Origin of the sequence: Flectobacillus sp. BAB-3569 (assembly GCF_002270355.1) — a bacterium.
Taxonomy (GTDB): domain Bacteria; phylum Bacteroidota; class Bacteroidia; order Cytophagales; family Spirosomataceae; genus Flectobacillus; species Flectobacillus roseus.
Map to the genome: position 1 here is coordinate 115344 of NZ_NJFZ01000012.1, position 57671 is coordinate 173014.

The 57671-nt window shown below is 38.3% G+C and carries 42 protein-coding genes (1 of these 42 only partly in view); 15 read left to right on the plus strand and 27 right to left on the minus strand.

Annotated elements, in window-relative coordinates; genetic code table 11:
* Together BWI92_RS12785 and gnd are read right to left on the minus strand one after the other, a co-directional pair.
* Positions 1 to 1140 carry the 5' portion of a gluconokinase gene (locus BWI92_RS12785; RefSeq protein ID WP_176464414.1) on the minus strand. Its footprint begins 279 nt before the window's first position, so only the first 1140 of its 1419 coding nucleotides appear in the window; it begins with the start codon at positions 1138 to 1140; its stop codon lies beyond the left edge, outside the window.
* 38 nt (positions 1141 to 1178) lie between these two features.
* Complete coding sequence (gnd, locus tag BWI92_RS12790; RefSeq protein ID WP_095163653.1) at positions 1179 to 2075, minus strand: phosphogluconate dehydrogenase (NAD(+)-dependent, decarboxylating); 897 nt, start codon at positions 2073 to 2075, stop codon at positions 1179 to 1181.
* Between the two features lie 548 nt (positions 2076 to 2623).
* Here gnd and BWI92_RS12795 point away from each other — a divergent pair.
* Both BWI92_RS12795 and BWI92_RS12800 read left to right on the plus strand, forming a co-directional pair.
* Complete coding sequence (locus tag BWI92_RS12795; protein ID WP_095163757.1) at positions 2624 to 3508, plus strand: helix-turn-helix transcriptional regulator; 885 nt, start codon at positions 2624 to 2626, stop codon at positions 3506 to 3508.
* A 38-nt stretch (positions 3509 to 3546) separates the two neighbouring features.
* Positions 3547 to 5064, plus strand: a complete 1518-nt coding sequence (locus tag BWI92_RS12800) for a gluconokinase (protein ID WP_095163654.1) — start codon at positions 3547 to 3549, stop codon at positions 5062 to 5064.
* Positions 5065 to 5130: 66 nt separating this feature from the next.
* Here BWI92_RS12800 and BWI92_RS27315 read toward each other — a convergent pair whose 3' ends face one another.
* A complete protein-coding gene (locus BWI92_RS27315; protein WP_166576689.1) occupies positions 5131 to 5283 on the minus strand; it encodes a hypothetical protein in 153 nt (50 codons plus the stop codon).
* A gap of 369 nt (positions 5284 to 5652) precedes the next feature.
* Between BWI92_RS27315 and BWI92_RS12805 the strand changes: the two genes are divergently transcribed.
* Positions 5653 to 6393, plus strand: coding sequence for an NAD(P)H-quinone oxidoreductase (locus BWI92_RS12805; protein ID WP_310588901.1), 741 nt, complete (start codon positions 5653 to 5655; stop codon positions 6391 to 6393).
* Positions 6394 to 6395: 2 nt separating this feature from the next.
* On the plus strand, positions 6396 to 6620 hold the full coding sequence (locus tag BWI92_RS28675) for a zinc-binding dehydrogenase (RefSeq protein WP_310588902.1): 225 nt from the start codon (positions 6396 to 6398) through the stop codon (positions 6618 to 6620).
* A 350-nt stretch (positions 6621 to 6970) separates the two neighbouring features.
* Here the strand turns inward: BWI92_RS28675 and BWI92_RS12815 are convergent, their stop codons facing one another.
* From BWI92_RS12815 to BWI92_RS12850, 8 genes are all read right to left on the minus strand, one after another.
* Positions 6971 to 8131: a glycosyltransferase family protein gene (locus BWI92_RS12815; RefSeq protein ID WP_095163656.1), complete on the minus strand. Its 1161-nt coding sequence runs from the start codon at positions 8129 to 8131 to the stop codon at positions 6971 to 6973.
* A gap of 37 nt (positions 8132 to 8168) precedes the next feature.
* Positions 8169 to 8972 carry a UDP-2,3-diacylglucosamine diphosphatase gene (locus BWI92_RS12820; protein ID WP_095163657.1) on the minus strand — a complete coding sequence of 268 codons (804 nt, stop codon included), beginning with the start codon at positions 8970 to 8972 and terminating at the stop codon, positions 8169 to 8171.
* 300 nt (positions 8973 to 9272) lie between these two features.
* Entirely contained in the window at positions 9273 to 9959 is a 687-nt protein-coding gene (locus tag BWI92_RS12825; RefSeq protein ID WP_095163658.1) for a response regulator transcription factor, read from the minus strand.
* Between the two features lie 269 nt (positions 9960 to 10228).
* The gene (locus BWI92_RS12830; protein WP_095163659.1) at positions 10229 to 11305 is read right to left on the minus strand and encodes an alkaline phosphatase family protein; all 1077 of its coding nucleotides are present in this window, start codon (positions 11303 to 11305) and stop codon (positions 10229 to 10231) included.
* Positions 11306 to 11416: 111 nt separating this feature from the next.
* Positions 11417 to 11986 carry an HD domain-containing protein gene (locus BWI92_RS12835; RefSeq protein WP_095163660.1) on the minus strand — a complete coding sequence of 190 codons (570 nt, stop codon included), beginning with the start codon at positions 11984 to 11986 and terminating at the stop codon, positions 11417 to 11419.
* A gap of 259 nt (positions 11987 to 12245) precedes the next feature.
* Positions 12246 to 13718, minus strand: a complete 1473-nt coding sequence (locus BWI92_RS12840) for a SusD/RagB family nutrient-binding outer membrane lipoprotein (protein WP_095163661.1) — start codon at positions 13716 to 13718, stop codon at positions 12246 to 12248.
* A gap of 156 nt (positions 13719 to 13874) precedes the next feature.
* Positions 13875 to 17138: a SusC/RagA family TonB-linked outer membrane protein gene (locus BWI92_RS12845; protein WP_229363012.1), complete on the minus strand. Its 3264-nt coding sequence runs from the start codon at positions 17136 to 17138 to the stop codon at positions 13875 to 13877.
* A 281-nt stretch (positions 17139 to 17419) separates the two neighbouring features.
* A complete protein-coding gene (locus tag BWI92_RS12850; protein ID WP_095163662.1) occupies positions 17420 to 18715 on the minus strand; it encodes a DUF5690 family protein in 1296 nt (431 codons plus the stop codon).
* A gap of 258 nt (positions 18716 to 18973) precedes the next feature.
* Between BWI92_RS12850 and BWI92_RS12855 the strand changes: the two genes are divergently transcribed.
* The 4 genes from BWI92_RS12855 to thiD all read left to right on the plus strand — a co-directional run bounded on the left by BWI92_RS12855 (position 18974) and on the right by thiD (position 23136).
* On the plus strand, positions 18974 to 19714 hold the full coding sequence (locus tag BWI92_RS12855) for an HAD hydrolase-like protein (protein ID WP_095163663.1): 741 nt from the start codon (positions 18974 to 18976) through the stop codon (positions 19712 to 19714).
* 286 nt (positions 19715 to 20000) lie between these two features.
* On the plus strand, positions 20001 to 21155 hold the full coding sequence (locus tag BWI92_RS12860) for a TIGR03364 family FAD-dependent oxidoreductase (RefSeq protein ID WP_095163664.1): 1155 nt from the start codon (positions 20001 to 20003) through the stop codon (positions 21153 to 21155).
* A gap of 417 nt (positions 21156 to 21572) precedes the next feature.
* Positions 21573 to 22100, plus strand: coding sequence for a hypothetical protein (locus tag BWI92_RS12865; RefSeq protein ID WP_095163665.1), 528 nt, complete (start codon positions 21573 to 21575; stop codon positions 22098 to 22100).
* Positions 22101 to 22341: 241 nt separating this feature from the next.
* On the plus strand, positions 22342 to 23136 hold the full coding sequence (gene thiD / locus BWI92_RS12870) for a bifunctional hydroxymethylpyrimidine kinase/phosphomethylpyrimidine kinase (protein ID WP_095163666.1): 795 nt from the start codon (positions 22342 to 22344) through the stop codon (positions 23134 to 23136).
* 301 nt (positions 23137 to 23437) lie between these two features.
* On the opposite strand, the gene BWI92_RS12875 is transcribed toward thiD, so the two are convergent.
* Positions 23438 to 24004: a Crp/Fnr family transcriptional regulator gene (locus BWI92_RS12875; RefSeq protein WP_095163667.1), complete on the minus strand. Its 567-nt coding sequence runs from the start codon at positions 24002 to 24004 to the stop codon at positions 23438 to 23440.
* A 155-nt stretch (positions 24005 to 24159) separates the two neighbouring features.
* On the opposite strand from BWI92_RS12875, the gene BWI92_RS12880 reads away from it, so the two are divergent.
* Complete coding sequence (locus tag BWI92_RS12880; RefSeq protein ID WP_095163668.1) at positions 24160 to 24786, plus strand: chloramphenicol acetyltransferase; 627 nt, start codon at positions 24160 to 24162, stop codon at positions 24784 to 24786.
* 287 nt (positions 24787 to 25073) lie between these two features.
* On the opposite strand, the gene BWI92_RS12885 is transcribed toward BWI92_RS12880, so the two are convergent.
* The 3 genes from BWI92_RS12885 to BWI92_RS12895 all read right to left on the minus strand — a co-directional run bounded on the left by BWI92_RS12885 (position 25074) and on the right by BWI92_RS12895 (position 28303).
* Positions 25074 to 25424: an L-rhamnose mutarotase gene (locus BWI92_RS12885; protein WP_095163669.1), complete on the minus strand. Its 351-nt coding sequence runs from the start codon at positions 25422 to 25424 to the stop codon at positions 25074 to 25076.
* Positions 25425 to 25769: 345 nt separating this feature from the next.
* Positions 25770 to 27047 (minus strand): L-fucose:H+ symporter permease, encoded by a 1278-nt coding sequence (fucP, locus tag BWI92_RS12890; RefSeq protein ID WP_095163670.1) that lies wholly within the window; start codon positions 27045 to 27047, stop codon positions 25770 to 25772.
* A gap of 491 nt (positions 27048 to 27538) precedes the next feature.
* The gene (locus BWI92_RS12895; protein WP_095163671.1) at positions 27539 to 28303 is read right to left on the minus strand and encodes a TerC family protein; all 765 of its coding nucleotides are present in this window, start codon (positions 28301 to 28303) and stop codon (positions 27539 to 27541) included.
* Between the two features lie 391 nt (positions 28304 to 28694).
* Between BWI92_RS12895 and BWI92_RS12900 the strand changes: the two genes are divergently transcribed.
* The 5 genes from BWI92_RS12900 (at position 28695) to BWI92_RS12915 (ending at position 35083) form a co-directional block, all read left to right on the plus strand.
* Positions 28695 to 31520 (plus strand): TonB-dependent receptor, encoded by a 2826-nt coding sequence (locus tag BWI92_RS12900; protein WP_095163672.1) that lies wholly within the window; start codon positions 28695 to 28697, stop codon positions 31518 to 31520.
* A gap of 203 nt (positions 31521 to 31723) precedes the next feature.
* On the plus strand, positions 31724 to 32050 hold the full coding sequence (locus BWI92_RS28210; RefSeq protein ID WP_229363014.1) for a hypothetical protein: 327 nt from the start codon (positions 31724 to 31726) through the stop codon (positions 32048 to 32050).
* Positions 32051 to 32055: 5 nt separating this feature from the next.
* Entirely contained in the window at positions 32056 to 33480 is a 1425-nt protein-coding gene (locus BWI92_RS12905; protein ID WP_229363016.1) for an Ig-like domain repeat protein, read from the plus strand.
* Between the two features lie 252 nt (positions 33481 to 33732).
* A complete protein-coding gene (locus BWI92_RS12910) occupies positions 33733 to 34287 on the plus strand; it encodes a hypothetical protein (RefSeq protein ID WP_095163673.1) in 555 nt (184 codons plus the stop codon).
* Between the two features lie 256 nt (positions 34288 to 34543).
* Positions 34544 to 35083: an SRPBCC family protein gene (locus BWI92_RS12915; protein ID WP_095163674.1), complete on the plus strand. Its 540-nt coding sequence runs from the start codon at positions 34544 to 34546 to the stop codon at positions 35081 to 35083.
* 319 nt (positions 35084 to 35402) lie between these two features.
* Here the strand turns inward: BWI92_RS12915 and BWI92_RS12920 are convergent, their stop codons facing one another.
* The 12 genes from BWI92_RS12920 to BWI92_RS12970 all read right to left on the minus strand — a co-directional run bounded on the left by BWI92_RS12920 (position 35403) and on the right by BWI92_RS12970 (position 55932).
* Positions 35403 to 35771, minus strand: coding sequence for a RagB/SusD family nutrient uptake outer membrane protein (locus BWI92_RS12920; protein WP_141234774.1), 369 nt, complete (start codon positions 35769 to 35771; stop codon positions 35403 to 35405).
* Between the two features lie 56 nt (positions 35772 to 35827).
* Positions 35828 to 37225, minus strand: a complete 1398-nt coding sequence (locus tag BWI92_RS12925; RefSeq protein ID WP_095163676.1) for a RagB/SusD family nutrient uptake outer membrane protein — start codon at positions 37223 to 37225, stop codon at positions 35828 to 35830.
* 38 nt (positions 37226 to 37263) lie between these two features.
* Positions 37264 to 40467: a SusC/RagA family TonB-linked outer membrane protein gene (locus BWI92_RS12930; protein ID WP_095163677.1), complete on the minus strand. Its 3204-nt coding sequence runs from the start codon at positions 40465 to 40467 to the stop codon at positions 37264 to 37266.
* Positions 40468 to 40504: 37 nt separating this feature from the next.
* The gene (locus BWI92_RS12935; RefSeq protein WP_095163678.1) at positions 40505 to 41962 is read right to left on the minus strand and encodes a fasciclin domain-containing protein; all 1458 of its coding nucleotides are present in this window, start codon (positions 41960 to 41962) and stop codon (positions 40505 to 40507) included.
* A 27-nt stretch (positions 41963 to 41989) separates the two neighbouring features.
* A complete protein-coding gene (locus BWI92_RS12940) occupies positions 41990 to 43651 on the minus strand; it encodes a fasciclin domain-containing protein (RefSeq protein WP_176464415.1) in 1662 nt (553 codons plus the stop codon).
* A gap of 35 nt (positions 43652 to 43686) precedes the next feature.
* Positions 43687 to 45192, minus strand: a complete 1506-nt coding sequence (locus tag BWI92_RS12945) for a RagB/SusD family nutrient uptake outer membrane protein (protein ID WP_095163680.1) — start codon at positions 45190 to 45192, stop codon at positions 43687 to 43689.
* Positions 45193 to 45222: 30 nt separating this feature from the next.
* Positions 45223 to 48501 carry a SusC/RagA family TonB-linked outer membrane protein gene (locus BWI92_RS12950; protein WP_095163681.1) on the minus strand — a complete coding sequence of 1093 codons (3279 nt, stop codon included), beginning with the start codon at positions 48499 to 48501 and terminating at the stop codon, positions 45223 to 45225.
* Positions 48502 to 48545: 44 nt separating this feature from the next.
* A complete protein-coding gene (locus BWI92_RS12955) occupies positions 48546 to 50810 on the minus strand; it encodes a fasciclin domain-containing protein (RefSeq protein ID WP_095163682.1) in 2265 nt (754 codons plus the stop codon).
* Between the two features lie 997 nt (positions 50811 to 51807).
* Positions 51808 to 52908, minus strand: a complete 1101-nt coding sequence (locus BWI92_RS28215) for a hypothetical protein (RefSeq protein ID WP_229363019.1) — start codon at positions 52906 to 52908, stop codon at positions 51808 to 51810.
* Between the two features lie 11 nt (positions 52909 to 52919).
* Positions 52920 to 53936, minus strand: coding sequence for a hypothetical protein (locus BWI92_RS28220; protein ID WP_229363021.1), 1017 nt, complete (start codon positions 53934 to 53936; stop codon positions 52920 to 52922).
* Between the two features lie 148 nt (positions 53937 to 54084).
* The gene (locus tag BWI92_RS12965; protein ID WP_095163683.1) at positions 54085 to 55308 is read right to left on the minus strand and encodes an MFS transporter; all 1224 of its coding nucleotides are present in this window, start codon (positions 55306 to 55308) and stop codon (positions 54085 to 54087) included.
* A gap of 33 nt (positions 55309 to 55341) precedes the next feature.
* Positions 55342 to 55932, minus strand: coding sequence for a TetR/AcrR family transcriptional regulator (locus BWI92_RS12970; RefSeq protein WP_095163759.1), 591 nt, complete (start codon positions 55930 to 55932; stop codon positions 55342 to 55344).
* Positions 55933 to 56146: 214 nt separating this feature from the next.
* Between BWI92_RS12970 and BWI92_RS12975 the strand changes: the two genes are divergently transcribed.
* On the plus strand, positions 56147 to 57520 hold the full coding sequence (locus BWI92_RS12975) for a Gfo/Idh/MocA family protein (protein WP_095163684.1): 1374 nt from the start codon (positions 56147 to 56149) through the stop codon (positions 57518 to 57520).
* Positions 57521 to 57671 lie beyond the last annotated feature (151 nt).

Genomic DNA, 57671 nt, shown 5'->3' on the forward strand with positions numbered 1-57671 from the left:
GGTCTCTTTTTGAGGGACTAATACCTCTGCAATTTGTTTTAACCCAAATAGAATACCTTCCATACTGGCTCGAATGATATGCCCTTGGGTATGTTGCATGTCTAAGCCAATCATGATGCCTTTGGCTTTGGCATCCCAAATGGGTGCTCTTTCACCCAAGATATAAGGCACAAATAACAATCCTTCGGAACCTACAGGTACTTGCTCTGCTTTTTCAAATAATTCTTGGTATGTCTCAACAGTTTCAAGAATGTTATTTTTAAGCCATTGTAAAACTACTGCGCCGTTGTTTACTGCTCCTAATTTGAGGTATTCTGTATCAAACAAATGATAACATTGTGTCCTCATTTGAGGGTCGATAAATGGTTGACTCGAAACCACTCGAACTGCTCCACTTGTGCCTATTGTAAGCGCCATTTTGTCGGGAGTAATAGCTCCAGAGCCTAAATTAGCCAGAATTCCATCGCCACCACCACTTACTAATTCAAGACCATATTGCTTACAATAAGCTCGATGGGTTGATTTTACTATTATAGACAATTGTGTTTTTTGGATACTAAGATAGTTCAAAATTTCCTCCGACCATTGCAGCGAATGTATGTCCATCAGCCCAGTTCCTGAGGCAAGGGTCGTATCAATTGTGTATTCATGGGTTAAGTGATACCAGATATATTCTTTGGCACTGATTAACTTGTGAGCCGAAGCTAACAAGGATGGTTCATGTTCCTTGAGCCATGCAATCTTGGTCATAGGCGAAAAACTATGTATCGGAATGCCCGAAATATCATAAAACCGCTGACCTGTTATGCTTTGTTTTAAGGTATCTGCTATATCTGCTGCCCGATTATCTGCCCAAATCATGCAATCTGTCATCGCTTGATGGTGTTCATCTACCAAAATCAAGCTTTGCATTGCTGCACTAAAACTGATAAATCGAACTTCAAATCTGGCAAGAATATCTTCAATACATTCTTTGGTTGCTGTAAGTAAATCTTGTGGGTGTTGGGTACTACATTCTGGTTGGGGGTGATACATCGGGTATTCCCGACTCACCTGATACAAAACGTCTCCTTTTTGATTGAAAACTACAGCTTTTGTGGCAGTCGTGCCCAAATCAATACCCGCATAATAATGCGCCATAAGCATTCAGTTTTAAATTCTACAGATGCTTATCACGCCTATTTTTTCTCTACGGCATGACCTCCAAATTCATTACGAAGAGCCGCGACAACCTTCCCAGAGAATGTGTCTTCCATCTGTGAGCGATAGCGCATCATCACTGAAAGGGCAATAACAGGCGTAGGAACACCCATATCCAAAGCCGTTTCTAGAGTCCATTTGCCTTCGCCTGAAGAGTGCATTACTCCTTTAATTGCGTCCAATTGTGGATCTTTTGCAAAAGCATTTGCCGTCAATTCCATCAACCAACCCCTCACTACCGAGCCATGGTTGAATAATTCGGCTGTTTTCTGGAAATCAATATCAAATTGCGAGCGCTCAAAAACCTCAAAGCCTTCTGCAATCGCCTGCATCATACCATATTCGATACCATTGTGAACCATTTTGGTAAAGTGTCCACTTCCTGCACGACCAGTATGTAAATAACCGTTTTGGATAGATATTTTTTGAAAAACTTCCTCTACATATTTGAAGACATCGGTATCTCCTCCAATCATGGTACAAGCGCCTTGCAAAGCACCGCTGGTGCCGCCCGAAGTACCACAGTCAAGGAAGTCGATACCCTTGTCTTTCAAATGTGCGTAACGACGTAAAGAATCTTTGTAAAAAGAGTTTCCGCCATCTATTATTATGTCTGAAGGGTTCAATAAAGGAATTAATTGCTCAATCACAGCGTCTACAATTTCACCAGCAGGCACCATCAACCAAATGACTCTTCTGCCTGTAAGTTGGGTCGTCAAATCTTCTAAGCTAGAAGCTGTAGAGATACCTTGTTGCGCAATTTGAGTTACAAAATCGGGGTTTACGTCATTGGCTATTACCTCAAATCCATTTCTGTGTAAATTTAACGCAAGGTTAAAACCCATTTTGCCTAAGCCTACCAATCCAATTTGCATAAGTTTATTTGTTAAAAGTTTCGGGATATTTTGTTTATAAATGATAAGGTGTACTGTACTCAGTAATTTGTAAAAACGTTATTCGTGATTTGTATATCCGTTATAAGTTAGTGGGCAAAATAAAATTTAAGATTGTGCTTTCGGCTTTCAGGTATCGGCTTTCGGTAGTGGGCTTTGTAAAAAAGTATTTTAACACTCTGTGCCTTGTGCCTGTTGCCTTGTCCCTAAACACATAACCTGAATCTCATTCTGCATGAATACTTAAATCTATGGCTCAAATTTCTTGTATTATTTTGTTTAAAACTTTCATTTTTTTTCGGTGTGAAATATTTGAAATATTTATTTGGTCACAATTCTTTAATTGAAACTCGAACTCTTTAGAAATGAGGGTTTTAGAAAACGAAAACTAAAATCCTCTGCTTTAAGAATACAGTTTTCTTTCATTTTTAGTAGAAAAGTAAAAAATTGTGCCTCGTTGCTATGTCCAATACCAATGAACCTGCCTAAATTACATGACGGTTTTTTCAGCCATATCTTGTGATTATCTCATGAATTCCAACTTTTACTATATACAAAACGAATCGCCCGAATTAAAGGAATTTCCCTTTGTGTCTTGCTTGCTTTCACAGAAAGTACAGCAAATCATTCTTGATTCTTGGGAGGTTGGTCAGCGAGCTGGAATTGGTATTTTTAGCTTTACAGAAGGAAAATACGAATGGAGTTTGGAGCATAAAACCTATCCATTATATCCCAACGATTCCTTGATTGTTCAACCTTGGCAGGCGCTTGGCAATCCGAGGGGATATTTGGAGATTGGTGCTTTTATGCAATTGAGTATTTTGCCGAGTCATTGGACAAATGAGGGACATTTGATTTTGGGTGATTGGAGCAAAATCTCATACAGCGAACAAGTGGTTATTTCAAAACTGTTTTTGTCGAATGCCAAGCCAATCATTCCTCGTAATCCTGCAATTGGACAATTAATCATGGAATTGGGGCAGGAGGTACAAGAGCAAGCTTTTGGTTATCGTACCAGAGTGCCTCAAATTGTGGATGAAATTCTGATTACTTGGGCAAGAACCTTGGGTAAAACCGAACGAAATAACCAAGATTTTTCACAGACTTTTTTACAGCTGGAACAAACCCTAAGAGCTAATTTGGAACACCCATGGACCTTGGAGGAAATGGCTGGTTTGGCAGGATTAGGAAATACAGCTTTCTCGGAAAAAGTAAAACGCTTTTCAGGTTTTTCTCCTCTCAACTACCTTATTAATATCCGTATTGCAGAGGCAAGTAGATTGCTCAAAAGTAGTGATAAGTCATTGACAGATATTGCCTTAGAAACGGGATTTTACTCATCACAACATTTTTCAACTACCTTCAAAAAGCTCACAGGATACACGCCGAGAGATTATCGTAAAATCCATATATAAACCACACATACTTTCTCAACAATCGATACGAAAAAATTATGGAAGCCATTCTGACAATTGATATTAATACAACCTCTGTAAAAGTGCAGGTGTATCACCTGAGTGGGAAAGCTTTGTATCAAAAACAAGGTTCGTATCCTACTTTTCACCCCTTTGCAGAATGGAGCGAACAAGACCCTGAACAGGTGTATATTACGACTTTATTTGTTGTCAAAACCTTAATGAATGAATTTGTGCTTCCCAATAAAATCAAGATAGTTTCGATTGGTTTCAGTGGTTCGATGCACAGTGTTTTGCCTGTCAATGCCAAAGGAATTCCTTTGGGGCAAGCTATTATTTGGGCAGATAATCGTGGACAAAATCAAGTTAAAAAACTTCAAGATAGTAGACTTGATACTAGTCTGTATGCACAAACAGGCACGCCCATCCACCCGATGTCGCCTTTGATGAAAATAGCTTGGTTGGAGTCCAATAAGGGTATTTTTTCTGAAAAAGTGGCTACATATATTTCGCTAAAAGAGTATGTTCTTTTTCAGTTGACTGGACAATATCGTGTGGATGAAAGTATGGCTTCATCGACAGGATTATTTGATATTACTGCCAAAAAATGGTCGACAGAAGCCTTGAATTTTGCCCATATTTCATCGAGCCAACTCTCCGAAGTTAGTTCGGTGATGGACAGTACTTTGATGCTTAAACCCGAAATTTCAAAGTCTTGGGGTATTCCTATAGATACTCAAATTATCCTTGGAGCAACTGATGGCTGCTTGGCAACGCTTGGTGCAGGGATTATTTCGGAAGGAAAAGCCGTAATTTCTATTGGTGCCAGTTCGGCGGTCAGGATTGCAGGAAAGGAGCTATTAAAAGACCAAAAACAAAGAGTTTTTAATTATCTGTTGACCGACAATTGTTATATCAGCGGAGGTCCAGGCAACAACGCAGGGGTGGTGTTTGAATGGTTCGCAAAGGAATTCGGTGATTTTTCAGAACACGCTTACATCGAAGAAGTGTTAGATGAAATATTTCAACGCATAGAATCTATTCCTTTAGGTGCTGATGGATTGGTATTCTTGCCCTATTTGCTAGGCGAGCGAGCACCTATCTGGAATGCCAATGCAAGAGGCTCGTATTTTGGTTTACACATCAACCATACTAAATCACATCTGGCACGTGCGACTTTGGAGGGTATCTTGTTTGGAGTGTACAGTATTGGAAAAATGCTGGCAGAATTTAGAGATATAGACGAAATTCGAATAAATGGGAGTTTTGCTTCGCACCCTTTATGTGTGCAAATGCTCTCTGATATTTTTGGAAAAAGAATCACTGCAAATCTTTCCTACGATGGAGTTGGGCAAGGAATTGCTTTGTTAACACTGACACAAATGGGAATTTTTAGCGATTTGCAAACGGCGACAGCATCATTGAATTTTGACCAAGAGTGGTTACCTAATTCAGACAATCATGCAAAGTATCAGGCGTATTATGGTTTGTTTGAAAGATTGACAGAAAAACTTGAAGAGGAATTTGAATATTTAGCAAAACTGCGTGATTTTTAGGGAAATGGAACCCTCTAAAAACAAAAAATCCCAATCATAAGATCGGGTTGCAACTCATTTTTCATCTTAAATCCAGTCATACAACACTTTGTCATTTTCTGGATTTTGATTCTCGCCTTTCTGAAACGTGTGCATGTAGCGAGGGTTGTCTTGTTTTTTTGCTTTGTGTGCTCGCCAATTTGTGTGGCGGTTTAATGCACTCCAACTTTGTTTTGCCATATTTTTATTTGTTTTAGTAAATAATATATGCAAAAGTTGTTTCTGTAATTGCTTGACTAATAATTAATTGTTTTAACAAATCACAAAACGCTTTTGCTTTGTATTTGAATATAAAACTACTGGTTTCTTGAAAAAGTTCAAATTTTAGGAGATTATTAAATTGTTAAGGTAGGTTGGGAGTTATCGGTTAGAAGTGTATCGGTTATCAGAATTGACACGAAATCAGAAAAAAACAATCTACAGATTGAAACTGTCTAAAAACCTGCAGAATCTCGTATTTGAACCAGTTTTCACCTAAAGCACACAGCCGACTGCCGAAAACCCAACAATTTGGTACCTTTGCTTTTATTCACTTCAAAAATCAACAACATGAATGCTGTAAAAATAACTGCGTTTGGTGCACCCGAAAATATGATTTGGTCCGAATACCCCGATCCTGTTTGTGGTGCTGAAGAGGTAATTATCGAAATATATGCTGCGGGTGTCAATCGTCCAGATGTATTGCAGCGAAAGGGACATTATCCCGCACCCGAAGGAGCGCCTGCCGATATCGCTGGTTTGGAGGTTGCAGGACAAATTATTGAGATAGGAGAAAAGGTAACTCGCTGGAAGCTAGGCGATGAGGTCTGTGCTTTGGTTGCTGGTGGAGGATATGCCGAAAAGGTGAATGTTCATGAGTCGGTTTGTTTGCCCATTCCTACTGGTTTTTCCTTGGAAGAAGCAGCCTGTTTACCAGAAACGATCTACACGGTATGGCATAATGTTTTTCAGAGAGGAAACTTGCAAGCTGGTGAAGGTATTTTGATTCATGGAGGAAGTAGTGGAATCGGTACAACTGCGATTCAGTTGGCGAAGGCTTTTGGTGCAAAGGTTTTCGTAACTGTTGGCAATGAGGAAAAGGGAAAAGCGTGTTTAGAACTTGGCGCAGATGGTTTTGTGAATTACAAAACGCAGGACTTTTTAGAAGTGTTAAAAGAGGAGTCAATCCATGTCATTTTGGATATGATTGGTGGTGATTATTTTTCAAAAAATATAGATTTATTACAAGCTGACGGGCGATTGGTGTATATCAATGCTATGGGGGGAAGAATGTCCAGATTGATATTCTGAAAATGATGCAAAAGCGATTGACAATTACAGGCAGTACTTTGCGTGCAAGAGAAGTCAGTTTCAAGGCAAGTTTAACTACTGAAATTTATGAAAAAGTGTGGCCGATTTTAGAGCAAGGATTATTCAAAGTGCCCATTTTTGCGAGCTTCCCAATGCCCCAAGCATCAGAAGCACATCGATTAATGGAATCCTCGGCACATATTGGAAAGATTGTATTGGTCAAGTAGGCTTACCAAAAAAGGCTGTGATTATCAATCACAGCCTTTTAAACTAAATTCCATTTAACTATGTAATTAAAATGGACTCATATTGGTGATATTTTCTAAATAGCTTTTTCTGTTGGCTGTCTGCCATCAGCAAAAACTACCCTGAAAAGTCTAATTGTTGTTAAATAATGAGGGATATTCTGTACAAAGTTATAATTCTGTCGGTAGGTTCAATATTAAATTTATTGAAGGGTCACAAAAAAGCCAACCTCAAAGAAGTTGGCTTTTGATGATAACTATTCTAAATGCTAAAGATATTGTAACGAATGGTATCTCGTTACGGGATTTTGAGAGAGTGCTAATTAAGGTTACTATCTAAAAGCCAACTGTCTCCACCAAGAGCCAAGTCTTGAACCTGACGGTTTGAAAGTGAAAATTTGAGTTGGTTTTTGTGTCAAGGTTTCGAGATAATGCAGGAAAAGGCGATTGGCTTCATGTTGCCAGTCGATAAATTCGGTTTGAATACTTTGGTGTTGGGGTAGATATGCCAAAAATTTAGAAAAATCAAATTCTGTTGAGGCTATTCCAGCGCCGGCACGTTGCCCGTCGTGCGCATTGATCATTTGCTCGATATGATTTGGAACAGGAACCATCATGATTGGCTTGCCCAAATACATGGCTTCACACACTGATTCAAAACCAGCGGTACACACCAATCCCGAACAATTTTCCATCATGGTTAAAAATTTCTCAGCGTTTACTTGATGAAATGTAAGGTTTTCTCTTACTGCCCATTCGTCTGAAAAATCTGGATTATTCCAAAAACAATGGATTTGCACATCACGGTGATTTTCGTGCCAATTGGCAATGTCCTCCGCCAATTTGTGATGTGTAATGTATGCCAAAACAAATGGTTTACTTGTTGGATTAAGTTTTTTCACTTCTGTACGCAACAAAGGTGGCACTACAGCAATATTACGATTTAAGTCATTCTCCATTTTGTCGAATGACAATGCTAATTTTTGCGTACTACCCAATGCTGTTACTTTGGTATTGAAGTTGAGTAAAAAACGGTCAAACCAATGTTTAGAAATATTGTCAAATTGCTCATGCAATAGCAAATACTGATGCGCAATGCAAATACAAGGAATATTGGGGCGATACGTGCTGAAATACAAACCACAAATCATCTCGTAGAAATTGATTACAGCGTCTGGCTGGTAGTAATCAATTTGCTCTTTCAGGTACTTCACACTTTTGCAATACAAAGGAAATTTAAGTAAATGAGTGCTAATGGTATCCCAAACTCTCAAGGCCTTTCCTTGTCCATAAACGAGCGATGGGCTTGGAAAAGTCTCAATAGGTGCTTGAATAGCTTCTTGGAAAAAGGAAGGTAATTTTTGATTATTCCCTTTGCCCACCAATACTGCTACCACTTCGTGACCAGCCGAAGTTAATATTTCAGAAAGTGAGATCGCCTGAGTCAAGTGACCTCTACCTTCGCCTTGTACAACAAACAAAAATTTACTCATTTCGTGGCTTTTGGTATCATGCTTATTGAGATAAGCATTAGTTTTTGTTCTCGTTTAAAATCAATTCGTTGGTATCTTCTTCGCTCAAAAGCAGAGCTTCATTGGCGTAATACATCAGTTCCCATGCACCTTCGTGTGTTTCGATGAGTGCACTTAATGACTCAACCCAGTCGCCTGAGTTCATATAGGTGACTTCGCCAATGGCTTTAATTTCTGGTTTGTGGATATGCCCACATATAATGCCTTCGCAGTCGTTTGCTAGGGCTAACTCAGCTAGTTTTTCCTCAAAATCCGACACGTGATTGACGGCCTTTTTTACTTGCTGTTTGATTTTTTGTGAAAAGGAGTAGTATGGCATACCTCTCCATGCGCGATAACGGTTATAGAGCTTATTAAGGCTCAGAAGGAAGGTATAACCTATATCGCCTAGGTGTGCCAACCACTTCATATTGGATGTCACGGAGTCGAAAATGTCGCCGTGCGTGATAAAAAACTGCTTTTTCCCAGATTTAAGAATATAGTCTTTTCTAATACTAAATTGCTTTCCTAATTGAAAAGGAATAATCTGGTCAAGAAAATCGTCATGGTTGCCTCTTAGATAAATTACTTTGGTACCATGTTCTTCAATCATTTTGAGCACTACCCTAAAAAATGCGGTATGTTTCTTTTTCCAAGAACCTCCTTTTTTGAGTTGCCAGCCGTCGATAATGTCGCCATTCATGATAAGCGTTTCGCAAGAAGTTGATTTCAAAAATGCCACAACCTCCTTGGCTTTTGCGCCTTCAGATCCTAAGTGTAAATCTGAAATGATAATGGTTTTATATTGAGCTGGTGTTTTCATATACGTATCTAATCCAATTCAAGAAGACAGAAACGATATTTAGGGATAGTCGTTTAGTGCATTTTCTGCCTTGTTTTAACTATGACCAAAATTGAGGAATTACTTTAACCTTATGGTTGTGTGTATGTTATGCTTTTGTTAATTGTTGCAGAGGAGGCGATAATGAAAGGAAACCAACAAACTAGCCAGTAAAAATTGGCAGGTTAGATAGAGGAAGACCAGAAAGGTTTTGAAAAACGACTGGCTAATCTGTTGGTATAGTAAAGTTTTGTAGGAATGGATACTCGGTTTTGTTTCTTTTTAGGCGTTGGCAAAAAGATACCCTACACCTTTGATAGTTCTGATGTAATCATCACCAATTTTTTCACGGATTTTACGAATATGCACATCAACGGTTCTTTCAGTTACGTGAATACCTCTACCCCAAACATTAGAAAGGATTTCGTCGCGAGAATACACTTTGTTGGGATTGGTTACGAAGAACATCAATAAATCAAATTCTTTTTTCGGTAATACCCAAGAGTTGTTATTTACCGCAATAGAATAGTTTTGTTTGTTGATAGTTAAATCTTCAATAACAATTTTTTCTGTACCTGTACCTTCTGCTAGTTCACGTTTCAACATGGCTTTGATACGGCTCAATAAAGCTCTTGGCTTTACAGGCTTGATAATGTAGTCGTCGGCACCAATGTCAAAAGCAGCGATTTCAGAATACTCCTCAGCACGAGCGGTCAAGAACAAAAGATATGTTTTGTTTAACTCTGGCATTTGCTTGATGATACGTCCCGCCTCGATTCCGTCCATAATCGGCATCATAATGTCCATCACAATCAAATCAGGGATATGTTGCTTGGCTTTTTCTACTGCAATTTTTCCGTTTTCAGCCGTGAACACCTGATAACCCTCGCCTTCAAGGTTGTATTGGAGTAATTCTAAGATATCTGGGTCGTCATCTACTACCAGTACTTTAAGAGAAATGTCGATCATAAGTAATTAATCTAGGACTAATAATGTTGTCGTTTGAGATGATAAGAAATTGGGTTTCTCAAATTTTGACACAAACTTATCAACCAGAAATTACCTCATCGTTACTCTTATATTAAGTGTAGATTAACATTTTTGAGCGGTAAAATATTGGTAAAGAATTTATAAAATCGAGCGGAAGTAAAGGTTCGTGTGTTGGATGATTGTAGTTTGAAAACTATTACAAAAAAAGGTCCAAGTCTAAGACTTGAACCAGTGCGAGGGTTTTATTTTTACTTATTCATTACTTCTTCGATGGGTTTGCCAACCTTATCATTAGGAGCATAGTTTTCTCCTAAAAACTTGGCGAGTGTGCTGGCAAACTGTGTTTGGTAAAATTGCCCAGCTGTTTTTATTTCGCCTTTTGCAGGAGTATCAGGTCCTATAACCGCAAACCAAATTTGGTCTGAATAGGCTGTTCTGAAGCTATGGTCTGTCCAGCCTGATTTAGGATATTGACCTCGTCCATGGTCGGAGGTAATGATTAGCGTCGTTTTGTCTTTATAATCGGGCATTGATTGAACTGTCTTCCAAAGATCAGCTAAATATCGGTCAAAATTATTTGCAGCTTTGATATAAGCGTCATAATTTCCTGCATGTGCATAATCGTCGGTTTCATCAAAAGCTATAAATAAAACCTTTGGCTTTTTGTTTACAAGGTATTCTTTAGCAAGAAAATAAGTAATGAAATCATGACGGTCAGCAATAGCGCTTGGAGTAGTCTGCTGAATTTCGTTGAGTAGTTTTTCTTTCGGATTAGGATTTTTTACTAACTCTTTTCCTGAGTTTACAGGAATTTTACTTCTTTTTTCATTAATGATAAAAGGAAAACAATCCCATGTCGAAAAAGCAGCGATTTTACCCTTATAGGCAGGTTTTTTATGCAAATACTCCAATACAGTTTCATTAGGGTTTTCTATTTGGTCGTTGCTGGTAATTCGTTCATCATCAGGAGCCCCAGTCAAGAGTTCATTATAGCCAGGATATGAAAACCATTGTTGATTGGTGACATTGACAAAGTTTTTGTACTGACGATTCCCGTAGATTTGCCCTTTTGTCGCAATCGTATTCCACAAAAATGTCAACATTTTGGCTCGGCTAGCTTGCGGAGGACCTCCAAAGCGGTCAACTAGATCGCGTTTGCTTTTGGTATATTTTTCTTGATTGAGCAATGCGGTATCTAAGCCATTAAATACCTCTAGCCAACGAAATCCATCGGTGGTAATCAAGATAACCTTTTCGGTTTTATGTTGGGCTTGTGAGAAATAAGTACCCAATAATAGGAGGAGGATTACGTTTATTTTTTTCATTTATATAAAGGTTTTTGTTTTGTGAACCTAAAGCATTCTATTACTAACTTAAGTGTATTTCTCATGTTAAGGTTCTGACAACTGATATACAATTAACCAATAACATCTTAACTATACTTGGGTAACGAGAAATTCTAATAAAAGTTTTCGGTAAAAATCTAATGGTTGTACCTCACAGTCGGTAAGTTTGGCTTGTTCGTCCCAAGCTCTCAATTGCAGGCTTTTTTTGAAAAGAGGGTGTTTTTCAAAAGCCTCTGCTTCGTCTGGAGTCATGACACCACCTTGGTATTTGAGGGTTGTTTTACTTGCTTCCGAAAGTTGCTCGTAATACTTGGGATGTTTGTAGGTTAAATAACGTTTGGCTTGCACATGGTTTTTTACCAAAATAGCCATGTTTTCAGGTAAGCCTTTTGATACCAAAAAGTCAGCGCCTATTACCTCATGTCTCAAATGACCCATTCCTTCCATATCCTCCGATGCTTGCATTGGAAGAAGGTGTCCGATGTCATGGAAAAAAGAGGCTAATACCACCAAGGGTTCTTCGTTGGCATCGAGTGCCAGTTGACCAGCCTGTAAGCTATGCTCAAGAATAGTGACAGGTTCACCAATATATTCGTTGCCACCTTGTTGGTCAAATAAGGCGAAAATTTCCTCTACGATTTGTTCTGGGTTGTTTTTCATTTTAGTAATGAGTTATCATTTAGTGAATTATTGAGTAATTTTTATTTCCGAAATCCAACATCCAATATCTGCAATCAGAAACTTCAAATACCCTTAAAAAGAAAATAGTGAAGCAGGGCTTCACTATTTCTACGCATCATTAACCACTCAGTTGGAGGTTATTACTCGATAACGACTGTTATGCGATATTTTATGAACTCCCAATTTTCCTCCGACTATAATCTTCAGGTTAATGAATTCACCATATAAGAATTTAATACTATTTCAAAATCCAGAAATCGTAATTGATGTCATCTTTACCATCTGTGAATTGACGTTTTAAAGCCGCTTCAACGTTAGTTTTGTTAGTGGTAAATTCTGACTGAGGATATTGAAAACGTTTTGGGATTTTTGTGCCATTACCTGTTCCTGGTCCAATCAAAAAGCTTGGAATACCAGTACGACGTTGGTTATAAAACGCCTCATATCCTGAGTTTTGGAAAAATGCTACATATTTTTGTTTCAAAATCTGAGTCAAACCGTCAGTATTGTTTCCTTTATATTGTACTGAAGATTGAGTCAAATAATTAGCTGGTAAAGCAGCACCATAAAACGACATTGAAGACTTAATACCTTGCTCGTACCAGTTCTGCGCGTTTCCAGTTGCCCAACCGCGGTTGATACCTTCTGCAATGTTAAAACACATTTCAGAATAACTCAAAATGAAAGTGTTTTCACCTACATAGTTGCTGTAATAGCGCTTACGGCTTTGGAAAGAGTATTCTCCTTTCAATACTTTTGTTGACATATCTGCCAAATCTTCGCCTGAACTTGCACCTTCGTATGCAGCGACACTTGTAGCAGGAATACCAGCCTTAATTTTTGCTTCAGCAGGTTCTGCCACGATAAACAAACGAGGGTCGTTGTTTTCTTTCAAAATGTCGATATAAGTTTTCGACATATTTTCGCGCGTTGCGTTGTTACCGAAGTTATCAGGGTTACGAGGGTATTTATTGTTGCTACTCCAAACGTACTGTAATGCTTCATCATTTGAAGTCATCAAAGGATACTTAGTCGGGTTACTGATGGTGTTCACAAACTGTTGTTTAACCTGCAAATCAGTATCATCCGCTTTTTTACTTAAATGAACCAAAACACGCAATTTCAAAGTGTTAACGGCTTTTTGCCATTTGCTCAAATCACCATTGTAATAAATATCTCCTGTCAATGACTTATCGCTTGCAGCAATCAAGGTTGTAAGGTCAGTGTTTGCATCTTCCAACCACTTTAATACTTGTACAAAAACATCCTTTTGGGTGTCGTAAGTAGGTTGGTCAACTGTTAGTCCTTTTAAGGCATCTTTTACTGGTAAATCACCAACGGCCAAAGTCATTTTTGTGTAGTAATATGCACGCAAAAATTTACCAACTGCTGCGTATGGATTCACCGCTTTTGCTCCACTACGGATAGCCTCTTCTTCCATTTTAATTACGTTTTTCAACGTTGTAAATTGCAAAGAAGCTGCTGACCAGTTGTATTCGTTACTGCTGTAATAGTTATAGTTAGAACAGTAAAATTGATTGCTACGCATGGCGTCGTTCCAAGCGCCTTCGTTCATATTGCTAAGAACTGTTCTTAAGGTAAGTTCAGCTGGAACTGAGGTTGGTAAGTTGGGGTTTTTCTCCAAAACTGCATAATCATTACAGCTCGAAAGTAAACCAACCACGCAAAGTGCTGCTATATATTTTTTCATTGTTGTAAATGCTAAAGAATTTAAAACTGCTAAAAGTTAGATATTAGTGATGAATTGAGAGTGATGAGTTTAATTTTTTGAAAATCAGTATTTGTATTTAAAATTCATCACTCGTTACTCCCAACTCATCACTCATAATCGCTTGTTCAAGGTATTTTAGAATACTAAGTTAAGATTTACCCCGAAACGCTTCATAGTTGGCGTTTGAAGACCTGTACTTGTACTCAAACCTGTGTATTGGTCTAAGTCTACACCTGAGTGTTTGCTATCTACGAAGTAGAATAGGTTACGACCTACAAATGAAACAGACGCTTGTTTGAATGGAGTACGGTTCAACAATTGAGCAGGAACATTGTAAGAAATCGTAATCTCACGAATTTTTGAGAAAGTCTTACTCATCATGTTACCTTCAGATGTTGAATAATAACGGCTGATATAATCCTGTACGAATGTCTTAATGTCGTTTGAAGCAAACTTCAATTGGCTCATGTTAGTGATTGCACCAGTAGTTGGGTCATAAGTTGGTGTACCTTCTACGATTTTTACACCTTCACCAATGTATGATTTGATACCTTTTACGTCTTGCTCACGAGCAGCACCCAAAGCACCTTCAACTGTTTCTATATTACGTCCACCACGGAATGACTGACGACGGATATAGTCTTCGATTACACCACCTACACGACCGTCTAATAAAATATTCATTGACCAGTTTTTGTAACTAAACTTGTTGTTGATACCATAAACCCAGTCTGGATTGGCATAACCTTGGAAAGTAGAGCGAGGTAAAACAATCGGACGACCACCTGCATCGTTGATGATTTGACCGTCAGCAGTACGAGCATAAGTTGAAACAATTACTGGGTCGATTCTGTCGCCAGTATTAAGGGTGATGTTTGAAGGGTTACCACTTACAAAGTAGTTAGAAGGCAATGAAGAAATGTTTCCGTAGATTTCTTTCAATACTTCTTTATAGGTTGACCAGTTCAATACGATATCCCATTTGAAAGCTTGAGTCTTTACAGGTGTTGCTTTCAATGAAACTTCCCAACCTGTTTTTTGAGTACGAATACCGTTTACGATTGCATTGGTATAACCTGTAGTTTGTGATAAATCACGGTTGAAGATACGTGGGCCATCGTTTGAAGTAAAATAGGTAACTTCACCTGAAAGTCTGTTTTTCAAGAAACTCAACTCCAGACCTGCTTCAATTTGTTCAGTAGTATTCGGCTTTAAGCTTGCATTATCCAATTTGTCAGAATATGAAGATGAAGGTAGCAAATTATAGCCTGGTGCGATAGTATATCCTACTGAGTTGGCATAACTTGGACCATCATAAGAAGAAGCATAGTCAACACCATAGCCTACAGGGAACGAGCCACTAGGAGTTGAACCAATTGTTGAGCGAGTCAAACCGTCTTTTACGTTTGCATATGATGCACGTGCTTTCAAGAATGAGATAGCAGATGGTAATGTCACATAATCGGAAATGACAGTACTCAAACCAAAAGATGGATAGAAGAAAGTATTGTTACCTTTTGGTAAAGTAGAAAGGTGGTCAACACGACCCGTTGCAGATAAGTTGATATAGCTTTTGTATCCTAAGTCAGCTGAGTAATAAGCACTTTGAACTTCCATATCTGATGCAAAACTGAATGCTTTCACAGGACGAAGTGAGTTAGCGAAAGTGTACACACCCGGAGTGTTCAAATAGTCAGTCGTTACAAAACTTGAACGATAGCTAAAACTACGAATGTTCGCACCAGCCCATACTTTCACATCAAAGGCATTGTTGTACAATTTGCTATATTTCAACAAGATATCAGTGTTGTTTTCAAACAAAGTACGTTTGTCTTCACGATAATCACCTTTAGCTTCCTCACGACCGTATGTAGTGGCAGAGTATGGTAATTTTTCATTTCTGAATAAATCATAAGAAGTTACTGAAGTACGACCTGTCAATTCGAAATTATCATTTATTTTGTAGTTCAATGAAGCATAACCATAGATATCATTTTTGTAATGACCTCTTGTCCATTCGTAAGCTACAAAATATGGGTTGTTGTAACGTTGGTATTCAGCATAGATTTGTTGGATACCTTCTTTGCCTGGCTGCCAGTAGTTGCGCAATTGGTCAACATCCCAGTCTGCACCACCCCAAATTACCATGTTGTAGATCAAAGAGTTTGGTCCGTAGTTTACATCTGGTACGTTTGGTGTTGACTGACGGTTGAAGTTGATATTTGATTCCAAACGAAGTTTTTTCGAGAAATTAACACCTGCCGACATGTTGAAGTTGATAGAATTCAACTGTGTGTTTGGCACGATACCTTTTTGGTAGCTATTTGACAATGAAAAACGCAAGTCAGCTTTTTCAGTACTTGAAGAAATGGCAATGTTGTTGTTTGATTGCAAACCATCACGCAAGAAGCGAGTCAAGTTGTTTTTACCACGCGCAATCCAAGGCGTACCTTGACGAACACCATTCACGATAGGCGAGTCATATTGAGGAATCAATTGACCTTCAAATTTTGGTCCCCAGATGTCGTAGTCGCCGTCATTTTTACCGCCACCACGACCATCTACGAACTCATATACTCCGTGGTCTCCAGGTCCATACAAATCCTGAACTTTCGGAATAGCGTTGAAGCCACTTTCTACCATCGTTGAAGAGTTAAACTCAACGGAAAAACCACGTTTATCTTTAGAACCTTTCTTCGTCGTAATCAAAATTGCACCATTTTTACCACGGAAACCATACAAAGCTGCCGCGTTTGGTCCTTTCAATACCGAATAAGTTTCAATATCATCTGCCGAAATATTCCAAGTATCAGAGTTGATAGGTACACCATCTACGATAAATAGAAGATCGGTATTACCACGCAACACTAAGTTTGGACGGCCTAAAATTTCTGCAGAAGCTCCAATTGTCAAACCTGCTACTTTACCACTCAATGAGTTGATGGCATTTGGTTCACGAGCTTTGATCAACTCAACGCCTTGAACGGATTGGATAGAGTTGGTAAGCGTTCTTTTATCTTTCGAAATACCCAAAGCTGTCGTAACAACCTCTTGGAGCATCTTAGATTCTTGTGCTAGGCTAACATTGATGGTTGTTTTGTTGCCTACTGCAATTTCTTGTGAAGCGTAACCGATAAAACTGAAAACCAAAACATCAGATGGTTTTGCATTGATTTTGTAGCCACCATCTGCGCTAGTTGAACTACCTTTTTCGCTACCTTTTACACGAACCGAAACTCCTGGAAGTGGAGAGTTGTCGTCTGCAGCACTTACTTTACCAGAGATTTGTCCGATTGTAGTCATTGAGCAACAAAGCACTAAAACTGGGACAAACATTGAAGTCATAAACCACGTAAAATTACGTTGGAACCTCCCTAGCATGGGTAAAAGTTTTTTCATTTGATTTGTGTGTTTTGTTTTGTGATAGAGGAAAGAAATTGGGTAAAACGAATCTAGGGATTTGAGTTTTATGGGTTAGGACAAAACCAAGGATTCGCTGAAATTTCCTTTTGAAAAACGATGCAAACCTACAATCAAAAAATAACCTTACCTTCAAGCTTGTATTAAGCTTGATTAAACTTTAGAGGTGTAATATGTGCTATATTCGCTGTTTGTGTTAGTAAAGTATTAAGCGTAGATAAAATTGAGAGAATCGGCTATTAATTGCTGTGGATTGAGATTTAAGCCCCCAAGAAACGCAAGCCTGATTTTGTCTTTTGTTGAAAAATTTGATTGAAATAAAAGTAAGATGAGACTACTAATACTATGCAAAGTGTTGGTAAAAGTTGGGCAAAAGCATTGAGTAAGTCGAGCCAAGAAATAGGATTTTTCCCGAAATTCTTAATAAGTAATACAAAAACACTTCCTAAATATCCACAAAAATCTGCGGTGTAAAATAGGAATCCAACGTTACCACGCTCATTGAGCGCTGCTAATAGTCTGTCGAACAATATTCCATTAAAAGGTACATAAACCATATACAGCCCGAGTCCGTTCCAGACCATCCACCAGTAGCCTGTAATCGAGCCTCCATTGTACAATAAAGTACCCAATAGCATAAGTATGCAACCTCCGAAAATCAAACCATGATTGAACCATAGTGCATTTTTATGATTTTTGATTAAGAATGCTACTCCGGTCATAAGACTAATGGCGATACCAATCAGGATTTCGGTTTCTGAAAAAATCTTAATGTCGCTCACACCTAATTCCTGCCAAATTTCAACTCCAAAATTGTCTCGTATATCTCTAAATACAGTCATCAAAACATAAATACAAACCAGTAGAACCATACCCAAACCATATTTTTTCATGAATTTTCGACGTTGTTTGGCAAACATCGGCACTCTTTCTACACGTTCCAATTTGTCCTGTTCGTCGGGTTTAGGTACCAAATTCATGCACCAAACAGATATTATTAGCGCAGGGAAAAAGCAAAGCCCAACCACAAATGGCATCCAAAACTCATCTATACCAAAAGATAAAGCCCATCTGGATACTGATTTAATAATACCTGAAGAAACGATAAAACTAACCGCTAAGCCTGCACCTAATAAATCCGTGATTCTGCGACCTTCTAAATAACTAAAAACCAAACCGAAAATCATTCCTAAGCCCAAACCATTGAGATACATAAACATCCAGTTGTCGGGGGCAGGTACAAGGGCAAATAACAAAAGACAAATTTCAGCGTACAAGATCATTCCTATGATATACAGCATTCTTTGATGTGGCTTTACCTCTGCCACGACTTTTATACCCATACCTTTGGCAGTAGCATAGCCCAATACCTGCGCCACTACCAATACAATTTTGTAGTCGATACCCCACAAGGTCAAATCTGAATATGTTGCTGCTGAAAATGGCTTACGAAAGGCATACATACAGAAATAAGTACTAAAAGCCATAGTACCCAAAAATATACCTCTAAATAAAGGAGAACTCTTTTTTAATAATGATTGTAAACTCGCACGCATGAAAAATGAGATATTTATTAAAGTATTATGTGACGAAAGTTCAGGTGATTGATCAAATTGACTATCAGAAAAATTTCTGGCAAGCCAAGAACTTTTTTTGACAAGAATACAAATAAAACTTCTTGTAATTCAGTCTATTAATTAGGCTTAACGGACATTTAATATTTGCTTAAAAGTACTCTTGTTACCTTTGAAGTACAGACTTGGCACCGCCATTCTGATAGATGTTTCTAGTTAATAATAAAATATTCGTCTCTTATGAAACCTATTGAGTTAGTCGTTTTTGATATGGCAGGAACTACAGTTACCGACCGCCATGAGGTAGAAGTATGCTTTATGCAAGCGGCAGCCCGTACAGGATTGAGTGTAACGCCTGAGCGAGTTTTGGCCTTACAAGGTTATGCCAAGCGACAAGTTTTTGAGATGTTGTGGGTAGAATTATTGGGTGAAAAGCATCCAGAATTGTCGGAGTATGTAGATATATCGTACACAGAGTTTTGCTCGATTTTGGAGGATCATTATCTGGAGCACGATATTTATCCGACAGAGGGTTGCTTAGAGATTTTTGAATATCTAAAAACTCAGGATATAAAAATTGCTTTAACAACTGGTTTCTATAGAAAAGTGGCCAATATTATCTTGGGAAAATTAGGCTGGCTTAAAGGTCTTGACCAACATTATAAAAGTGACGGAACAGGCATAATCAATGTTTCTATTACGCCAGACGACGTGCTCAAAGGTCGTCCCGAGCCATTTATGATTCAGAAAGCCATGGAGGTATTAGGTGTAAAGGATCCACAACGTGTAATTAATATTGGAGACACTCCATCTGACCTCAAGTCAGGATTGCGTGCTGGTGTACGTTTGTCTTTGGGTGTAACTAACGGTACACATACACGTAGCCAATTAAATATCCATAGAAATGATGGCTTATTGCCAAATCTATTGGCCTTGAAACCAATCATCGAAGAGATTTCAGAAAAGAGCCTTGTATCGTAATAGATAAAACTTGAGAGGCAAATAAGTATTAATGCTGAATTGTGAATGTAAAATTATGGTTGTCAATATTTTACATTCATAACTAGTACTGTACGAAGGATTATGGAAACTCTTTATTTCAGATATCGGATGTTGGATTTCGGAAGTATAATCTTCTATTTTCTAAAAATAAAGGTATTTTACTTTATTTCCGAAATCAGAAATTCCCAGTCTGTAAATGTTTGAAATCCTTCGTACAGCACTAATTCATAATTCAACACTCCTATTGCCCCTAAAATTATAACCAATGAAAAAATATGATTTGATTGTAGTAGGAGCAGGAAACCTTGGGACTTTCCATGCCTACCATGCTTTACAAATGGGTAAATCGGTACTGATGATTGAAAAAGACTCAGAGCCGATGGAAGCCACTGTGAGAAATTTTGGACAAGTAGTACCCTCTGGTCAAGCGCTTGATACTTGGTTTGAATATGGTCGTCGTTCTTTGGAAATTTACCAAAGTTTACAAGGTTTGACTGATATTACTGCCCGAAAAAATGGTTCGTACTATTTTGCTTCGGATGATGATGAGGCAAAGTTGTTGGAGGAGGCACGTGCTTTATTCAAAATCAGAGGATATGCTTGTGAGCTCATGAACAGAAAAGTTTGTTTCGAGCGTATGCCCATGTTACAAAACGAGTATTACAAGCTAGGGTTATTTTTTCCGAATGAGTTTTCTGTAGAACCCCGAACGATGGTGCACCGTGTGCGTGAAATTCTCATCAAAAAATGGAATTTGGATTTTGTAAATAATACTACCATCGTAGACTGTCATATCAAAAATGGGATCTGTGAAGTCGTGAGTGCTAAAGGAGAGAAATTTTATGCAGAGAAAGTCGCCATTTGTAATGGTCGAGATTTCAAAGCGTTGTTTCCAACCTTGTTTGAAAACAGTGGCATGAAGGTAAGTAAGCTTAATATGATGTCGACTTATCCTTTGAAAGATGTTCAAATAAAAGGAAATATCTTGTCTGGGTTGAGTATTCGTCGTTATGACAGCTTCAAATCTTGTGCTTCATATCCTCAAATTTCACAACCAGAATGGCAAAAGCCTTATAACGCTTGGGGAATTCATATTCTATTTAAACAAGCTTTCAATGGTTCAGTTATCATTGGTGATTCGCATGAGTATGCAGGGGTAAATGAAAATGCCACGCTTGATTTTGGTATTGATATGGACATTAATCAACTGATATTAAAAGAAGCACAGCGTATCATGAAACTCCCTAATTGGAATATTCAAAATTATTGGGCTGGTTATTATTCGCAAACGGCTGATGGTGGTATCTATGAGCATCAACTTGATAACAAAATTTATATTGCCACAGGAATCGGAGGGAAGGGTATGACTACTTCACCGGGCTATGCTGAAAAAAGGATAAATGAGATTTTTTCTCAGTAGAAAATACCAAATGATTCAATTATCGACAACAATTTAGAACTGTACGAAGGATTTCCAACTATGGCGGATTTGAGATTTCTGATTTCGGAAATAATGAAAAAACCTTTATTTTTTCAAAATATAAAAGATTACACTTTCTATATACCACATCCGAAATAGTCATTTTTAGAATCCTTCGTACATGGATTAGTTGTTGATTCAGTTTTAAAACTGTAAATAAACAAGACCAAAACTAAGTCTTAAACTAGTGATTGGTGATAACAGATATACTCCTATCAAATAAAAGCTCACTAATCAATATTACCAAATCATTACCAAGTCTTCCGATTTTCAAATCTCATTTAATATTCAATTAATCTTTCGTTAATCATGGGTTGAGTTTGGATTTTCACCTTTGTGAAAACAAATTTGAGAACCATGAATCAATTTTATACGCTACTTTTTTTACTCATATCGCTTGCCTCTCAAGCCCAAGATGGTGTCTTTTTGACAGCTGCGGATTTCATTGAGAATAAAGCCTTTAGGCCAGAAAACTCAAAAATTCACGAGCGATTTTCTACTGTTAGTTTAAAAAATCAGGGTTCCAAAACGATATACTCTTCTGAAAATGCCTTCGGGTATAAATTAAACGGAAGACAATGGCGTTTTACAGAAAATAAAACGTATGAAGTCGTTTCGACAGAAGGACTTTGGGTTTACAGAGTACAAAATGCTACAGATTTAAGTTCTTTTTCTTATTACTTCAGCGATGGCGCCTATGGTGATATAAAGCCATTGACAAGGCATAATATCAAAAAAAGTTTTTCCTCTAACCCTCAATTAATTGCAGTCATAGAAAAACTTGATTGGCGGATGGATTTATTTCAGCCTACTAATTTTAAAAAACTTCCTCTCATCTCAGCACTATTTGTTCAGGTAGCTTCGAAGAATAGGCTTCCACTTTAAGGTCTCGGGATCGCAAGTTATAAAACTAGAATATAAGGTTACAGATTCAAAAATCAAGATAAGACGCTCGAAACAATGCAATCTATTTGTCCCAAATAAAGGATATTCTAATCACCTCTTACACAAGAATTAGTAAAATAGCGACAACAAAAATAAATTTTCCTAGAAAGTAAAACCATCGGAAACAATTAGTATGAAGATTGTGTCTTATGCTGTGTAGGCAATTTGTATATTTGTTGTTATGAAGAAAACGTACTTTCCTGTTTTAAGCATTGCTGGTTCTGACCCTTCCTCTGGCGCAGGAATTCAGGCCGATTTGATTACCATTGCTGCCTTGGGTGGATATGCCTGTACGGCGATTACTGCCATTACAGTTCAGAATACCCTAGGCGTTAGCGGTATTTATCCTGTACCAGCACAGGCAGTAAGAGAACAGGTAGAGGCAATTTTAACAGATATAAAACCTCTTGCTATCAAAATCGGTATGCTACACCGATTTGAGATTGTAAAAGAAGTCATCGATATATTAAGTCAGTTTCCTAAAATCCCAATCGTACTCGATCCTGTGTTTTTATCATCCAGCGGACATCCATTACTGGACGAAGAAGGTTTACAATTGATGATAGAGCAACTTTTTCCTTTGGTCACTGTGCTAACACCCAACCTTACAGAAGCTAGTTGGTTATTAGGCAAAGAAATCAAAGAAAAAGACCAAATGCCTGAAGCTGCTAAGGAGCTTTTGAAATTTGGTGCTAAGAGTGTTTTGCTAAAAGGCGGTCATTTGGAAGAGGAAGTATTGTCAGATTGTCTGGTCAAATCTACTGGGGAAATCTTCTTTTTAGATCATAAAAAGGTAAATTCAAACAATACTCACGGAACAGGTTGCACATTATCGTCGGCGATCGCAGTAAACTTAGCACAAGGATTTAGTGTAGAATACGCAGTAGAACGAGCAACCGAGTACGTCATAAAGTCTATCGAAGGAGGAAAAGATTATCAGTTAGGAGGAGGAAATGGCCCTTTGAAGCATATTTAATCAGGATAAATATCTCGCATTTTTAATTGAGTGAGTGGTGATTGTGTGAGTGAGTGAGTGATTATTTTAAAATTTGTCTTCTAGCAGTAGAGACGCAATGATTGCGTCTTAAGCCGAGTGAAATCTAGCAATTATTCAACAAAAAAGCGGTCGAAAAACAGTTTTCGACCGCTTTTTTGTTGAATGTCCCGTGAGATATGACTTAACTTCGGTCGCAATTATTGAGTTTCTGCTGTTAGCAAATAGGTTCATTCAAAGAATTACTTATTCAATACAACCCGAAATGTTGAAAACCTCAGTTTTACAACTTCATACTTTTCAAACTCCGATTAAGACTCCGTACCGAAATGCCCAAATAGGCAGCCATTTCCTCCTTTGACAGTTGAATTTCTTGCTTTTGTTGAAGTTCCAGTAGCTTTGATAGACTGTGTTCTACCGTGTATAATTGTTGAAACGCTGCCCTACTTGATGTATTCACAATTCTTTCGGCAAAGGCTTCAAGTAATAATTTGTTTAGTTGTAAATCTTGCCCCAATAATTCTTGAAAATAAGGACTAGGAATCACAAGTGCTGAAACATCGGTGATGGCTTCTACGCTACACAAACAAGGCATCTGTCTGATACTCTCAATTTCTCCAACGATTTCACCTTTTCCCAAAAACTCTACAATAAATTCTTTATCATTTTCTTCGTTAAAAAAACATTTTGTAATACCACTTTGAATCAGGAGGACATTAGGAGTGGTTTGGTGCTGGAAAAGTAGTTTTTGACCTTTTTGAAAAGATTTTTGAAAAATATGACTCTGATTTCGTGGACTATCGTATATACCTTGTATGTAATCTAAAAACTTTTGATTGGTTCGTAACATCTTGCCTTGGGACAAATGTCCTTTTTAATGTATTTGCTTCTTAAGATTTTTGCAGAAGAAAAACAAAGTTAATAGAAAAGACCGAACGGAAGGAGCTATGAGCATCAACTTTGGTTTAAATGAAGTTTTCTAATTAACTGAAAAGTCAAAAATCTATGAAACAATTGATTAATCTTGAGGAGTGGAATAGAAAGGAGCATTACCTTTTTTTCTCAAAATTTGAAGAGCCATTTTACGGGGTAACCGTAAAAATAGACTGCACTATTGCCTATCAAAATGCCAAAGAAAAGGGACAATCTTTTTTCTGGTATTACTTGTACCGTTCTCTAAAAGCAGCCAATGAAATAGAAAATTTTAGATATCGAATCATTGACCATAATCCTTACTGCTTCGACATTATAAACGCTTCTCCAACTATTAGCCGTCCTAATGGTACTTTTGGATTTGGGCATGTTTATTATGATGAGTCGGAAGAACAGTTTTATCAAAACGCAAAGAATGAAATTGAGAGAGTTCATAGTACTACTGGATTAATGCCTGCTATCTCGGGTGAGAACTTGATTCATTACTCTGCCATTCCTTGGCTTGATTTTACGTCAATATCTCATGCAAGAAGTTTTTCTTTTCCAGATAGCTGTCCGAAAATATCTTTTGGTAAAATGACCGAAATAGATGGGCAAAAAAGCATGAGTGTTTCTATTCATGTGCATCACGCCTTGGTAGATGGATATCATGTTGGATTATATGTCGACCGTTTTCAGGATTTGATGAATGAGTTTTAGCGCATGAAGGTTGTTCGCCAACTATTATGGGGCATCCCAAATTGACTGATTATATTACTGTTGTGGAGACGCAATAATTTCATAGACTGAGGTACTATTTGAAAGATAGCATCAACAAAGGCGTTCGAAAAACTACTTTCGAACGCCTTAATGTTACTAATATGATAGACCTAAATTACTTTAAGACTCAACCCTTGCACCTCAATTACTTGAATACAAATGTTAAAATAATCACGATTCACTCAATTAGGCATGACTCGTTTTTTGTGAAATAAAATGATTTTCGATTATTGAGATAACTGCGCTTTCAAATCAAAAATCTTGTCCATTAGCAACCATTTTTCGCCAGGTTGTGCCATGGGCAATGCATCTTGGTATTTCCACATCAATTTTTCCCATTCTTGAACTTTTGGATTTTCGGCATCCATTTGTCCTTTTCTTTCGAATGAAAAAGAATCATCCACTTCCATAATCATAAATAAGCGGTTGCCCAGACGATAAATTTCCATTTGGGTAATTCCAGCACCAGCAATACTTTGCAATATTTCTGGCCAAACCGCTTCATGATATTTTTCGTACTCAGCTATCAACTGCTCATCGTCCACTAAATCGAGCGCTAGGGCAAATCTCTTATTCATGTTTTACTATTTTATGTTTGTTAACACGACGACAAATCGTGTAAAGTAGTCAAAAGTTTATTATTAAGTTAGTACGCAAAATAAAGTTTAAGATTGTGCTTTGAGCTTTCAGGTATCGGCTTTCGGCGGTGGGCTATGAGAAAAATGCATGTCCGTGGTCGTTAAAACATTTTAACACTCTTTGCCTTGTGCCTGTTGCCTTGTCCCTAACACACATAACTTAAATCTTATCCTGCACGATTACTTAATTTGGTCAATGCTTAAGATTGAATTTTAATCTCAGATTTTTAAGATCGTTCTTGGAAAATTTTAAATCCAAAATCAAACATCCCAAATCTACAATTATTAGTGTCCTGCATTTGTAATGGCACCCTTCGATGATTTTGTTTTCAAAGCAAAGAAAAGTACTACAACAAAACATGCCAATGGAACGATGTAAGCTGTTTGGATTGAGCTAATATCAGAAATACGTCCCATGATTACAGGGAAAATAGCGCCTCCAACAATTGACATAATCACTAGAGATGAACCCAATTTGGTTTGTGAACCCAAGCCTTGAATACTCAAAGAGAAAATGGTTGGGAACATAATCGACATGAAGAACTCAACGCCAATCAATGCATAGATGGAGGTAAATCCTCCAATCATAATGGCAACAGCCAAAAGACCGATATTGAAAATACTATAAACTGCCAACAAACGATTTGGGGCAATATATTTCATCAAGAATGTACCCAAAAAGCGTCCTAACATGAAACACAATAAGGCAAAAGCCAAATAGCCAGCAGCTTCTTTTTCGCCAATTCCTGCTGTTTTACCCAAGAAACGAATAAAGAAACTCGATACACAAACCTGTGCTCCAACATAAAAGAATTGCGCCAAAACGCCCAACATTAAGTTGGTTTGCTTGAAAATACTGCCTTTTTCTGTTGCGCTATTTTCGTCTGAACTTTCTTTGATTTCTGGCAAATTTGTTTTCCATAAAATCGCAGCCACGCTTAAAACCACTAATCCAATAACGATATATGGGATTTGAACGCTTTGTGCTTCGTGCGTCAAAAGTGCATCTATCTCGCTGCTCGACATAGTCTTTAACTGCTCTTCTGAAATGGTTGTGTCAGTCAAAATAAAGAACTTGCCTGCTAATGGCGCCAATGAAGCCGCCAAACCATTGAAGGATTGAGATAAATTTAATCGCTGCGTCGCTGTATGCTCATCACCCAAAACTGTTACGTAAGGATTTGCTGCCGTTTCGAGGAATGTCAAACCACTGGCGATGATAAACAATGCAAAAAGGAATAAGCCATACGTGCGTGTTCCTGCGGCTGGGTAAAATAAAAATGCTCCTCCAGCAAAAATCAAAAGACCAAGAATGATTCCTGATTTATAACCGTATTTGTTCATCACCAAACCCGCTGGTATGGCCATCACAAAATATCCAACAAAAAAGGCAGAATCAATAAAGGCTGACTGAAGGTCGGTAAGTTGACAAGCTTTCTTTAGATGTGGAATCAAAATTGGGTTGAGATTGTGTGCAAATCCCCACAGAAAAAATAATACTGTTATTAATATAAAAGGGATTAAATAGGATTTCGTTGTTTCGTTTGATTTGGGCAATGCCATAAATGTTTGATTTAAGTTATTTAACTGTTGTCAAAAGTCAATTTTTTAGAAAAATACTCATACCGTAGAAATATGAGGCATTCCTTAATTGAGTATGCCTAGGCACTAGGCAACAGGCACAAGGCAAAGAGTGTTAAACTGTTTTTTAGTAACGATTGATATGTTTTTGCTAAATGCCCATAGCTGAAAGCCGAAAGCTAAAAAATCAAATTTGATTTTACACACTAACTTAGTAGAGACGCAATGCTTGCGTCTAAAGAGGTATAAATTCGAAAAATAGTATTAAACGTGATTCAATCGCAATTCTCGAATTAAGATTGTTTTCAAGTTTTCATCAAAAAAGGGGGCGAAAAATATTTTCCGCCCCCTTTTTTGATGAAAACTTAAGAGATTTCAATTGACTTTATAAGCAATTATTACATCAAGACCAGTAAAATCTACACTAAAATAATCACTCATTCGCTAAATCACTCAACCACTCAATGTGATATTTACTTTTCATGTTTAGGGAAATTAAACACAGAAGAAGTAATGATCGGAATCGCAAAAATGGCTACAGTCAATATAGAAATATAAGAATCGGCAGTTTCGCCTTCCATAAAATGACAGAATGCATTGTCTGGGTACAAATGACATACGGCTGAAAGTGCCAATTTTAATCCTAGCACACCAATTACCACAAAAGCCGAAGTTTCGAGGAAAGGATATCGCTCCATCAAGCGTACAAATGCCTGAGCTACAAATCGCATTGCCAAAATTCCTATAAATACACCAATCCAAATAAGATAGATGTTATCTGTAAAGGCTACTGCAGCAAAGACGTTATCAATCGAAAATGCCAAATCCATCACTTCGACCATGATAACAGTTGACCAGAAGATACCGAAGCGACCGATTGTATGTTTGTAAACCCAATTTTCTTTTTTATTTAAGGTATCATCCTCATGCTCTGGAGTTTTCTCTGTTTTGAAATAATCATAGCACAAATACAAGAGATAGAGTCCGCCTAGTGGTTTTAGCCACCAAACTTTCACGAGCATAGCCGCAAACAATAAGCAAATACCACGGAATATGTAGGCTCCAATGATACCATATTTTAAGGCTTTTTCTCTTTGTTCTTTAGGCAAGTCCATCACCATGGTTGCCAAAACAGCGGCGTTATCTACTGATAATAAGCTTTCAATTAGTACAAGGTTTCCAATAATCAAAAATGCTTTTCCTAAATCATCTCCAAGGATGTGATGCAATAATTCCATTTTGTCTGTTTAATTTTTTTTTCAAATTTAGGGATAAAGAGGTCTAAAAATGCCCTGAAAAGGTATTTTCTTTTTAACGGTAAAAAATGATGTAAATGGTTATAGATATTTTCTATGGTTTTGATAGGTTATTTTCTAATTCTAATAAATTACTAGCATAGAGTAACTCTCATGTATTGAGTTCGAGAGTAATAATGTAGTTTTTCCGCGCTCAATCAAGTTCGTAATAACAAATTTAACATTGGTAATATTGGGATAACAATAAGTTCAATCATGTTTAATCGGTAGGTAATATTGCGGTTAAATGACCGACTTACTTTTGTGCCATCATTCAAATAGAAACGCAGGAATAAACCACTCAACCCAAAATCGTTTCTTAATCAATTCCAATATGAGGCACAAATTACTTTTTACTGCACTGTTATTCTTATCTAGTTTTACTTTTTCGCTTGCCCAACAATTTGGCACTATTCGTGGTACCATCAAAGACGCCGTTACCAAGGAGGATCTTGTAGGAGCAACCGTAATCATTGAAGGACAAAACAAAGGGGCTGCGGCTGATATCAATGGATTCTTTTCCTTGAATAGAGTTCCAGTTGGTACACACACGTTGAAGGTTTCGTTTGTTGGTTTTAATGTTAAGGTGATTGAGAAAGTTCAAGTTTTAGCTGAGAAGGTAACAGAAGTAAATGTTTTACTTCAAGAAGAGGGGTCAACCTTAAGTGAGGTAAAGGTTGTTGGACAGAAACTTACAAACACCGAAATTTCAGTAATATCAGAAATTAAGGCAGCACAACAAATCGTAAGTGGTATTTCTTCTGCTCAAATCGGAAAAACACTTGACCGTAACGCTGCTGAGGTAGTGAAACGTGTACCAGGCGTAACTATTTTTGGCGATAAGTTTATTAATATTAGAGGCTTAAATGAGCGATATAACAGTGTAATGCTCAATAATACCTTTACACCATCAATGGAAACAGATGTACGTTCATTTTCATTTGATATCATTCCTTCTAACCAAATTGACCGTATTTTGGTATTTAAAAGCCCTGCTGCTGAACTTCCTGGTGAATTTGCAGGGGGTGTTGTGAAAATTTTCACAAAATCAATTCCTGAACAAAACAGCATTACCATCGATTTTGGAGGAGGTTACAGAGATGGTACGACTGGAAAAAACTTCTTTTCTCCACAACATGGTTCAAGTTACTGGACAGGTTTCAACGATGGTTATAGCGATTTACCAAAATTTTTCCCTGCTACACGCCAAGAGTTGATTAGCGCTAACCCAACTCGTTTGCAACAAATTGGTCAGTCTCTCAAAAATAACTGGACGCCTGTTCAATCTACAGCCTTACCTGATCTGAGATTTACTTTGACAGGTGCATTCAAAATTGAAAAAGAAAAATATAGAATCGGTAATATCACGGCGATCAACTACTCAAATACAAGAACGCTTTTTAATATGGCTCGCAACGATTACGGATATAGCCGTATTCAGAGTACTGGAGAACCAGATCCTATTTTTAACTTTCAAGACACTCAATACAGCAACGCCATTCGTTTGGGTGTAATGCACAACTGGGCAGTGAAATTTGGTGAAAACCATACGATTGAATTCAAGAACTTGTTTAACCAAATGAGTAATTCTCAGTTTGTAGACCGTGTTGGTTTCGACAACGGTACAGATTGGAATATCCGTTCATTTGACCAAATCTACCGTGGTATTTATACAGGACAATTGGTTGGTAAACACCAATTTAACAATAAAAACACACAAGTTGACTGGGTAGTTGGTTATAACCAATCTTTCCGTGATCAGCCTGATTACAAGCGTTTTAGATATAATATTGCGAATGGACAAAGAACTTTGTTAGTACCACAAGGAGCAGCCCAAACCTTCAACTTAGGTCGTACTAACATTATCATGGACGAAAATGCTATCACTGGTGGAGTTAATTTAGTACAGAAAGTTGTTTTGCAAAAAGGAGCGAAGGCTGAAGATAATAAAGAGTTAGAATTGAAAGCAGGGGTTTACACCGAAGTAAAAGAGCGTACCTTCAAAGCTCGTAACTTAGCTTACGTACAAGCTAACAGTTCGTTATTCAATATTGGTAATTTACCTATCGAGGAAATTTTCGCTCCACAAAATATTAACAGTACCAACGGGGTGAAAATTGACGAACAAACTAACCCGAATGACTCATACACCGCTAATAACCATTTGTATGCCGCGTATATCTCAGGAAACTATTCTTTAACGAAGAAATTCAACGTAATTGCAGGTTTGAGAGTAGAAAACAACGCGCAGAAATTGAATTCATTTGACTTAGTAGGCGCACCATTGAATTATAATAATACCCAGACATCGTTGCTTCCATCTGTAAACATGACGTATAACTTTTCTGAAAAAGCTTTGTTGCGTTTAGCATACGGAAAAACCATCAACCGTCCGGAGTTTAGAGAAGTTGCACCGTTTTCATTCTATGATTTCGTAAACAATCGTAATATTTCAGGGAATCCTCAGTTGAAGAATGCTAATATTCACAACGTAGACTTCAGATATGAGTACTATCCTACACCAGCAGAAGTATTGAGTATTGCAGCATTTTACAAGTACTTCGAAACGCCAATAGAGGTGGTATTTGCGAGTGGTTCAAACCCGAACTTGAGTTTTGATAACGCAAAGAGTGCATACAGTGCAGGTATTGAATTAGAAGCAAGAAAATCATTGGAAAATGTGTCAAAATCTCCATTTATTCAAAAACTGAACTTAGTGTTTAACGCTGCGTTTATTCATAGCCGTGTGTCGTTGAATCCTTCTACTGCATCTACTCAATCAGATAATCGTCCATTGCAAGGACAATCACCATATATTGTCAACGCAGGTTTGAATTACAATGATACTAAGAAAAACCTACAAGTAAACTTGCTATTCAACGTGATCGGCAAACGTATCTACGCAGTAGGTAACAACTATGGATTTGCGTATCCAGACTGGTACGAAATGCCAAGGAATGTTGTTGACTTAACTTTCTCAAAAGGTATTGGTAAAAACTTACTAATTAAAGGAGGTATTACTGACATTTTAAACCAGACCAACTACATCTTACAAGATGGTAATCAGGATAATAAATTTGATAGTCAAGAAGACCAAGTGATTCAATCTTACAAACCAGGAAGTGTGTATTCGCTTGGTGTAGTTTATACAATTAAATAATAGTTAGCTAAAAATATTCAGTCTTCAGGTAAAGAAATACACAAGATTTTTACCTGAAGACCCAAAGATAAAATTTGTAAAATTTTCTGGCATAGCTACTTTCTTTCCCTAGATATTGGTGGTATGTCTTTTTTGAAACACAGGCAACAGTACTTTTTGCCTTTATAAATCATTCAATTTTAAACACATAATTTTACCAAAAAATGAGACTCTTCAAAATGAATGTAGTTAAGGTATTTGCCTTAATGCTCTCAATGGCTGTTTTGACAAACGCTTGTAAAAAAGACGAAGAAATTGGACCAGCTCCAACTTTAACTGTAGCTTCTAACTTGGCTGGTACCCCTGGTACTACAGTTCAATTGAAAGCTTCTATCAACGCTCCAGAAGGTATCAAAACTATCACTGTATTGAAAAACGGTGCTGCGTTTGATGTAGTTACAAAAAATGGAGAGAAAACTTTCGAATACGCAAAAGATTACCAAATCGACAACCTTTCTGCAAACTCAGTAGTAAACTTTACAGTTTGGTAACTGATATGAAAAACCAAAACTCAACTTTGACAACTTTGCCAGTTACTGTTACTGCTGTTCCACCAAAAACTATTGTTGAGGTAAAAGGTACATTAGAAGGTAATATCACTTGGGATGCTACAAAAATCTACAAATTGGTTGGTTTTGTAAGAGTAGGTGAAGAAGCTACTTTCGGAAGTATCACTAAAACAGCTACTTTGACAATTCCTGCTGGTACAGTAGTAATTGGTGACCGTGCTACTAAAGGAGGATTGGTTGTGCAACGTGGTTCTAAATTAATCGCAAATGGTACAGCTTCAAATCCGATTATCTTTACTTCGGAAAGAAAAGTAGGCGAGCGTGAAGCTGGTGACTGGGCTGGTATTATCATTTGTGGTAAAGCGCCAAACAACTTGCCTGATAATGCTAACGACAGACAATTAGAAGGTGGTTATGGTGGTTTCCACGGTGGCACAGATGCAGCAGATAACTCTGGTTCATTGAAATATGTTCGTATCGAATATGCTGGTGTACCAATCAACCCGAACCAAGAGGTCAACTCTTTGACAATGGGTTCTGTAGGTAACGGAACTACAATCGACTACGTTCAGGCTTCATTTGGTTTGGATGACTCGTTTGAGTGGTTTGGTGGTACAGTAAACTGTAAACACTTGGTAGCTTACAAAGGTTTGGATGATGACTTTGATGTTGATAATGGTTACTCTGGTTATGTTCAATATGGTATCGGTATCCGTGGTACTACACAAGCTGACCAATCTGGTTCAAACGGGTTTGAAGTTGACAACGATGCTAACGGCTCAAACAATACTCCTTTTACTTCTGCAATTTTTGCTAACATGTCAATCATCGCTAAAGGAAACGCTGAGACTTCTATCTCTACGTTGTTCCAAAATGGTGCTCAATTGCGTCGTAACAACAAATTGAAAATCTATAACTCATTCTTTACAGGTTATCCATACGGTATTTATATCGATAGCCAGAGAGGTAATGCAAAAGCTAATGCTGCTAACGGTGATATCGTATTGCAAAACATTGTATTGGCAGGTGTTGCTGGCTGGGGTACTAATAACTGGGGAACTGGTGCTGCTACAAACCCAAGAGGTGTTCCTGTATCTGATGTAGAACAAACTACTGCTGCTCCAGCTATTTTGATTGGTACTCAAACGCCTTCAGATTGGTTCAAAGCTCAAACTGGTAACAAAATCTTGACAGATTTCTCTAAAACTGGTATTAGTTCAACATTGTGGTCAACAGGCCGTCCTACATTTACTTTGACAACAGGTACTGCTGAGTCATTAATTGGCTACAACTTGCCTTCAACTCTTCCTTCATTCTTTGATAGAACTGACTATGTTAGTGCATTCAAAGATTCAGATTGGACTGCTGGTTGGACTGAATTTACTCCACAATCAGTTGTTTACATCAAGTAATCTGAAATACTAAAGTTTTCAATAAGAAAGTAAGTACTCGTGCAGAATAAGATTTAAGTTATGTGTTTAGGGACAAGGCAACAGGCACAAGGCAAAGAGTGTTAAAAAGTTTTTTATTCACGATAGATATGTTTTTGCCGAATGCCCAAAGCTGAAAGCCAAAGGCTCAAAAATTAAATTTTATTTTGCCCACCTACTTAGTACATCCCGAGTCGAATACTTTGACTCGGGATGATTTAAACAAAAACCAATATGAAACATTTATTTGCCTTCACATTTATCCTTTTATTCTTCACACAATGCGGTTCCAAGAAAGAGCCTTTACAGTATTTCTCTGAAAGTGAAAGAGATTCTTTACTGACAGATATGATTACCTATGTGTATGTTCCTGCGCCATATTCCAATAATCAAACCAAATTTGAAGCTAAGTACAGACCTTTCTACATTAAAAGTTTACCTAGTTTTTATCTACAAAATTACTTCGAGGCTGATAACGGATATGCTTACTTTTTTATGATTAGACCAGTAGGGTCGAGTCCAGTGTACCGAAGAGGTGTATTAGGAAAAATGAAATTAGACCCAAACACACATAAGATTACTGAGTTTGAAGAAATTGTAAATACCCCACATATGAAAGAGGAGGAGGTAAAAGAAAAAGGACAATTTCTTTTTAATAAATTGATTGAAAGAGGAAATGTAGATGAGTATTTGGGCATGAATCAATACATTCAATGGCCAGATAGCACTTTAAAATATGACAAACCTACCCATACGTGGGTAAGTGTTGGAAACTTTACTATTAAATAAACTATGTAAGGGCAATTCCCTCACCTCTGGTGGGGGAAAGTCCAAATGGATTTTCATATTGGTGCAAATAAGCAAAGGTCATGGTAATCATCATGACCTTTCTGGTTTTGGGAGGGTTTAAAAAAATGAGAATTTTGCTTTGAGATATAATTTAAAATAGTCAATTTAAGCATTGCTATGCTAACCGAGTAAATAGGCATAACCTCAAACCTCTTTTAACTGTATTATAGCTTTTCACCAAAATGTTAATTGCTTTATGGAAACCTTAACTACTATCCTGATTGGCGTGGCCAGTTTCTTTGCACTTTGGCTAGGTCTTGCTTTGTTGATGAAAACCGAATACACCGTTTCTCGCTCGGTAATTATTCAAAAACCCCTTGAATCGGTTTTTTCGTATCTGAAATTGCTCAAAAATCAAGACCACTTTTCTGTTTGGGCCAAAATGGACCCCAATATGACCAAAACCTACAAAGGCTCCGATGGTCAAGTGGGTTTTGTATCGGCATGGGATAGTCCTATGAAGGATGTAGGGAGTGGAGAACAAGAGATTTTGGAGATAGAAGAAAATGTAAAAATTGTTTCAGAATTACGGTTTTTGAAACCCTTCAAAGGAGATGCTATAGCCCAGATGAGTGTCAAAAATGCTGGAGACGCTCAAACCAAAGTCTATTGGCAATTTCATGGCAAAATGAAATATCCCTTTAATTTGCTCTTAGTATTTTTAAGAATTGATAAAAAAATCGGTGGAGATTTGGCAATGGGGTTGCACAGTTTGAAAGAGATTTTGGAGAAATGATCTTGCATTTTGCCCTCGTTGGAGATAAACCATATAAACATTAAAAGTTTGGAGTCTTAACTGACCATTTTGAAGCTTTTTTAGTTGGTCGATTTGCTGACGCGAGTCTTGTTGGTGAAAAACACCAACAAGGGCGGGAAGTCTCGAACTAGGGAAGAACAGTCCTCAAAAAAATACCCCCAAACACATTATGTGAATGGGGGCTTTTTATTTAGGGTTGGTAATTAGGTTTAGATGTAAATAATATTGAGCCTTTCAACTAGTAGTTATTATGCATTCCAACCTAACAGATATACTGTTATCGAATAACAATCAACAACTACTGAATTTTGAATGGAAGGAACCAATTTTCCTTGTTCATCAATCTAGATCTAACAGCTTCTGCATTAGGGTTATTTGACTTACGAAGTTTGTCATAAACCTTATCTGCTAAAAATGAAGGGTCATTTCTTCTGAGAGCCACACGAACCAAATCTCCCCAACGATGTCCTTCAAAAGCTAATTCCAAAGCACCTTCTTGTATGATTGAGTTTTCGATGGACAATGTACTATCTCCCTCCACGGTATTACTTCTGACCATCGCACGACCGCGAATTCCTGTAGCTAAGTGCCATGATGAACGATAGCGAGTAGGAGCATCGCCATTTCGAGCATCAAAATCATAAGGAGGTGAATCGAAGGTATTCATCAGGTTAGTTTTATTCGAAATAGCAGTGTTATTATAAGTACTCGCTACGCCTGCATTTACCAAGCATAGGCCAACTTACGACGACCGTCACGATTGGCAGCCTCAGCAAATTTTAAGTGAACATTGGCAGCACGGTTCAAAAACCAACGTCCGTTTTTCTCTTGCAAACTTTTTCCGACTAATGAGTAAATAGAGCCAGAAGAGTTTGGGTTCATGAAATTGTACAAATACTTGAATACGACTGGATTACCATTGATGTTTTTGTAAGACATTACACCACGTGCATCGTACGCAAAATTGTTGGTTTGTGTTTGTCCATTCCAATAATCAATTGCTGTTTTTGAGGGTTGTAATAAATACTTTCCTCCAACATTTGAGAACAATTCTACAAATGGATTTTCAGGCAAAAATTTGTTATCGAATGGCAACAACCACAACCATTCAGGATCACGGGAAATACTTGAAGTATTGGAAGTACTATTAAAGCTAGTATTCGAACGGTCACGTGCAAAAATTGAGCGCCAGCCTGTTGTATTATTATCCAATAAGTTATTAACATCGTTGATATCAGAGTTATAACTTACTGCAATTGGTCCCATTCCTGATGAAATTTGTCCTCTTGTAATTTTGTATAAATGATACCAAACGTTAATATCAGTAGCTTCAAAACCCAAACGGTCGGAAGTAGTCATGATATACTTATACATCGATGCCGCCTTAGTATACTGCTGGTCCCAAAGATACAAATCACCCAACAGCAAATGCTTCTGAATGAAAAAAGTAGTGGGTGAATACCCATCTACATTGGCCGAAACCAAGGTGTTATCCAAGGTATATGGGTCGAGATAGCTGGCAGGAATAGCTTCTAATTCTTTAATCAATTCTTTGACAATATCAGCCAAAGGTACACGAGCTTTGGTTGCCAAAGCTTTGACATCATTTACTGTTTCTACACTTTCAGTCACATAGGGTACGCTTCCATAGTGGATACCCAACTGAAGATAAATCCAACTACGAAGAGCCAATACATCCGCCGAACGTTGGTAATATTCTGCGCGTTTGATTTTGTTTTGATCTAGCATGATTTTGAAGTTTTTCAAAATATCATTACAGTTCAAAATTACCTCATAATAGGCTCTAGGGTTGGCATATTCGTTGGTTTCAGAAACGGCATGAGCATTGATTTCTCTAAGCGACAAATCAGCATTGGTTGTTACATCCAACAAATCTCCACGCAATTCATTGAGAATTACATATTGTTTTGCTAGAGTAGAGAATTTACCATAAAGACCAATAATGGCAGCATCTGCATCATAAATGTCACGATACATCTGTTTGGTACTTAATGCTTCCTCTGGTGCCAAATCGAACATTTTCTGACAACCTGACATACCCAAAAGCACGCCAGTAGCTAGTCCAATGTTCAGCGTTATTTTTCTTATCGTTGATTTCATTTTTTGTCAAATTAAAATTTTCCCAAAAGGTATTAAGGTTACAAACCGAGTTTTACGCCCAAATTGAAAGATTTTTGAATCGGTTCAAGCGTATTATCAACTCCCTGACCAATTATAGAATTGGTAGCACTAAACTCAGGGTCATAACCCAAGTATTTGGTGAATGTCAGTACATTGTTGGCATTAGCATACACCGTTAAGTATTTCAAAATACCTTTGTCAACATTGAAATTGTACGATAAGCCCACAGAGCGAAGACGGATATAAGAACCATCTTCAATCCATCTACTTGAGAAACGGCTATTTTGCAATGGGTCACCATAGGTAGCTCTTGGGATATTTGTCACCTGACCATTGCCTCTCCAGCGACCTTCCACAGCGCGTGATTGGTTGTTGTAAGAATCCCCCGACTCGATGTTGCGACGAGTATAGTTGTACACATCATTGCCAGAAACAAAACTTACCAAAGCATCCAAAGTCCAGTTTTTGTATACAACACGGTTGGTGATACCACCATAAATAGTAGGGTTTGGATTACCTAAAATGGTACGGTCTTTATCATCGATAATTTTATCACCGTTTAAGTCAGCGAATCTTGCATCACCGCCTTGGAAAGCACGAAGTGTTCCATCTGGTAAACGAGTTTGTAAACCTTCAGCAGTTGCTTCAGCATCAGTTGCATATACTCCTTTGTAGATGGTTCCGAAGAAAGAGTTGGGAGCATCGCCTACACGAGTAACAATATTTCCAGCTCCGATATTAGTAACGATGTCAGCGTTGCCGTTAGGTAATTGGTCGATAGTAGACTTGGCGTGTGCAAGGTTTACGCCCAAATCCCATTTTACTGAAGACTTGTTTAATACCTTGAAATTGATACTCGCTTCAAAACCTTTGGTCGTCATAGCGCCGCTATTCGTTAAGGCATATCCTAAACCCGCCGTAGTAGGAAGTACTTCCGCTACAAGCATGTCAGAGGTTTTGTTTTGGAAAATATCTACGCTCAAACTGATTCTTTCTTTCAAAACCGCTAGATCTAAGCCTAAGTTAGATTTTGCAACAGTTTCCCATTTCAAACTTGGATTCGCAATATTTCCGCGAACCAATCCTTGTAAACCCAAAAGGTTTTGACCTACGTAAAACTGTTTTGAAGAATAGTTGCCGATGTCATCATTTCCAACTCGACCAATCGAACCACGAAGTTTTAATAAATCAAATGGGCCATCGGCTAAAAATGGCTCAGCTGAAAGCAACCATGCTGCTGAAAGAGATGGCATAATAGCGATTGGAGTTCCTCCCACTTTGAAGGTTGAAGCTTCTTTTCCAAATCTTGAAGAAGCATCCATTCCAATGTTCAGGCCCAAGAAATATTTGTCAGAATAGGAGTAGTTTACCGAGCCATAGGTATTCAGCCAGTTGTACGTTCCAATACCTCCTTCAATATTGTTGTACAGTACCAATCCATTTCCAACACTAATCAATTGGTCAGTAGCAGAGTTATATGCCAATAACTTATCTTGTTCTACTCGTGAACTGATAAATCTTACCCCTAAACGAGCCGATAATTCATGAACATTTTTGAAAGTTTTATCATAACTCACAAAAGTTTCATTTGAAATATTGAAAAGACGTTTGGTTTGTGAGCTCAATTGGTTGAGTGCCAAGGTGTTTTTCAAAGTGTCAGCTACCAAACCATAATTAGGAATGAATCTGTTTTCTTTGATTTTGTCAAAAGTAACAGCAATGTTAGTTCCTACCTTTAGATTTTCATTGAAGGCATATTTGAAATCTAATACTCCAAAAAAGCGATATGCTTTATTGCCACCCAAAGTGTTTTTAGCCGCTACAATCGGGTTGCCAACATTGAAAATATCATGATCTGCATAATCAGGAGAAAAAATCCCTTGAGATGATACACGATAGTCCGTCAAAAATGGAGCCTTTACCAATGCTAGATAAATTGGGTTTGTTTTAGAGGCAAATCCAAAATCTTTGGTTTCTGCTTCATTATAGGCAAAACTCAAGTTGGCAGCAGCAGTAAGTTTACGGCTCAGGTTCATGTCAGCGTTGAAACGAGTGCTGTATTTCTCCAAAGTCGAACCAATAACGCCATTTTTATTACTCAAATAGTTGACAGAAAGGGCATATTTGGCAATGTTATCTCCGCCTGTTACTTTCAAAAACATATTGGTAAGCGGACTGCTTGCATATACTTTCTTTTGCCAATCGGTATTGTTATGATAGGTATAATACTCTGGATTTGAGGTATTATCGTTCATATATGGCAATGCCGAAATCTGATTACTATTCAATCCCTGACTTGACAACAAATCGGAAAGGTAGCTTTTGTAGCCATTTACGCCCATTACTGGCAAGCCTTTTGGAGCCATATTGACGCCACCGTATAGCGCAAAATCGATTTTAGTTCCTAATTCTTTAGCTCTAGAAGTTGTAATCATAATTACACCATTGGCGCCTTTTGTTCCATAAAGTGCCGCTGCGGAGGCGTCTTTCAATACCGAAATATTGCTAATATCTCTGATGTCGATATAGCTTAAAGGGTTATCGAAATAATTGCTATTTAACGAGCTTCCGTAAATTCCTGAATCATAAATAACGTTGTCAACCACAATCAAAGGACGATTGCTTACTTGAAGAGAGTTGTAACCACGAATCGTGAAAAACGAACCTATATTAGTTGAACCAGAAAAGCGAGTGCTATTTAAACCTGCAATTCTACCTTGCAGATAGGTATCAGCAGATTCTGTTAGTTGAGACCACGCCTCTGCTGCCGCAGAGGAAGCTACTGCTCCTAAAGAACGCTGCTCTGAAATAGCACCCGTTGGGAGGGTAATATTACTTTCTGTTCCTAATACATCTTGCAAGTACACATTGAACTGGGAGCGTTTTGCTACAGGTATCTCGACAGAAACAAAACCTGGGCATTCAACATTGACGGCTACCGATGAACTTGGAATGGTTAACTTAAATTTACCATCCTCTCCAGTAATTGTAGAGGTCATATTTTTGTAAAAAACACGAGCCCCTAATACTGGCTTTCCAGTAGAGGTACTGATAATTACCCCACTAACTTGAGTGTTGTATTGCACTTGCACTTTGACCACTTCCGTGGGCTTTTTTTCCTGTGCAACAACATCGAAATGTGCGAGCATAGTCCCATAAACCGTCAGTGCCATGAGGGTTACTTTGGGAATTGCTGCGAATGGATTTTTGATATATTTCATGGATAAATGTCGTTATCGTCAAATGAGTTAGTTCCTTTTAGAATGAAGGAACTAATTTGATATAGTCCAAACTCATGGCATTGGTACCATTGGCAACCAAGTACATATTAAGATTTCCGAAAGAGTTCACCGTATATTCTCCGAGCAACTGTTCTGTGTAGTTTTTCACAGGTAGTGCCGCAGTTGGATAGGCAAAAGTGGTCGAACTCAAAGACGCCATGGCTAGCTTTTGGTTAATGTTAAAGGTTGCTGCCTCTGCCACGGCGGTATTAGTGTTGTACAAATCATTGATAACCACCCAATACACTTTGTATTTGATAGATGGCACATCGTTGAGCTGATAGCGTAACCAAAAACCAGCGTTTCCATGACCAATAACTGAGACCGAGTTTGAAGTGAGATTAGTCACAGGGTTCAAACGGTTGCGAACCGCAATGACGGCCGAACCTATTGAAACAGGCATACGCTCTACAAAGTTTTCTCCTTCGACGACTAGGGTAGGGAACTTCTCCGTTGGAATAACTGTGATTTTGTCCAACACATAAACTACACCATTACTCACTTTTACCGTTTGACTAATTGATGATTTATCAATGGTAACATTTACGCCAAATTTTGATTTTAAAACAGATGGAATTTGATCAATTGTATAATTTCCTTCAAATACTAAATCTTTAATCGTCGCAAATGCTGATTGACGATAGGTACTATCTGTAGTACTTGTTTTGAAGTATGGTTTCAACTTTTCAACCTCTGCTAAAAATGATGCGTCCCTCAATTGGAAGTAAGTATATTGTTTGGATTCTAAATTGAGGTCATATACATTTTGGGTGAAAGCATTGACCGTTTCAAAACCTGTTCCTGGGCGATAAATCGGCTGACCCGTCGTGGCACTAATACTGTCGATAGTTGCTTTACTTGCATTGAATACCTGAAAGGTCAAGTTGGCAATTGCCGTATTTTGTGCTGAGCCAGTTTGGTTTGCGCTGATGTATTTCCACAAAGATGGCAATACCGCAATTGGTTGCGAAAGCGTATGTAAAACACCATTACTTGCGAAAGCATTTGCAGAAGCAATCGTTGCCGAACCTAAGTTTGTTTTACTCAATGTGTAATACTTGCCATTTACCATTTGTAAAGATTCAGAAGCAGCATCACTTACAGGTACATTATGGCTCATGAGGGCAATATGATTCCCTACAAATGCTTTCAATTGTGCAGTATCATTTAAAATAGTTGTGCTCAATCCATTCAAAGCGTCATTGCTTGGTGCAAAAACAGTATAATTGATTGAGGAGCCCAACACTTTATCATAGCCCGTTTTGATTAATAAATCCTTAAAGGTGCTCAGATTACCTTGTGTGCTAATCTGCTCAAAAAGGTTTTTCCCCAATGATTCGCTGGGAGAAACTAGGCGGTCATCCCAATTTTTGCAGGCGACCATCCCCAAGCTCCAAACTATGAGAAAAAGGACATATATATTTTTTGAACGCATTTTTTTACAAGTTAAAATGTTGAAAAATTATTCATTAATCAGCGAGCCGTCAGGTAAATGGCGAGGAGAAAGCTGATTTTGAGTAACTGGGATAAATTGAATCATGTCGATGTTGTTTGGTGAATGCGTACCATTGATGGCTTGCAATCTAAACATGTGTCTGTCAGTGGTTTTGATGTCCACAGTTCCTAATAATCTACCTGCCATATTGATGTCAGTGCCTGGTGCCATATAAATTTTCCAACCTAATGATTCCAATTCACCAGCCCCAAGATTAGGTACTTGGTCGATAAATAAGAATGGTCTTGTTAAAACCTCGCCATCGATAGCTCCTGTACAAGTGATGGTAAAACTGTTAGAAGTACGTTGACGACGGTAACACATCCATACCTTATAGCGACCTTTAGGGATAATAGGCGTTCTCATATCTAACCAAAGGTTACGGCTCGGCACACCCATTGGGACTTGTAAGTAATCACGTTTTGCTACGTTGGCGGCACCATCGTACACATACACAGGAGGGAATGAGGCATTGGCCCATTGTATATCTTGAATAACTGTACCTACAGGGAAACTGTAAGTTCTTTTTCCATAAAATGCTGAAAGTTTTTTCAATTCAGGAAAATCACAAACATCCCAGTCGATTCTTATTGGAAGACGCAATTTGATATTGTAATGACCCGATGCAGCATGTAATACACCATTAGTTGCTGTATTATCGCTTTCAGTACGCACCAATTCAATACCTGGCTCACGTACACCATTGAATACGTCATCATTCATGAGAATAGTTTGACCGTCTAATTTTGAACTTACTACGGTAGGCTCGGTACTTACTTTTGTCAAATGTGAACTTGCCGTAATAATATCTCCGAGGTATTTGGCACCTACCAAAATATGGTAGGCAACATAGATATTCAAACTGTCGGATTTTAGTTTTGGGTTACCTGTCTGAGAAAACCTTGCTTTTAATTTGGCAAAATCTGTATATCCTGCTTTACTCAAAACAGTATTGGACTCAGCAATTAGTGTGGTAAATCTTTTGTCTAAATTTTCATTCAATACATTCAAACTATCATAGTAGCCAGTTTCTTTCAGTGCTTGTACAAAAATGGAATAGTTCGAGTTGGCGGCTACTAATTCTGCAATTGATTTTGTAGCTGGTGTCAATACAGCATCCACTGCGTGCAACATCCCGTTTCCAGTTTTTACATTGGTTTCGATGACATTCGCTTGACGGTTGAGCGTATAACTTGAGCCCGTAGTAGCGTTGCTTACACCCGACAAAAGATATTGTCCGTACATGGTTACCAAAGGAAGTTTCCCATCTTTGAAAGAACTTGTTGTCAAGGTATCTCTGATTACATGAAGCTTCACAATGCCTTGAGCTTCTTCTTTTGTCAATGTTGTGGCTTGCTTACCAACAGCACTCAAGTATTTCTGAACCGCCTGATTGTTTGGTGCAAACATGGTGTACGCGCCATAAGCATCTAGGAAACTATCGTAACCTGCTTTTTCTACAATTTTAGCAAAATCTCCATATTTGTCAGGATACTTTAGGAGGTAACTGTAAAGGTTGGCATCGCCAGTGGTTGTTTCAACGATAGTAATATCTGCACATCCCCACAGGCCGAGTCCTAACATCATTGTTAGGATAAATGCCGAAATTGATTGTATGATATTTTTCATAATCTCAATGGAATTTTTTGTGAGTGACAGACGCATTATTTATAGAATGGATTTTGCACCAATAATTTATTCGTTTGAATTTCGTATTGGAAAATCGGTAAATAATGGCTGTTAGGGTCTTTGATTTTAGCAATGGCTGATTGTTGACGTTCAGAAGGAACACTTCTAGCCGTTAGGTTGACCAGCAAATCTATTCGTTTGTAGTTGGCTCGTTTGGCATTTCTTAATACATCAAACCAACGCTTTCCTTCAAAGGCAAATTCGCGAGCTCGCTCGTCCAAAATATAGTCGAGTACTCCACCCACACCATCGATATTAGCTGGGTCAGGTGATTTTTCAGTTTGAACGATAGCCCATGCTCTTGTGCGAATTTGGTTAACAATAGCAAGGGCTTCTGAGCCTCTATTCAACATGGCTAATGCTTCAGCTCTCATTAACAAAACATCGGCATATCGATACAATACTATATTAAATGGTGTTTCGCCAGCGGTACGATCGTATTTTCTAATAACCCCAGTGGTCATGGTTAAAGATGACTCATCTGCACGTGTGTCAAAATTGGTTGGGTCAAGTAAATCCTCCGAAAAGATTTCTTCGTTTACGTAAGCAGAAGCTTGGTAACGTCTGTAGGCAGAAGAGTTTCCAAGTCCAAAAATGGCAAACATCGGATAATTCGTAATCCCGAAACGAATGGTATAATCGCTGCCGTAGGCTAATTCAAAAATCCCTTCGTTTGAGTTACCTGAACGTACCGTGCTGAACCAAGCATTGCTACGAGTGGCAGGGTTAGAAACCAAACCAAATTTGGCGCTACTAATCACCTTATTGGTGGCTGCCAACGCTTCAGTTGGCTTCTCCATCCACAAATACACATCAGCTTGGAGGGTGTTTATCATGTATTTTGTCACACGACTGTGATCTTTTTCTTTTGTACCATAGGTGGTTGGAGCATCAGGCTCAGCTTCGAGTAAATCTTTCTCTATTTGAGCAAGAATGTCTTTTTGAGCTGATTTCGCAATTGGGACAATTTCATCATCGCTGCTGGTTGCTGTAGTTTTCAAGGGAGCATCGCCATACAAACGCACAATGTAAAAGTACATCCAAGCACGGATGGCTTTTGCCTCCGCCACATGCGCTTTTAAGGCCTCTGGCGTATAGGTTTTATCTTTGTCAAGAACCGTAGGCGCAAACGTAATAACAGTATTACAATAGTTGATAATTCTGTAAAAATCTCGCCAGTCGGTTAAGGGATTGGTTGGCAAAATGTTTGAGTTGAGAATATCTAATTCGTTGTTTGTGATACGAAAAGAAGGACTAATCATATCGGCACGAATTTCACCCAGCACGAAAGCTTTTTCTGGAATCACATCAATCACTGATGCGTAAATACCGCCAACTGCCGAAGCAACCTGTTCTTTATTGTTCCAAAATCTATCTTGAACAATACCGTCTTGTGGTCGCAGTTCTAACCAACTATCACATGAGGTAGTTAGCAAAAGAGCGCTGAGGGCGATGGTTTGTATAAATACTTTTTTCAACATTTTTCTATAAAATAAAGGGTTGAATCTACACTAGAATGTTGCTGCAAAACCGAAAGTGACAGTTTTGGCTGGAGGAGTCATCGAGTTATCCGTTGCCACTCTGAACGGGTCACTGCCTCTCATTTGAACTTCTGGGTCTTGACCTGTGTATTTTGTCCAAGTAATTAAGTTTTCTACCGTTGCGTAGGCACGAAGTGCAGTAAAGTGCAAGGTCTTCAATACGTTTTTAGGGAAAGTATAGCTGAAAGTAGCCGTACGGAAACGTACAAACGAAGCATCTTCTACATAGCGACTTGACCCTAGCCAGTTATATCCTGAGTTGAAAAGAGCTCTCGGAACCATACTGACGTCACCTTCTTTTCTCCAACGAGCCAGTACTTCTGTACTTTGGTTACCAAAACCAAACATATTGGTAGTGTTCATTCTGGTGGCGTTTACTACATCGTAATCATTTCGGAAGTTGAAGAAGGTCGTTATTTTGAAAGATTTGTAAGAAACACTTCCACCAAAACCACCTGTAAAAGCTGGGTTTGAGTTACCCAAATACACCAAGTCCATGTAGTTGATATTACCATCTTTGTTGACGTCTTCGTACATGGCATCGCCTGGTTGGAAAGTGTAGTCAGTATTAGGGTAATTAAAACGCATATAAACCGATTGCCCGTCTGGAGTTACGATTGGCTCTCCGCTTTTTCCTTTCGCTACAGTGGCAGATTTGTCTTTGTAAACACCCAAATATCGGTACCCATAGAACGAGCCAAATGGATTGTTTACCTGCATATAGGTCATGTAAGCACCGTTCAAAGTAGCGTTGCCACCTGTACGAGGATATAAATCAGAAATTTCACGAATTACGTTGGTATTACGAGCTATGTTAAAGTTGAAATCTACATTCCAATCTTTGGTTTTGTAAGGATTATACATCATGTTCAATTCCCAACCCATATTTTCCATGGTACCAACGTTCATTTGTACGTTGCTGAAGCCAGTGTATGCAGGAATTTGTAGGTTTTCGAAGAAGAGGTCTTTTGTACTGTTTTGGTAAAATTCAGCATCCAAAGTCAATTTTCTTTTCGAAGTAATAATGTTTATTCCTAGGTTGCGACCAACGATTTTTTCCCAACGAAGGTTGTTCAGTTGCATGGTTTGTGGAACTACAGCCGCATCGCCCAAATATGACCAACCCAAAGTATTGTATTTCCCATAATACAAATAATCATAGCGAGGTGCATTACCACTTTGACCATAACTAGCACGTATACCAAGGTGCTCGAAAATGTTTTCAAAAGGACGCATAAATGGTTCGTCAGATAGAATCCATTTGGCAGAAATACTAGGAAACAAACCATAACGATAGGCAGGGCCAAAGCGTGAGTTACCATCACCTCTGATTCCCAAGTCAATGATATAGCGGTCTAAAAATCCATAATGAATATTCCAAAGTAAACCTACATTACGCGTTTGAGAAACTCCAGAGGCTAATCTAGAAGTAGTCAAGCGAGCTGGGTTTGAGGCATCGGTTAAGTCAGATGATGCTGTATTGGTTACGTAAGATTCCTGCCAAACCGATTTTACATCAGAGGTATTCAATGCCCAAAGCGAAGTGAAATCATGCTTGGTATTCTTGATTTTTGGGGTATAAATCAAGGTTGATTTGGTAGTTACCGCAAAACCATCAGCATCGCCATCTGTCGCTACGTTTACAAACGAACTTGTAAAGGCTTGTCCAGTGGCTACTTGTGGCAAAAACGAGCTTGTCTTGTTGTTATTGATGTCAAATTGAACGTCAAAAGTGGCTACCCATTTGCCTGGAGCAAGGTCGTACTGTACTTGGAAGTGCGGAATAATACGCTCTGAGATAATAATATTTTTCGCAGATTTTACCATGGCAACGGGGTTGTAAGTGGCATTGGTCAAACCTGTAAACGTACCCTGAATGTTGGTCAATGGAGAGAAATAGTTTCCTGTCAATTGTCCTAAATCGTTGTATTCATAGATACTCATGTTAGGCATTTTACTGTAAGCTACCGAACGAACTAAATCTCTGTTTCCTGTCAATGAAGACACATAGTTACGATTGTTTACTGAGTGAGTAAACGAAAGGTCAGTTTTGAAGCGAATACGATTGGACACGTTATAGTCCAAGTTGATACGAGTATTGATACGGTCGAGACCTGTCCCGATGGTAGTACCTACTTGGTTGAAATACCCTGTCGAAGCATAATACTTCGCTTTTTCACCACCACCCATAATTGATACGTTATGGTCTTGAGAATACCCCAGTTGCGTAATAGCATCTACCCAATTGACATTCTGACTATAATTGTTATACCAATAGGGGTCATTGGGGTCATATTGGAATTCTTTGATCGTTTGTGTATTCAAAGGAATCCCATTTCTGTTCATATATGCTTCTGGAATCAACATTGAGTACTGATCACCCGAAAGCATCGGAATAGCATTAGGTTGCTTTGAAATAGAGCCTTTAAAAGTGTAAGTTACTTTCGGTGTTCCAATGGCACCACGTTTGGTATTAATTACAACCACCCCATTGGCAGCACGTGAGCCCCACATTGCAGTAGCAGCAGCATCTTTCAAAACAGCAATATTTTTAATATCCGAAGGTGCAAGGTTCAATAAAGAAGCATAACCCATTTCGTCAGCAGTACCGAAGTTGAAATCGGAAGGAATGGATGTTTCGTAAGGCATACCATCAACTACAATCATGGGATCAACCGAAGAGTTGATAGAAGAAGTACCACGAATACGAATTTGCATCCCTGTACCTGGGTCACCAGAGGCAGCTGTAATATCTACCCCTGCCAAACGTCCTTGAAGCATTTGGTCAATAGAGGTTCCTTGCATATCTTCCAATACCTTTGCATCAATTTTAGCTACAGCAATGGTTGTATTTCTTTCAGAAACCGTCATCAAACCGTTGTCTGTTGGTTTGGCTGTTACAACAACTTCATCTAAGTCCGCCGAACTAGATTCCATCCAGATTTTGATATTGCTACGGCCTTTGATCGCTACTTTTTGAGTTTTAAAACCAATACTTGAAAATGAAAGGGTATTATTTTGGTTTGAAACTCTGATAACGAAGTTTCCCTCAACATCGGTAGTCACACCTTTAACGATACGGTTGTCTTTGTCAAGCTCGGCAACTGTAACGTCAATTACCGCCGAACTATCCTTTGCTTCAACTACTTTCCCTCGAACCGTAAATAGGTTGGGGGACTGGGCATGGCTCCAGCTAACTCCTGTCAGCACCAAGCCACATATTAAGAGTATTTTGGTTAATATTTTCATTGGCTGTGAACATAGTTATTCACTATGTAAGTTTGGTTGGAGAATTAGTTCGACTTTAGGTAATTGTCAATTAAGTGAATCACGGCACGGTTCGACAAGTTGTTACTTTTGTTAACAATTACTGTGGCCTTACGCAACTTAGCATCTGATAAACTCATGGCACCCTTGCTGTTTAAAACAGTGATATTTACTGCATCGCCGTTTGCATCTTTTAGGAGCGTTTCCATCGCACCCGATTCTTTACCATCAGTTGCTACAGCCTTTTTGTTCAAAATATGGTAGTTGATAAAATCCTCTACTTTTTTCTTATCCAATAAACTGGTTGGGTTATATACTGGCGTCTTTGTTGCACCTGTTCCTATACCCGGCAAAACACCATCATTTACTGCTGCCTGAATGGCAGCATTATTTGGAATAAATAATGTGTAGAAAGAACCTTCACTTACATTTGCAATGGCATTTGTTGCAGCAGTGTACACGGTAGAGTTTTTCAAGTACTCGAAAAAGTAACCAAAATCAGATGTTAGGGTAGGAGCTAGATTTGCCAAATCCTTCCCGATTGGGTCTGCTATTATGGTATTAGCAGGTGCAAAATTGAGCACACCGGTAGTATAATATACTTTACCATTTGCCGCAGTTTTGCTACTCAAAACCGTCAAAGGTGCTGTTTTAGTACCTGTGGAATAAACCTTATTTCCATCAAAGCGGATATATTCACCGTTAATGGCATCTATTACGCCAGATCCAGAAAGGTTGTCCAATTCTTTGTTAGGGGTATAAATAACCGATGTTGCAACAATTCGCTGAAGGTTGGCCAAAATCGAAGTTCCTGATGTACGCGTTGTTGTACCTGGTGCTGTATAACCCCATTCACTATTGGCTACGTTTGACACAGATTTTGATATATCATAATCGTATCCAGCCGCATTGAAAAGGTCATCACTAATCATAAACAAAACATAATTTACGCTAGGATTCAGGATCGTATTTTTCCAGTCCATATCCAAAATTCGAGTCATCATCGAGTACTTTGGATCCAAGTATGATTTTGAATATACTGATGAGAAAAGGTTAGATTCTTGAACTTTATTTGTTCCGTAGAACATGGCGTTACTCAAGATTTTCTTTTCTACTACGTTAGCATTTGCATTAAAACGCGCTTCCTCTCCCAAAGCATTGAAAGAGTTTTGAAATTTTGTTGGCCAAACAGTTGATGGAAACAAATGCGCATTAATCAAGTCGATGATAATACCTGGAGGCATCGCATCCAATGAGCTGTAGTTTTCCAATAATACTTTATTTATATAGGGTGTAAGCACATCGTTGGTAGGAACGAAAATGCTCCACATATCTAGCTGAGCATCATTTTCTGCATTTTTTAAGAAATTTTCACAGTTGGGCGAAAACGTTAAAAACTTGCCCGAACTAGCTTGTTTATTATAGTTTTTCACATAAACCTTATCTCCTTTACCAGTCAAGTTGGCGTATTTGATAGTCATGGCATCATTCAAACCGAATGTCGTAGCATATTTCTCAATGAGGTTACGGAATACACTATACTCAGGTTTGTTTCTGATATACTCATCAATGGAAGGCTGTACCGTTGGTACATCATCTATCTCGTGAATCATTCCATTTTCTGCAAAAATATCAGCCGTAATTACTTTCGAGTTCATCACGTTGAAGCCACTATAGCTTACATTGGGATAAAAATAATTGTAGTCGGCAGCAGTAAGACCACGAGCACTCAAATACTCATCTGTAAAATAAGAAATATGTTTGTTGTTGTTATCGCCAACGATATAATTGCCATTCTGACGGTTGGTTGCTACAGATTTGAATGAATTTCCATCAATAGATTTTTCGTCGTAAAAGCCTGTATAGTAGGCAGTTTTTCGTCTGAATGCACGTGAATCTTGCCATCCAGTGGGTGCCTGATAATCTGCCAAGCGGTTTTTGTCAAAAGCATTAAATACCAATAAGCCCTGAACAATTTCACGGGCTTTGGTTGAATCCATAGCGTTGAGGCTTTGCCCCGAAGCGGTAAAATACTTATTAAAGGCGTCATCATTTGGAGCAAAAAAGGTCCAGTACCCCGCACTAGATAGAGTACGTTGGTAACCACTTTTATCAATGACACCCAACAAGGTTTTGAAATTTCCTCGTTTCGAAAGTACTTGATAAATGGGAGGTTCGAGTGTCTCAGGACGTTTGTAGATATCCAACTCTTCTTTGGTACAACTACCTAGAAAAGTACTGATGAGCACACTCAGTACCAGCCAGTAGCGAATAGAGTATCGATGCATCATGCGTTATTGTTGAATTTGAGATTTACTGATTTAATAGATTAATTCTATCGGATTTATTGGTTTGCTTTTGCCGTTTGGATTGGTAACTACTCTGATAGGTAGCACGCGCATACCGAGTTTTGTTATTTAGTGTTAAAAAACAAAAAGTGTTGAATTGACACATTTGCCAAATTTTTACTCTACTCAAGTATTATTTGACAGATGTATTAAGCGAACAAAAATGAAGTTAAAGATTGGTTACACGCCAAATAGGGAAGGAAAGCTTGTTGTTACGCATTAAATGAAAGACGTGTAGTTTCGTTAAAGGTATATGTTTTTCCATAAGATTAAATTGGTTTATTAAAGGTTATTACTCTGTTTGTGTCGGGGTGGTTAGCTAATACATTACTTGTATTGTCGATGTAAAATAACAAGAAACTTAATCTATAACCATCATGCCTCATCCTGTTAGTGATGAAAAATCTTGGAATAATTCAATAATGTTTTTTGATTCTAATTAATAACTTTTTAAAGTACAAATTTTTGTCTAAAATACTCACAAATAGCCAATTGGATAGACTTTCGGGGATGTACATGAGTCATTCCTAATTGAGTGATTTAGTGATTAGGCGAATGAGTGATTATTTTGAATATATATTTTACTTGCGGAGACGCAATGTTTTACGTCTAACGAGGGCGTTATTTTTATTTTGAGGAAAAAAGATGCTTGAGGCTTAACGGGTATTTGGTGTGATCATTAACTACATGCCTTCCTCATGATTGAAAATTCCAATTAGTGGGTGAATTTATTCACCCGTAACAAAAAGTAAAATGGTTTCATTAAAAAAGCGGTCGAAAAACAATCTTCGACCGCTTTTGGATACTACTATCCGATGTCTGACTCGGCTTAAGACGCAATCATTGCGTCTCTACTGCTAGAATACAAATTTTAACATAATCACTCATTCGTTCAATCACTAAATCACTCAATTAGTGATGACTCATGTTCGTGCTGAGTTTATGGCATTTTTTTGAAGCCTTCCCATTTAACCTTCCACTGTCCATTGGTTGGAAACGAAGTTTTACCTGTTGGTAAATCATCTCTGTTACACATCATGGCAATCGTTGCTAGTAAACCACCGTTTCCAGGCAAATACAAACGTAGACGTTCGTCCTGAAAGTTGTGTCCATTTGGCAAATAAGTATTGGTTCTGATATTCATCATCAATCCGTCAATGGCTTTTTCTGGTCGTCCTAGGCGTGCGGCAGTCATGGCAACCATTGGGAAATCCCACCCCCATGTATCATGCCATTGCCATACATCCCAAACCTTGTCAAAAGTACGTTGCATTGTCGGCATATCGAGCATTGGTGTTGGCGGAAGCATACCCAAAGCTCCCAAAACCGATGGGTGATCTGTCAAAAATTTAGGATTAGTATAAGAGTCTTGTGCCGATTCGGTGGCTAGATATACGCCATCTTTTACAGGTAGTTTTGATAAATTTTGAAGGATTTTATCATACTTTTCGTTGGGTTTCAAACCCATGGCTTTGCGCCAATCTTGTGCAACTTTCAAGGCCCAATGCCAGTAGACCAATTCATAGGTAGGATTGAACGTTTCTTCTGGATTAAATCGTTCTTGCGCTGGTATAAGCCCTTTTCCTAAAATATAACGCTTATTTTGCTCATCCCAATGCGGATATGTTGCCATGAAGTCTGCGGTGGCAAATACCAACTTACTGTATTTTTGTAAGGTTGCTTTCGTTGGTCTTTGGCGACGAACTAGCTCTGCAAAATAGATAAAATGAGGTTGCTGCCAAACCAAAAAAGCCCCTACCGACGACGGAGATTCTTCTCCAGCAGGATCGGTCATTTTTTGCCATCTAGCACCTTCATAGCCTTGGCGTTTAGCAATTCCCACCGCATTTGGATATACTTTTGTATACCAATCCAAACTTTTCTCTAATAAATCAACTCTTCCCCAAAGTGCGAAGTGGATACCATGCCACCAGTGCATTTCTAGGTGCGGTTTTCCATACCAAGAGTTGTACGTTAATCCTGTTTCTTGAGGAGGCTGTTCGTTAGCACACTGTATTTTGGTTAAGTATTGAGAAAGCACAATTCTTCGTTCTAACTCTTTTGCACGGACATCTGTACTTCCTTCAAAATCGATTGCGCCACCGCTATTCCAAAAGCTTTTCCAAGCCGAGATATTACGTTGGTTAATAGCAGGGAAATGACTAGCTGTCGTAGGTTTTTTTCTGAAAAATTAGCCGAAAATTCCCACGAACCATCTTCAACTTTAGGCGTTAAAATAAACTCGTGAGCTTGTTGGCTTGCTATAGTCGCATTTTTACTCCAGTCTAATCTGACAAAATACTGGTCTGCATCTAACTGATGTTTTACAACTGCCGATTGACTTTGAGCTGACACAATGGCTGATTGGTGTTGGTCTGGATTTTTGTAATTAGTACCGCTATCCAAAAATTGATTACTTGGAAAAGGAAATTTAAGAAAAACCTGAATTTGCCCAGTTTTCAATAAAGTCGATTGAATATTTACCGAAACTACATCCTGATTTGGGTCGCAAACCGTAAGTACAGTTACGGGCTGACCTTCCAAGGTAAAATGACTGGTAATTTGTCCAGTATAGGGATTTAATTGCTGATTTTGAACCACAATATCTGTTATCTGTGCAGTGTTACCATCTTTTTTCTTGAATATAAAACCAAGATTCCCAAGCTGTAATCGATGAGGGTTTTCACGATAATAGTTAATAGCTTCCTTGCTTTTGGCATTTTTAGCACCTTGTACGCTGTAAGTAACTTTTCGTCCGTTGAGGGTATATTCTTTTAAAGTTTCCTCGAATTTGACATTCTCTTTATTGGGAAAAGAGTGCCAACCCCAAACAGATTGTGTACCAAGCGGTACACCATTGGTATAATAACTTGGAAAACTCTGGAGTCCAGTGGCATCAACGGTAAAGGCAAATCGACCATTTCCGACTGAGAGTGAGGCTAATGTGTCAAATGAGGCAACAGAAACAGTGTGTCGTTCGACAACCGCTTTACGATTAACTTTCTGTGCATAAGAAGAGAGGTAAGTCATTCCCAGAAGTCCTAGGAGCATTAATTGTTTTTTCATCATCCTTCAATATTAGATCTAGTTTTTCTCAAAAGAGCATTTTACTAGATTTATACTGAAAGAGGGGTTAGGGTTTAGTTAAAAGATAATCTTAATAGAAAATATCGCCTAATGCCAATAGCTGATAGCCTAAATCCTAACCCCTCATAACCTATTTTGCTTCTTTATTTTTGACAAAATTATCTACCCATTTCATCAAAACTACCGAAATAACCATACTTGCAATTACGGTATATCCCAACCAATCATATCGTTCCAAATGTCCATCTGGCGCTTTTATAACGATTGCGCCTGCTAATAATGAAGCCAAACCACCCGAAATTTGTTGAATAGAAGAGTTGACACTCATAAATGCACCTCTATCTTCAAGGTTTGGAACGGATGTCATTAGAGCCGAAGCTGAAATCATACGTGAAGAAATCCCCGCAAACATGAACACGTTGATAACCATAATGATTTGAAGTGGAGTTGTTCCGAGATTACAAAATATACCCACTAATAATGAACTGATAGCAGAACCAATTACAAACATATTATACTTGCCAAAACGGTCACTTAATTTTCCAATCATCGGCCCAAAAAACAAGGCTGCCACACCTGTAACTGCATATAGTAGAGGAAGTTGGTCGAGCGTTAATCCTAAGTTTTTGGTACTAAAAGCACTCCCAAATGGCATCAACATGAAACCTCCAGTAGCCAATAAAACCGTGCTAGAAAATGCTCTTAAATAATGCGGTTTTGATACGGTATGAAAGAGATGCACAAAAGGATTTCCATCTTTTTGTAGGGCTAGATGGCTTGTCAAAGGCTGCATTTTAACTAAGATAATAATGCCTACTAGGATACCTACCATCACAATCATCCAAAATGGGGCATGCCAATCAAACATATTGGCGAGTTGCAAGCCTATTGGTAATCCTAGTACCTGACTAGCTGCAAAAGACATTTGGACAAATCCCATAACACGCCCACGAACTTCAGGTTTGAAAATATCAGAGATAACGGCAACCGATACGGAGCCAATTACACCGCCAAAAATACCAGTAAAAATACGAGCAGCCATCAATAACTCATACGTTGGAGCCATAGCACAAAATGCAGTACCGATTAGAAAACCTACATAGAAAAATAAAAGGAATTTTTTGCGGTCAAATTTGTCGGCAAATCCCGCTGCCAGTAATCCAGAAGCTCCTGCACTAAACGCATAGGCTGAAACTACTAGTCCAAATTGTTGTGGCGTAATATGAAGTTCTGGCATGAGGATAGCACCCAAAGGTGACAAAACCATGAAATCAAGCACGACTGTGAATTGAATAAATGAAAGTACCGCAATCATGAATTTCTGATAGCTAGTAAAGATTTTTTCTTGTTCCATTGAGATAGATAATTGTATTTATTAAGAGAAATTTTAGGGTTGAAGTGATTTAATGACTTGTTTAAAGGTAAGATACATTACATCTTCTGTAAGCTCAAATGGTTCGCCTGCCATATTATGACCATCTTGGGCAAAGTGAATTAATTGATATAAAGGGGCAAATGCCAAGGTCCAGAAAACTTCTTTAGGGAGAGGAATTAACTCACCTTTTTTAATAGCGCTTTTTAGAAATTTAGTCATATTAATCCTAAATTCTTGAAAGTATTCCTCCCCAAGTTTTTTCTTATAAGGAGAGTTTCTGAATTGTTCAATAAAAGCAGCAGAGATAGGATTTTCAAGCACATATTTCGCTCGGTTTTTCCATTGTTTCCACAAACCAGCTTCAAATGACTCCTCAAAATCAAAATCTTCAAAAGTGACTTCCTGTATTTTTTGCCCAACCTCAATGCCTAATTGCATGATGAGATCTTCCTTATTTTGAAAATAGATATACAAAGTAGCGGGAGAAACATTGGCAGCTTTGGCCAATTTATGCATACTAAAGCCATTAAAGCCTTCTGCTACCAATAACTCAAGGGCTTTTGTTCTGACTAATAGTTCTTTTTGTTCATCTCTTAATCTCATAGTACAAATATAAATGAACATTTGTTTATTTATAGGATTTTAGATTTTTTTTCCATATTGACCGATGACATTGAACGTTTTTCGATATTGCTTACAATTTTTCCCTTCGATATTAATATTTCGAGTAAAAAAATACTCCCACAAGGCTTTCATGATTAAAATCTCCCAAACATAATAATCCTATTTTAATCATGAATGAAAAAAAGACAATGGTATGAGTCGTAGAGGTTTTCTCGACTTATCCATTAAATCAACCATAGCAACAACTGCTGTCATTTCTGGCTTTCCGACGATTGTTCCTGCCTCTGTGTTTGGTAAAAATGCACCAAGTAACCGTATTACCATCGGTGCGATTGGAACAGGTCGTATCTCACGTGGTCACGATATGCCAGGAGTTTGGAAGTTTGATAATGCCCAGATCATTGCAGTTTGCGATGTCGACAGCAACCGTGCCAAATTGGCCAAAGATTTGGTAGTGGATACTTATTCGAAGAAAAATGGAAAACCTTACGATGGGGTAAATGTTTACACTGATTATCGTGAATTACTTAATAACAAAGATATTGACGCTGTTTTGGTCAGTACTCCTGACCACTGGCACGCGCCAATTGTGATTAGTTCTGTTCGTGCAGGAAAAGATGTATATATGCAAAAGCCAGCCTCTTTGACTATTTCAGAAGGTAGAGCCATGGCGGATGCTGTAAAACAAACCAAAAGAATAGTACAAGTAGGTAGCCAACAGCGTTCGAGTTGGCAGTTTAGATATGCTGCCGAATTAGTAAGAAATGGCAGGATTGGCGAACTCAAAACTGTATATGTGGGCTTGCCGGGTGACCCGGGGGGCGAAGTTGAACCTCAAATGTCGATTCCATCAAATTTCAACTACGATATGTGGCTGGGTACAACACCAGAAGTATATTATACTGAAAAACGGGTACATCCTCAAGTAGGTTTTGACCGTCCGGGTTGGTTGCGTTGCGAGCAGTTTGGGGCTGGGATGATTACAGGTTGGGGTTCACATCATATCGACTGTGCTCACTGGGCTATGAATATGGAGCATTCGGGGCCAGTAGAAGTGTGGGGACGTGCAGATTTTCCGAAAAGTGGTTTGTGGGATGTTCACGGGATATTCAGAACCGAGGCTATGTATGCCAACGGAGTAAAAATGGTGGTAACGAATGAAATCGCTAACGGTATTCGATTCGAAGGAACAGAGGGCTGGATTTTCGTTTCTCGTGGGGATGCTTCCGTGACTTCATCGGACCCTGTTGCCAAACAACAAGCTGCCAAGGCGATTGATGCTAGTAATCCTAAGATTTTAGAATCGGTGATTGGGCCGAATGAAATTCATTTGACCGAAAGTAAAGACCATCATGGCAACTGGTTGGAAAGTATTATTTCACGAAAAGATCCTATTGCTCCAGCCGAAATCGGTCACCGCTCATGTAGTGCTTGTTTATTGCATCATGCGGCTATGAAGCTCAAACGTCGTTTGTATTGGGATCCTAAAAATGAGAAATTCCTGAATGACCCAGAGGCAAATACTTTATTGTCGAGACCTCAAAGGGCAGCCTATGCAGTTCGATAATGTAAAGACTCAATGCTTGCGTCTCACACACCAAGCTGATTGTTTTCAATAGGACTTATTCTTGAGGTAATCTACCGCATTTGTTGCTGACGCATGGTTGCTGGAGATAACTCCAGCAACGGCAAAATAGAATTGAGTGGGTTTGTTGCTG

Excerpts from the sequence above, each read along its gene's own strand:
- BWI92_RS12955 (WP_095163682.1), bottom strand. The coding sequence starts at position 50,810 with ATGATGCATCGATACTCTATTCGCTACTGGCTGGTACTGAGTGTGCTC.
- BWI92_RS12880 (WP_095163668.1), top strand. The coding sequence starts at position 24,160 with ATGAAACAATTGATTAATCTTGAGGAGTGGAATAGAAAGGAGCATTAC.
- BWI92_RS12905 (WP_229363016.1), top strand. The coding sequence starts at position 32,056 with ATGAAAAACCAAAACTCAACTTTGACAACTTTGCCAGTTACTGTTACT.
- gnd (WP_095163653.1), bottom strand. The coding sequence starts at position 2,075 with ATGCAAATTGGATTGGTAGGCTTAGGCAAAATGGGTTTTAACCTTGCG.
- BWI92_RS12950 (WP_095163681.1), bottom strand. The coding sequence starts at position 48,501 with ATGAAAATATTAACCAAAATACTCTTAATATGTGGCTTGGTGCTGACA.
- BWI92_RS12915 (WP_095163674.1), top strand. The coding sequence starts at position 34,544 with ATGGAAACCTTAACTACTATCCTGATTGGCGTGGCCAGTTTCTTTGCA.
- BWI92_RS12795 (WP_095163757.1), top strand. The coding sequence starts at position 2,624 with ATGAATTCCAACTTTTACTATATACAAAACGAATCGCCCGAATTAAAG.
- BWI92_RS12925 (WP_095163676.1), bottom strand. The coding sequence starts at position 37,225 with ATGAAATCAACGATAAGAAAAATAACGCTGAACATTGGACTAGCTACT.
- BWI92_RS12930 (WP_095163677.1), bottom strand. The coding sequence starts at position 40,467 with ATGAAATATATCAAAAATCCATTCGCAGCAATTCCCAAAGTAACCCTC.
- BWI92_RS12975 (WP_095163684.1), top strand. The coding sequence starts at position 56,147 with ATGAGTCGTAGAGGTTTTCTCGACTTATCCATTAAATCAACCATAGCA.
- BWI92_RS27315 (WP_166576689.1), bottom strand. The coding sequence starts at position 5,283 with ATGGCAAAACAAAGTTGGAGTGCATTAAACCGCCACACAAATTGGCGA.
- BWI92_RS12935 (WP_095163678.1), bottom strand. The coding sequence starts at position 41,962 with ATGCGTTCAAAAAATATATATGTCCTTTTTCTCATAGTTTGGAGCTTG.
- BWI92_RS28220 (WP_229363021.1), bottom strand. The coding sequence starts at position 53,936 with ATGATGAAAAAACAATTAATGCTCCTAGGACTTCTGGGAATGACTTAC.
- BWI92_RS12920 (WP_141234774.1), bottom strand. The coding sequence starts at position 35,771 with ATGAATACCTTCGATTCACCTCCTTATGATTTTGATGCTCGAAATGGC.
- BWI92_RS12875 (WP_095163667.1), bottom strand. The coding sequence starts at position 24,004 with ATGTTACGAACCAATCAAAAGTTTTTAGATTACATACAAGGTATATAC.
- BWI92_RS12895 (WP_095163671.1), bottom strand. The coding sequence starts at position 28,303 with ATGGAATTATTGCATCACATCCTTGGAGATGATTTAGGAAAAGCATTT.
- BWI92_RS12820 (WP_095163657.1), bottom strand. The coding sequence starts at position 8,972 with ATGAAAACACCAGCTCAATATAAAACCATTATCATTTCAGATTTACAC.
- BWI92_RS12865 (WP_095163665.1), top strand. The coding sequence starts at position 21,573 with ATGAATCAATTTTATACGCTACTTTTTTTACTCATATCGCTTGCCTCT.
- BWI92_RS12825 (WP_095163658.1), bottom strand. The coding sequence starts at position 9,959 with ATGATCGACATTTCTCTTAAAGTACTGGTAGTAGATGACGACCCAGAT.
- BWI92_RS12830 (WP_095163659.1), bottom strand. The coding sequence starts at position 11,305 with ATGAAAAAAATAAACGTAATCCTCCTCCTATTATTGGGTACTTATTTC.
- BWI92_RS12940 (WP_176464415.1), bottom strand. The coding sequence starts at position 43,651 with ATGAAAAATATCATACAATCAATTTCGGCATTTATCCTAACAATGATG.
- BWI92_RS12945 (WP_095163680.1), bottom strand. The coding sequence starts at position 45,192 with ATGTTGAAAAAAGTATTTATACAAACCATCGCCCTCAGCGCTCTTTTG.
- BWI92_RS12885 (WP_095163669.1), bottom strand. The coding sequence starts at position 25,424 with ATGAATAAGAGATTTGCCCTAGCGCTCGATTTAGTGGACGATGAGCAG.
- BWI92_RS12805 (WP_310588901.1), top strand. The coding sequence starts at position 5,653 with ATGAATGCTGTAAAAATAACTGCGTTTGGTGCACCCGAAAATATGATT.
- BWI92_RS12860 (WP_095163664.1), top strand. The coding sequence starts at position 20,001 with ATGAAAAAATATGATTTGATTGTAGTAGGAGCAGGAAACCTTGGGACT.
- BWI92_RS12900 (WP_095163672.1), top strand. The coding sequence starts at position 28,695 with ATGAGGCACAAATTACTTTTTACTGCACTGTTATTCTTATCTAGTTTT.
- BWI92_RS12835 (WP_095163660.1), bottom strand. The coding sequence starts at position 11,986 with ATGAAAAACAACCCAGAACAAATCGTAGAGGAAATTTTCGCCTTATTT.
- BWI92_RS12840 (WP_095163661.1), bottom strand. The coding sequence starts at position 13,718 with ATGAAAAAATATATAGCAGCACTTTGCGTGGTTGGTTTACTTTCGAGC.
- BWI92_RS12850 (WP_095163662.1), bottom strand. The coding sequence starts at position 18,715 with ATGCGTGCGAGTTTACAATCATTATTAAAAAAGAGTTCTCCTTTATTT.
- fucP (WP_095163670.1), bottom strand. The coding sequence starts at position 27,047 with ATGGCATTGCCCAAATCAAACGAAACAACGAAATCCTATTTAATCCCT.
- BWI92_RS28675 (WP_310588902.1), top strand. The coding sequence starts at position 6,396 with ATGATGCAAAAGCGATTGACAATTACAGGCAGTACTTTGCGTGCAAGA.
- BWI92_RS12800 (WP_095163654.1), top strand. The coding sequence starts at position 3,547 with ATGGAAGCCATTCTGACAATTGATATTAATACAACCTCTGTAAAAGTG.
- BWI92_RS12910 (WP_095163673.1), top strand. The coding sequence starts at position 33,733 with ATGAAACATTTATTTGCCTTCACATTTATCCTTTTATTCTTCACACAA.
- BWI92_RS12855 (WP_095163663.1), top strand. The coding sequence starts at position 18,974 with ATGAAACCTATTGAGTTAGTCGTTTTTGATATGGCAGGAACTACAGTT.
- BWI92_RS12845 (WP_229363012.1), bottom strand. The coding sequence starts at position 17,138 with ATGAAAAAACTTTTACCCATGCTAGGGAGGTTCCAACGTAATTTTACG.
- thiD (WP_095163666.1), top strand. The coding sequence starts at position 22,342 with ATGAAGAAAACGTACTTTCCTGTTTTAAGCATTGCTGGTTCTGACCCT.
- BWI92_RS12965 (WP_095163683.1), bottom strand. The coding sequence starts at position 55,308 with ATGGAACAAGAAAAAATCTTTACTAGCTATCAGAAATTCATGATTGCG.
- BWI92_RS12970 (WP_095163759.1), bottom strand. The coding sequence starts at position 55,932 with ATGAGATTAAGAGATGAACAAAAAGAACTATTAGTCAGAACAAAAGCC.
- BWI92_RS12815 (WP_095163656.1), bottom strand. The coding sequence starts at position 8,131 with ATGAGTAAATTTTTGTTTGTTGTACAAGGCGAAGGTAGAGGTCACTTG.
- BWI92_RS28210 (WP_229363014.1), top strand. The coding sequence starts at position 31,724 with ATGAGACTCTTCAAAATGAATGTAGTTAAGGTATTTGCCTTAATGCTC.